The organism is Aequorivita flava, from assembly GCF_038742595.1.
Classification (GTDB): domain Bacteria; phylum Bacteroidota; class Bacteroidia; order Flavobacteriales; family Flavobacteriaceae; genus Aequorivita; species Aequorivita marisscotiae.
The window spans coordinates 57,672-115,342 of sequence record NZ_JBANCF010000009.1; the positions used below are offsets into that span (position 1 = coordinate 57,672).

Consider the following 57,671-nt stretch of genomic DNA (forward strand, 5'->3'; position numbering starts at 1 on the left):
TAGGCATACCCATTATTTTTAACGAAGAATTTTTGGGATGTATTATCTGTTTTTCACAATTTGAAGATCAGTATCTGTCAGAATATCTTAAAATTTTGGTGGACGTAGGGCAACAGATAGGCGCCGTGGTAAAGCAGAAAATGATAGCGGAGGAATATCATAACTTCTTCGATATTTCGCCAGATCCACATTGTTTGGTTGGTTTGGATGGCACCCTAATAAAATACAACAAGGCATTTAAGAATTTATTGGGCTATACCAATGCGGAGATAAAGAACAGTCCGATTTTAAAATATGTAATTTTCAAGGAAGACAGGGCTGCGTTTATAGAGATATTAAAGACCAATCCCGATAGTATAAGTTCATTTGAATCTAAGTTAAGAACAAAAAGTGGAGCAATAAAATGGTTGCGATGGAGTGCTACAATCAATAAGGAAGCTAAGGTTATTGTGGCGGTTGCCAAGGATATTACGGAACAAAAAATTGCAGAACAAAGTTTAGAAGCCGCGTATTTGCGATTACGGAATGCACAAAAAATTGCGAAGTTAGGGTATTGGAGTAGAAATTTAGATACCGATTTATCAGATTGGAGTGAAGAAATGTACGCTATATTTGGGTACACAGTTTCAAACTTCACCCCTACTTTAGAGAATATTGCGCGTACTTTTCATCCTTCTGACCGGCATTTATTTCTAGATAATATTATTGTTGATTCACTTAAACCCGGGCAGGTTAAAAGTTTTGAACACCGCATTATAACTGCGACAAACGAAGTTAGATGGGTACGTCAGGAAGCTCGCTTAATACTAGACGACGCAGGAAAACCAGCCCGGCTGGAAGGTACCATACAGGATATAAACGAGAGCAAGGAAATCCAACAACAGTTAGCCTATAGCAATGAACGGTTTAGGTTAGCAATGCAAGCCAGCAACGAAATGATCTGGGAAATAGACCATCAAAAACAAACTGTTTCGCGGGGTAAGGGGTATGAAGGCACTTTGCATTACGACACCAGCGAACCTTTTGTAATAGACAATTCGTGGTTTGGAAATGTACATCCGGAAGATCTACCCGATTTATGGGAGTCGTTGCAAACCGCTTTCCGCAATAAAGAAAAAAAATCGTGGGAAAGGGAATACAGACTGCTTAAAGAGGATGGGAGTATTGCATATTTTGTAGATAGGTGCTATATTATACGAGACGAAGAGGGCAATCCGATTAGATCTATTGGTTCGGCCTTAAATGTTACCATATCGCGGCAGCAACTGGAGCAAATAAAAAGACAGAACACGAATTTACGTGAAATTGCTTGGATGCAGTCGCACGTAATTAGGGCCCCACTTTCCAAAATCATGGGATTGATCTATCTTTCGGAGCTTGAGGATAAGGACCAGGCGACCAATGAAATTTTTAAAATGATTTCTGATGCCGCCCATGAGCTCGATGAGGTTATTCATGAGATAACGCATAAAATAAATACCATTGAAAACGAAGATGCGTGAAATATTATTAATTGACGACGACCCTATCATTAACTTGATTAATACAAGGGTAATTAAGTCGCAATTTCCAGATTTGCCCATTACGGCTCTAAAAAGCGGTGTTGAGGCGCTGGAATATATTCGTGAGCATCAAACTGATTCGTATCTTGTTTTTTTAGATATTCATATGCCAGAGATGAATGGGTGGGAATTTATAGCAAACATCAGAAAGGAAAAAATTGAGCGCAACTTACAGATACATATACTCACCTCTTCCGTAGATAATACCGATATTATAAAAGCAAAAGAAAACGCGGAGGTACTTTCGTACTTATTAAAACCTTTAAAAATAGAAGTCCTTTCCTCTTTAGTTGGCTAATCACAAAGCATAAACCGCAATTATTTTTTATAATAACGCAGCGGAAACCGATACGTTAATTTTTCCTTAATCTGTTATATTTAGGCATTATTCTGTGGAATTGGCAACTCAAACCCATAGTTTTGCCAACTTATTGATTAAATAATCGAAAAAAACAAATATTATGAGTCAAGTACAAGGAAATGAAACCGTAAAACTTCACTACACGGGAAAATTAAATGACGGGCAGGTGTTCGACAGTTCTGTGCAGCGCGAGCCATTGGAAGTAAAATTGGGTGAAGGCCGACTTATTCCTGGTTTTGAAAAAGGATTGGTAGCAATGAAGGTTAATGAAAAGAAGACCATTACCATTCCAAAAGAAGAGGCATACGGGGAAGTTCAAAAAGAGCTATTCCAAAAGATACCCAATGAAAACTTACCACAGGAAATAAAGCCTGAGGTTGGGATGGGGTTAGTATCTAAAAATCCTGATGGAACTGAGCGTCAGCTGCGTGTTGCAGATGTAAAGGACGATTTTATTATCGTAGATGCCAACCATCCTTTGGCTGGACAAGACTTGACCTTTGAACTGGAATTACTTGAAATAAAGTAGATTACTAGCACTAATACTGAATAATTAAGAAAAGCTTCTCTGTAATGGAGGGGCTTTTTTTTGTCGGGTGTCTGTTGTCGGTTGTCGGTTGTGGGTTGGCGGTTGTCGGTTGTCTGTTGTCGGTGGGCGGTTGTCTGTTGTCGGTTGTCGGTTGGCGGTTGTCGGTTGTCGGTTGGCGGTTGGCGGTTGTCGGTTGGCGGTTGTCGGGTGTCTGTTGTCGGTTGGCGGTTGTCTGTTGTCGGTTGTCTGTTGTCGGTTGTCGGTTGGCGGTTGGCGGTTGTCGGTTGTCTGTTGGCGGTTGGCGGTTGTGTGTTGTTGGGACTGTGTAATTGGTTAATTGGTTAAATCGGGGAGGATTAAAGCGGAGATGGGTTATTTCCCCCTTAGAAAGAGGGTTGGGGGGATGTTTTTAGGGGGTGATTGTGGGTTTTTTTGTGTTTTTAGTGGTAGGTGCTAGCATGTAGAGGTTGCCGCGGTCGTGCCTCCCTCGCAATGACCCGTCTACTTCGTGTTGGGCAGGCGAGTTAGGTTTTATTGAAATTTGGATGGATTGCTTTGCTTCGTTGGCAATATTTTAGAGCGATTGTATTACTTCGTTATAGTTTTGATAGATTGAAATTAATTGCCTGTGCCGTAGGCACAACATATGGGTAGAAAAATTAGTGTGAGTAAGCTATTGTCCTGTAGGGACAACATATGAAAAGCCGGGTTTTTTGGAAATGATTGGTTTTTTTAGTTTAGAGTTGAGGGGTGTCGGGTGTCTGTTATCGGTTGTCGGTTGATTGTTGATTGTTGATTGTGTAATTGTTTAACTGTGTAATTGGGAAGGATTAAAGCCGAGGTGGCTTATTCCCCCCTTAGAAGGGGGGTTGGGGGGATGTTTTTGGGGGGTTGATCGTGAGGTGGTTTTGTGTTTTCTTTGGTAGGTGCTGTCATGTAGAGGTTGCCGCGCTGCGCTCGCAATGACCCGTCTACTTCGTGTTGGGCAGGCGAGTTAGGTTTTATTGAAATTTGGATGTATCGCTTTGCTTCGCTGGCAATATTTTTGAGCAATTGTATTACTTCGTTTCAATTTTGATAGATTGAAACTAGTTGCCTGTGCCGTAGGCACAAAATATGGGTAGAAAAATTAGTAATGACTAAGCCATTGTCCTGTAGGGACAACATATGAAAAGCCGGGTTTTTTTGAAATGCTTGAGGTTTTGGTTGAGGGGTTGATTGTGGGGTGGTTTTGTGTTTTGTGTTTGGTGTGGTAGGTGTAATCATGTAGAGGTTGCCGCGCTGCGCTCGCAATGACCCGTCTACTTTGTGCCGGGCAGGCGAGTTAGTTTTAATTAAATTTAGGAGGGGTGGTTTAAGGTTGACGGTGTTTTGTGTTTTTAGTGGTAGGTGTAATCATGAAGAGGTTGCCACGGCCTACGGCCTCGCAATGACCCGTCTACTTCGTGTTGGGCAGGCGAGTTAGTATAAATAAAAATTCGAAATGGTTGTTGCGCTGCGCTCGCAATGATCCGTCTACTTCGTGCCGGGCAGGCGAGTTAGGTTTAATGAAAATTTGGAGGTATCGCTTTGCTTCGCTCGCAATATTTTAGAGCGATTGTATTACTTCGTTTCAGTTTTGATAGATTGAAATTAATTGCCTGTGCCGTAGGCACAAAATATGGGTAGAAAAATTAGTAATGACTAAGCCATTGTCCTGTAGGGACAACATATGAAAAGCCGGGTTTTTTTGAAATGCTTGAGGTTTTGGTTGAGGGGTTGATTGTGGGGTGGTTTTGTGTTTTGTGTTTGGTGTGGTAGGTGTAATCATGTAGAGGTTGCCGCGCTGCGCTCGCAATGACCCGTCTACTTTGTGCCGGGCAGGCGAGTTAGTTTTAATTAAATTTAGGAGGGGTGGTTTAAGGTTGACGGTGTTTTGTGTTTTCTATGGTAGATGCAATCATGTAGAGGTTGCCACGGCCTACGGCCTCGCAATGACCCGTCTACTTCGTGCCGGGCAGGCGAGTTAGTATAAATAAAAATTCGAAATGGTTGTTGCGCTGCGCTCGCAATGATCCGTCTACTTCGTGCCGGGCAGGCGAGTTAGGTTTAATGAAAATTTGGATGTATTGCTTTACTGCGATTGCAATATTTTAGAGCAATTGTATTACTTCGTTTCAGTTTTGATAGATTGAAATTAATTGCCTGTGCCGTAGGCACAAAATATGGGTAGAAAAATTAGTGATGAGTAAGCCATTGTCCTGTAGGGACAACATATGTAATGCCGGGTTTTTTGGAAATGATTGGTTTTTTTAGTTTAGAGTTGAGGGGTGTCGGGTGTCTAATGTCGGTTGTGATTTGTCGGTTGTGGGTTGTCTGTTGGCGGTTGTCTGTTGTCTGAGGTGGAATGTTTAACCACAAAGGACACAAAGGGGGCGCAGAGGGCGCAAAGGATGGAAAAGACGGAAAGGATGAAAGGACAAAAGGACGAAAGGACGGAATGGAGTTGAAAAGGGTTTTGCTCCACTTTGGGGTTGGGGGACTTTGAGACGGGGGTCTGTTGTCGGTTGTCGGTTGTGGGTTGTGGGTTGTCTGTTGTCGGTTGTGGGTTGTCTGTTGTCTGTTGTCTGTTGGCGGTTGGCGGTTGGTTATTGTTTTTTGGCGATGGCGTCTATGCAGTTAATGCCGTCTATGGCGGCGGAGATGATGCCACCGGCGTAGCCAGCGCCTTCGCCGCAGGGATATAGGCCTTTTATTTCGCGGTGTTCTAAGGTATCGGGGTTTCGGGGGATATTTATTGGGGAAGAGGTTCTACTTTCAGGGGCGTGTAGTACGGCTTGGTTGGTATAATAGCCGTTAATTTTATTGCCGAAATCTACGAATGCCTTTTTGAGACGTTTTGAGAGTAATGGGGGAAGTACTTTGTTTAAGTCGGCAGAAACAATTCCGGGTTGATAGGATGTTTTTGGGAAGTCTTCGGATTAGTATTAATAAAAATTCGAAATGGTTGTTGCGCTGCGCTCGCAATGATCCGTCTACTTCGTGCCGGGCAGGCGAGTTAGGTTTAATGAAGATTTGGAGGTATTGCTTTGCTTCGCTCGCAATATTTTAGAGCGATTGTATTACTTCGTTTCAGTTTTGATAGGTTAAAATTAATTGCCTGTGCCGTAGGCACAACATATGGGTAGAAAAAATAGTGATGAGTAAGCCATTGTCCTGTAGGGACAACATATGTAATGCCGGGTTTTTTGGAAATGTTTGGTTTTTTTAGTTTAGAGTTGAGGGGTGTCGGGTGTCTAATGTCGGTTGTGAGTTGTCGGTTGTGGGTTGTCTGTTGGCGGTTGTCTGTTGTCTGAGGTGGAATGTTTAACCACAAAGGACACAAAGGGGGCGCAGAGGGCGCAAAGGATGGAAAAGACGGAAAGGATGAAAGGACAAAAGGACGAAAGGACGGAATGGAGTTGAAAAGGGTTTTGCTCCACTTTGGGGTTGGGGGACTTTGAGACGGGGGTCTGTTGTCGGTTGTCGGTTGTGGGTTGTCTGTTGTCGGTTGTGGGTTGTCTGTTGGCGGTTGGTTATTGTTTTTTGGCGATGGCGTCTATGCAGTTAATGCCGTCTATGGCGGCGGAGATGATGCCACCGGCGTAGCCAGCGCCTTCACCGCAGGGATATAGGCCTTTTATTTCGCGGTGTTCTAAGGTATCGGGGTTTCGGGGGATATTTATTGGGGAAGAGGTTCTACTTTCAGGGGCGTGTAGTACGGCTTGGTTGGTATAATAGCCGTTAATTTTATTGCCGAAATCTACGAATGCCTTTTTGAGACGTTTTGAGAGTAATGGGGGAAGTACTTTGTTTAAGTCGGCAGAAACAATTCCGGGTTGATAGGATGTTTTTGGGAAGTCTTCGGATATTCTACCTTCCACAAAATCTATCATCCGTTGGGCGGGGACTTTTTGGGTCTTCCCTCCTGCTTCCCAACAGCGCTGCTCTACTTCTTTTTGAAAGTTTAAGCAAACAAATGGATCGCCTGGTGTATAATTTGGCAGATCTTTGGGCGAAACACTTACCACTATACCTGAGTTGGCGTATGGATTGTTGCGTTTGCTCGGGCTCCAACCGTTGGTTACCACTTCGTCCTGGGCAGTGGCACAGGGAGCAATAATTCCGCCGGGGCACATACAAAAGGAATACACCCCAAGACCATCTACCTGGGTGACCAAGGAATAGCTGGCAGGCGGTAGATACGGGTTATCGTCATTGCCGTGATATTGAATACAATCTATTAACGCCTGCTGATGCTCTACCCGTACGCCAATAGCAAAGGGTTGCGCTTCAATTGCGATGCTTTTTGCGTGTAGTAGATAAAAGATATCGCGTGCGGAATGGCCCGTGGCAAGGATTACGTTTTTAAAGGGAAACCAAGTTTCATTATTAATTTGAATAGCGCTAATAGCCTCCGCCTCCACTTTTAAATCGGTTAATTTTGAATTAAAGTGTACTTCTCCCCCATTTTCTATAATGGCCTCCCGCATGCTGCTTATAATTTTTGGCAACTTATTGGTGCCAATATGTGGATGGGCATCAACGAGAATTGATGGATCGGCTCCAAAGTGAACAAACCACTCCAAGGCCTTGAGAACATTGCCGCGCTTTTTGGATCGGGTATAAAGCTTACCGTCGGAATAAGTGCCGGCCCCTCCTTCGCCAAAGCAGTAATTGCTTTCTGGGTTTACACGGTGGTCTTTATTTATTGCCGCTAAATCTCTTCGGCGTTCGCGGACGTCTTTTCCACGTTCAAATACTATAGGTTTTAATCCCGCCTCCAGCGCCCGAAGCGCCGCGTAAAGTCCGGCGGGACCAGCGCCAATGATAGCAACCGGTTTAGCTTCCTTTACATTTTGAGGAATAAAGGGCGGAATGGTTTCGCGCGTTTCGCCCTGTAACCACAACTCAATCTGTAGGTTTATTTTTATAGGCTTACGACGCGCATCGATGGAGCGTTTGCGAATTCGCCAATCGCTTATAGCGCCCTTTCGGAGTTTTGCCTTTTCCAGCGCAAGGTCTAGAATAAAGGCATTATCCTCTTGTTGATGCGGTAAAACGGAAATAGCAACCAATCTGCTCATGAGGAGCAAAGGTAAATGTTAATTCGTTACTTTGTATAATGGAAGGTGGATTATTGAATACGTGTTGCGTGTTTTAATTTGTTAGAAGAAATCCACTGAAATTGTAAAACTGTATGAAGACTTCACCTTATAAAATTTTTATATTTCTATTAATAGCCACAATTAGCTATGGCGCAGTGGCACAAGACGACAGAAAGAATGACAAAGCAAAGGATAGTACCGATTTAAAATTTCAATATTTAGAAGAAGTGCAAGTGGCAGGTTTTGGAAGAAAGGATTCGCTAAGCAGGTCCAATGCCAATATAATTATCCCTACAGCGATTCTTTCCACCGAAAAAATAGAAGCCTATAGTCCCGTTGAGCTAGTTTCGGCAATAAACGAAATCCCGGGAGTGTATATTCAGCGTGGGGCCATTAACACCAATAGAATTACGATTAGAGGGGTGGGATCGCGAACGCTTTATGGCACCAATAAAATTCGCGCATATTTTAACGGCATCCCCATTACAAATGGCGGTGGGGAAACGGCGATTGATAGTTACGATCCCGAATATTTGGAGGCAGTAGAAATTGTAAAAGGTCCGAAAGCCACTGCATACGGCACTAATTTAGGGGGTACCATTTTGCTCACTTCAAAAGAGGTAGCAGCGGGGAAAACTGAATTTAATAGTAGCTTAACCCTTGGCTCATTTGAGCTTTTTAAAAATACGATTGCCGTGGCAACTGCTACGGAAAAGTGGGCCGTAAACCTAAAGTACGATCATCTGCAGACGCAGGGATTTAGGGAAAACAATTATTACAATAGAAAGGCGCTGCTACTAAATTCGAGTTATAAATTTAACCGACATAGCACCGTATCGCTATTGGCAAAATACACAGATTATTACGCGCAGATACCCAGCTCCATCGGGAAGACCGCCTTTGAGGAAGACCCTACGCAGGCCGCTTTTAGCTGGAAGGCCGCACAGGGCTTTGAAGACAATCGGCAAACCTTAATTGGTATCGGTTTCACACATCAGTTTTCTGAAAACCTCAGCAATAGCAGTAGTGTTTTTTATAGTTATTTAGACCATTACGAGCCCCGGCCATTTAATATTTTGGATGAATACACCCATGGCTACGGTGCCCGAACAGTATTTACCGGCGATTTTAAGCTGTTGAAGAAAGTCGTTACCTTTAGTTTGGGGAGCGAATATTACAAAGATGAATACAATTGGAAAACCATAGAAAATCTATATGAAGAAAACAATGGCAACGGCAGTTTGGAAGGTTCGGTAGCTAGTGAAAATTTGGAACTTAGAAGTAATTTTAATGCTTTTGCCACAATTACCACAGTGTTTTTAAAAAAGCTTAAAACCCAAGTGGGGCTTAACTTTAACGCAACGGAATACACCTATAGAGATCATTTTAATACTGGAGCGGCCAATAAAAGTGCAGACAGAAACTTTAAGCCTATTTTGGCCCCCAGCGTAAATTTACATTATACGTTTAGTGAAAACCTGCTTGGATATTTTAGTTTTAGTCTCGGGTTTAACTATCCTTCCCTAGAAGAAACCCTTACCCCAGATGGAATTATCAATCCGACCCTCGGCCCTGAAAAAGGGTATAATTATGAAGTGGGAAGCAATGTATTTCTCTTTAACCGAAAGCTTTCCCTAGAAGTTGCAGCCTATTTTTTGAGTATAACCGATCTGTTGGTTGCAGACCGAATTGGAGAGGACCAGTATATTGGCAGAAATGCCGGAAAGACCCATCATAAGGGTATTGAAATTGGAGTGCGTTATTTTCAGAAAATGGGTAGGGAGTTTACTATTTCACCGTATATAAATTCGGAATTTACGCGGCATAGATTTATTGATTTTACAGACGGGGAAAGTGATTATTCGCAGAAGAAGCTCACGGGGGTACCGGCATTAAAAGTAAGTGGAGGCTTAAACTCAAACTTTAATCAATTTACATTAAACGCTAATTTTCTGCACGTTGGAGAAATGCCGATGACCGATAGTAATTCGTTGTATTCTGATGCCTACACGGTTTTTAATTTAAAGACTACCTATACCCAGAAATTAGGCAAGCGGTTACAATTGCAATTGCATTTGGGCGTAAATAATATAGGCAATAAAAAATACGCTTCTTCCATTTTAATAAACGCCACTAGTTTCGGTACTTCTGAACCACGGTATTATTATCCCGGGTTGCCTCGAAATTGGTATGGAGTGGTGAGTTTGTGGTTGTGAGGTTGGCGGTTGTCGGTTGTCTGTTGTCTGTTGTCTGTTGTCTGTTGGCGGTTGTCGGTTGTCTGTTGTCTGTTGGCGGTTGTGGGTTGTGGGTTGTCTGTTGTCGGTTGTCGGTTGTCTGTTGTCTGTTGGCGGTTGTCTGTTGGCGGTTGGCGGTTGTCGGTTGGCGGTTGTGGGTTGGCGGTTGGCGGTTGTGGGTTGGCGGTTGGCGGTTGACTGTTGTCGGTTGACGGTTGGCGGTTGTGGGTTGGCGGTTGTGGGTTGTTTTTTGGGATTGGGAATTGGGTTGTGCTTATCACAATTAATTATCTTTGTATAAAACTACATTACAATGATTTTTATAGAGAACGAGAACAATACTAATCCGCGTTTAAACTTGGCATTGGAGGAATACGCATTGCGAAATTTTAGCGCCGAACACGATTATTTACTGTTTTATATCAACGAACCTTCCATTATTATCGGTAGAAACCAAAACACCCTAGAGGAGATAAATCACGAGTATGTGGATAAGAATAAAATCCATGTAGTCCGCAGAATATCGGGTGGCGGTGCAGTGTATCACGATTATGGGAATCTCAATTTTAGTTTTATCACCAATCACGATATAAAGAGCTTAAACAATTTTAAAAAGTTTACTGCGCCCGTTATAAAAGTGTTGAAGAGCTTAGGGCTTGATGCCGAATTAAAAGGGAGAAACGACATACAGGTAGAAGAGAAAAAGATTTCCGGAACCGCGCAGTTTTCTACCGGGAAGCGAATGGTAAGTCACGGGACGCTCCTACTGGACACCAACTTGGGAGAGGTAGTAAATGCGCTTAATGTAAAGATGAGCAAAATAGAATCGAAAGGTCATAAGTCTGTGCGTAGCCGTGTGGCCAATATTTCGGAATACTTAAAAACGCCCTTAAAAATTGAAGCCTTTAGGCAGCTTTTATTAGAAGGCTTATACGAAGAGAGCGAACCGTTTGAGAGCTATCGTTTAAGTGCGGAGGAATGGCAGGCAGTACACAAATTAAAGGAAGAGAAGTACGATACTTGGGATTGGAACTACGGGCGTTCGCCAAAGTTTAATATTCAGCGGAGCAAGCGTTTTCCCATAGGGGAAATTGATTTACGCATTTTTGTGGAGAAGGGATATATAAAAGACTTTAAGATTTTCGGGGATTTCTTCGGAAAGGAGCCCACGGAAAACCTTGAAAATTTATTGATAGGAAACCGTTATGAAAAGGAGGATATTTTGGAAGTGCTGAAAGATGTTGATGTGAAGGAATATTTTGGGGATATCGGGAAGGCGGAGTTTATTGAGTTGGTTTATGGGGGGGGGTAGGTTGACGGGTGTCTGTTGTCTGTTGTCGGTTGTCTGTTGTCGGTTGTCTGTTGTCGGGTGGCGGTTGTCTGTTGTCTGTTGTCTGTTGTCTGTTGTCTGTTGTGGGTTGTGGGTTGTTGGTTGATTGAGTAATTGTTTAACTGTTTAATTGGTTAATTGGTCAAATTGGGAAGGATTAAAGCCGAGGTGGCTTATTCCCCCCTTAGAAGGGGGGTTGGGGGGATGTTTTTGGGGGGTTGATCGTGAGGTGGTTTTGTGTTTTCTTTGGTAGGTGCTGTCATGTAGAGGTTGTTGCGCTGCGCTCGCAATGATCCGTTTACTTCGTGCTGGGCAGGCGAGATAGGTTTAATTAAATTTAGGAGGGGTGGTTTAAGGTTGAGGGTGTTTTTGTGTTTGGTGTGGTAGGTGTAATCATGTAGAGGTTGCCGCGGTCGTTCCTCCCTCGCAATGACCCGTCGACTTCGTGCCGGGCAGGCGAGTTATGTTTAATGAAGATTTGAAATGGTTGCCGCGGTCGTTCCTCTCTCGAAATGACCCGACTACTTCGTGCCGGGCAGGCGAGATATGTTTAATTGAAATTTGGATGTATTGCTTTGCTTCGCTCGCAATATTTTAGAGCGATTGTATTACTTCGTTTCAGTTTTGATAGATTGAAAATAATTGCCTGTGCCGTAGGTACGGCATATGGGTAGAAAAATTAGTGATGAGTAAGCCATTGTCCTGTAGGGACAACATATGAAAAGATGGGTTTTTTTGAAATGCGTGAGGGTTTGGTTGAGGGGTGTCTGTTTTCGGTTGTCGGTTGTCGGTTGTCGGTTGTCTGTTGTCGGTTGTCTGTTGTCTGTTGTCTGTTGTCTGTTGTCTGTTGTCGGTTGTCGGTTGTCGGTTGTGGGTTGTCGGTTGTGGGTTGTCGGTTGTGGGTTGTCGGTTGTGGGTTGGCGGTTGTCTGTTGTGGGTTGTCGGTTGGCGGTTGTGGGTAGATGCATTTATGATTTGGGAATGATAGTTTGATATTTGTTGTAATGAAATTGATATTTTATATACTAGCAGCGATAATTACGATTATTGGAGTGGTGACGGGGAAGTTTTTGTTTCTTTTAATTTGGTTGCCACTTGGATTATTTAGTGGGAAGAAGGAATAAAAAAAGCCGCAATTGAATTGCAGCTTTTTTAAGTAAAGTATTAGACTGTGTTTGGTCTATTTTATTTTACATTGCTGTTTCTAGCGTATTGTTGGACGCTAGGAAAGGATTATCGCTTTTATTACTCTACGATAAATTTACCTTGCATTAAGGCGTAGTGGCCTGGGAAGGTACACATAAATGTATAGGTCCCCGGGGCAGGAGCGTCGAACTCTATAGTGTCGGTTTCGCCGCCACCAAGCATTTTGGTATGAGCGATAATTTTATCGGTCATATCGGTTGGGATATAGTCTGAGTCTTTTGCTGAAGCAGCAGCTTGACCTACAGCAGCCATATCGGCATCTTGTGTAAGCAGTGCCCAGTTGTGGCCCATTACGTTAATATCCATTGTACCCACGTGTTTTAGGGTAAGTACTACTTTTTGACCTGCCTTTACGCGAATTTCAGATTTGTTGAATTTCATTTGGTCGTTCCCTTCAATGGTAATATTGGCTACTGTATCGTCAGTAGTTTCGGCTGGGGCAGCCTTTTCTTCCACTTGGGTACCAATTTGAATTCCAGGTTTTTCTTCTTTTTTGTTGTCGCCGCAACTAATTGCAACTGCGGCCATAAATACTAAGATTAACTTTTTCATTATATAGAATTTAGATTAATTATAAATTAGAGACAAAATTAGCTTCTATTTTTAGGATTGCAAAATATACGGGGGATGATTTGTGAAAATTTAGGAATGTTGTAACATTTTTTTTGGGGGGGGTGGGGATTTGAGATTTTGGTGGTTTTGTGTTTGGTGTGGTAGGTGTAATCATGTAGAGGTTGTCGGTTGGCGGTTGTCTGTTGGCGGTTGTCTGTTGGCGGTTGTCGGTTGTGGGTTGGCTGTTGTGGGTTGGCTGTTGTGGGTTGGCGGTTGGCGGTTGTCTGTTGTCTGTTGTCTGTTGTCGGTTGTGGGTTGTTGGTTGATTGAGTAATTGTTTAACTGTTTAATTGGTTAATTGGTCAAATTGGGGAGGATTATAGGCGAGGTAGGTTATTCCCCCCTTAGAAGGGGGATTGGGGGATGTTTTTGGGGGGTTGACTGTGGGGTGGTTTTGTGTTTGGTGTGGTGGGGGTTTTGTGTTTGGTGTAGTAGGTGCTGTCATGTAGAGGTTGCCGCGGTCGTGCCTCCCTCGCAATGACCCGTCTACTTCGTGCCCCGGGCAGGCGAGTTAGTTTTAATATAAATTCGAAATGGTTGTTGCGCTGCGCTCGCAATGACCCGTCTACTTTGTGCGGGGCAGGCGAGTTAGGTTTAATGAAAAATTGGTAGATGCTATATGTTAGATGTTTGCTTGCGATTTAATTAGCGTTTACCGAAGGCTTTTTGCCAGAAGGTCTGTTTCTTTTGGCCGTAGGTGTAGCCGTATTTGTTGCCGTAGCCGAAATTGGCCATGCTTACGTTGTTAAGAACAAATGCTACGTGTTTTAGCTTTTTAGTTTTTTCCTGTTCTATTGGGAAATCTAGGAGTTTCTTTTCGGTGTAGCCGGCTCTTAGGGTGTATAGGGTAATGTCTGCGTACTTGTTGATAAGAAGGGTGTCTGTTACCAACATAGATGGGGCGGTATCGACCACTACATAATCGAATTGGTTGGAGAGCTCGCTAAAAAGTTCGCCGGCTCTTTTTTGCATCCACAACTCTGCAGGGTTTGGGGGGATGGTACCACTCATCATTAGCCAAAGGTTGTCCTGGATTTTTGAAGGTTGTAAATACTCCTTAACAGTAGTATCTTTATATACTAAATACTCCACTACCCCACTGTTTATATATTCGTGATGAATATAGCGTTGTAATTGCGGATTACGAATGTCTGCACCCACCAGCGCTACTTTGGCGCCACTGTTTGCCAAAGTGATGGCGAGGTTGGAGGAAACGAAGGTTTTCCCCTCTCCCTTTACCGTAGAGGTGACAAAAATTACCTTGCCCCGCTCTGTTGCTTCTTGCTTGTCTAATACCAAATATTGGAGGTTAGTACGGAGAATTCTAAAGGACTCTGCAAGAATAGAGTAATCGTTTACCTTAATTAGCTCGTCATCTTTTTTACTGAGTTCAGGCACTTCCCCAACTATAGGGATGTCGCCGCCATGGCGCTCAATGTAGGCGCGGTTTCTAATTTTGTTATCCAACAATTGGCGGATATAAATTACGAGAAACGGAATTAACAGCCCTAAAATAAGTGCTGCTAAAAGAATTATCTGCGTTTTTGGCGATACTGGGCTTGAAGAACTATACGCATTATCAACAATTTTTGCCTTAGGGGTAGTAACGGCTAAAGAGATAGCGGTTTCCTCGCGTTTTTGTAATAAGTAAAGATATAAAGCTTCCTTAATTTCCTGTTGGCGGCTAATGCTTCTAAACTGTTTTTCCTTCTCTGGAATGGCCGAGATGGCCCCTCCTATTTTAGCACCCTGTTGATTTAATCTATTGCGTTGAATTTGTAAACCGTTTTTTACATTGGAAAGGCTTTGTTTAATGTTGGCGCGCAAGCCAGCGATTTGATCTTCAAGGCCAATTACCAAGGGGTTTTTCCTGGTGCTACTTTGTAAGAGCTTGTTGCGTTGAAGGATTAATTGGTTATACTGGCTTATTTCCTCGGCAAAACCTTCTTTTTCAACCCCTAGATTTGCTGGAAGAAGATTGTCTGGGCTACCGTTATTTATGTATTCCTGCATGGTATTTACCAAGGCGATCTGGGTTTCGACCTCCAATTGTTTTTTATTAAATTCACTGGCGTTTTGCAAGAACAATTGCCCTTCGGCAGCAATATCGGTTAACCTATTGCTTTCCTTAAACTCCACTTTGTTAGTTTCTACACTATCGAGCTCAGTGGTGATAATCTCCAAACGACTTTGGATAAAATCGGCCGTGTTGCGAGAGATCATGTTTTTATCCTGAATGGCATCTTCATTATACTGTTGAATTAATTCGTCTAGAATGGCTTTAGCCTTTTCAGGAACGGGAGAAACCAATTCAAGACCTATTACCGTACTGTTTTTACTTACCTGCGTAGCTTGAATGCTATTTCTAAGACCGCTTACAACCGCATCTTTGTTACTGATGTTTACTCGAAGTTCATTGCCCTCAACACCATTGTTTAAAACCGCGAGATTGGGAGTAACGATGATGCTACCCCAATCAAAGCTTATAGGCTCTCCGAAGTTGTGGGTTTCTTTATTTTGACCTTCTACTTTAAGGGAAAAGGTTGTGGTTGAAAGTGGATCTATATATAAATATCCTAATGGAGTACCACTCTTCTCCGACGTGGGAAGCAATTTTACATTAAAAGGGCGATCGCTAAACAATTCAGCATCGCGCACGTTCCCTTCTTTGTAATAGCGAATCTGTAAGTTTAGCTCCTCCACCACTTTTTCGGTAAGGGATTTGGATTTTAGGATTTCGAGTTCATTATCGAAATCGGAGGTAGAAAGCCCTGCCAAGCCCATGTCCTGAAAAGCAGAAAGTTCGGTAAGGGCATTACTTTTTTCATCTTTAATTAAGATGGTAGCCGTTACCTTATAAGAAGGAACGGTATAACGCAGGTATATATAAGCACCCGTTAAGGTCAATAAGACCGCAATAATAAACCAGGGCCAATAGCGCAAATATGTTTCCAGTTGCTCCCGGAGGGTTAGTTCCTGCTCTTCATTTGGGTTTTGGGGTAGGTCTTGCATGTTGTTGTCTGTTGTCTGTTGTCGGTTGTCTGTTGTCGGTTGGCGGTTGTCTGTTGTCTGTTGTCTGTTGTCGGTTGTCGGTTGTCGGTTGTCGGTTGTCTGTTGTCTGTTGTCTGTTGTCGGTTGTCGGTTGTCGGTTGTCGGTTGTCGGTTGTCTGTTGTCTGTTGGGTGTTGTCTGTTGTGGGTTGTTAGGTTCTCCAGTTTTCTTCTACATATTTTATAAAAGTAAAAATTTTTGCACCTAAGTTATCATATTTTATAATTAAATCGGGTATTTCTGGGATGTTGTATAGTTCTTTTATCGTTTCTAATTGACCTTTACATTCAAGTAGAGACGCATGCGAATATGTCAAAAATTTAATGAAATCATTTTTATATGCTTTTCTACCATAACCCTCAATAATATTATCTTTTATACTTTTTGACGACCTTCTAAGTTGGCTACCTTGCTCGTATAATTCAAATTTCGGCATTTTTAATGAGACGTGATGTACCTCAATGCTATACTCGAAAGCCAAATTGTAAATGTCGAGATCTTTGTAGGATTTCATCGGTTGTCGGTTGTCGGTTGTCTGTTGTCTGTTGGCGGTTGTCTGTTGTCGGTTGTCGGTTGTCGGTTGTGGGTTGTCTGTTGTCTGTTGGCGGTTGTCGGTTGGCGGTTGTCTGTTGGCGGTTGTCTGTTGTGGGTTGGCGGTTGTCGGTTGGCGGTTGTGGGGTGTCGGTTGTGGGTTGTGGGTTATCTAAAAATAATTACCATTACACTTAACAAGAGGGAGGCTACGCTGATGTATATGCTGGTGTTTCTGTTAAAGCTACTGCTTTGAATTTGGGCGTTATTGGGTTCTACATATACTACATCATTTTGCTGTAAATAGTAGAAATCGCTGTTTAAAACATCGGAATCCCTAAAGTCTAAATACTTATACTCCTTGCTGCCTCCATTGTCGCGAATAACCAAAACATTGTCCCTACGGCCAAAGATTGTCATATCGCCTGCCAAGCCAAGGGCTTCGGGCAAGGTGAGCCGCTCCCCTTCTACATTATAAGTACCGGGACGGGCTACTTCGCCTAATACACTTACCTTAAAGTTTACGATGCGTATGGTTACTATAGGATCCTTTACATATTCCGAAATACGTTGAACGAGCATTTCGCTCAACTCCGTACGGCTTAGGCCGGCTACTTTAATCCGTCCCAAAACCGGGAAATCGATGGTGCCGTCTTCGGCGGTAAGATAGCCTTGACGTTCAGTATTTGTATATGATAAACCGGAAACATCCGCAGAGGCACGAGCTTCACTAATTAAATTAAAAGGTCTAACAGCTTCTAGATCGTAGGCGGAGACTACGATGTTTAACAGGTCGTTTGGTTGTATTTTAAAAGTGTTTTGGATGCTATCCATCAAGGCTTTTTGCTGCTCTAGGTCTTGGAAGTAAACAATTTTTTCGCGAGAAACACAAGAGGCTCCCAGAACAGTAATAAGTAGTAATAATAAAAGTTTATTAAACACTGCTTTTATTCCCTTCATTTGATTTGATTTGATTTTTTGCAAAGATATGGTTTCTAATAGTATTTATGGAAGTTTTTTTTTCGGTTGTCGGGTGGCGGGTGTCTGTTGTCTGTTGTCGGTTGTCGGTTGTCTGTTGTCGGTTGTCGGTTGTCGGTTGTCGGTTGTGGGTTGTCGGTTGTGGGTTGGCGGTTGTCTGTTGGCGGTTGTCGGTTGTCGGGTGGCGGTTGTCTGTTGGCGGTTGACGGTTGGCGGTTGTCTGTTGGCGGTTGTCGGTTGTCGGTTGTGGGTTGGCGGTTGTGGGTTGGCGGTTGTCGGTTGTCGGGTGGCGGTTGGCGGTTGTCGGTTGTCTGTTGGCGGTTGTCTGTTGTCTGTTGTCTGTTGACGGTTGTCTGTTGTCTGTTGACGGTTGGCGGTTGTGGGGTGTTTGTTGATTGTTGATTGTTCAACTGTTTAATTGGTTAACCACGAAGGACGAAAGGACAAAAGGATGAAAGGACGGAATGGAGTTGAATTGTTTAACTGTGTAATTGGTTAACTGTGTAATTGGTTAACTGTGTAATTGGTTAACTGTGTAATTGGTTAACTGTGTAATTGTGTAACTGTGTAATTGTGTAAATGTTTAATTGGTTAGTTGTTCAAGTTTTTGAAGATTAAAGCCGATGTGGGTTATTTCCCCCTTAGAAGGGGGGGTGGGGGGATGTTTTTGGGGGGGTGATTGTGGGGTGGTTTTGTGTTTTCTTTGGTAGGTGCAACCATGTTGAGGTTGCTACGGCCTACGGCCTCGCAATGACCCGTCTACTTCGTGCCGGGCAGGCGAGTTAGGTTTAATGAAAATTTGGATGTATCGCTTTGCTTTGCTCGCAATATTTTAGAGCGATTGTATTATTTCGTTTTAGTTTTGATAGGTTAAAATTAATTGCCTGTGCCGTAGGCACAACATATGGGTAGAAAAATTAGTGATGAGTAAGCCATTGTCCTGTAGGGACAACATATGTAATGCCGGATTTATTAGAAATGATTGATTTTTTAGTTTAGAGTTGAGGGGTTGATTGTGGGGTGGTTTTGTGTTTTCTTTGGTAGGTGCAACCAAGTTGAGGTTGCTACGGCCTACGGCCTCGCAATGACCCGTCTACTTCGTGCCGGGCAGGCGAGATAATTTTAATGAAAATTTGAAATGGTTGCCGCGCTGCGCTCGCAATGACCCGTCGACTTCGTGCCGGGCAGGCGAGTTAGGTGTAATGAAAATTCGAAATGGTTGTTGCGCTGCGCTCGCAATGACCCGTTTACTTTGTGCTGGGCAGGGGAAATAGTCTTGATGAGGAAGGGGGTACTGTGGTTGTACTGAATGTTTAATTACCGGTTTTGGCGTGGATGGGTTTTGGTTTTTGGGAGGGGAGAGTGTGGCCGTTAAGGACGGTGACGTCAACGGGTTTTTCTAATAAATCTAAATCGACGTAAACGGAGTTTTGGCTTTTAAATTCGGGTACGAGTTGTTTTAGGGTTTTGATGATTTCCCGTTTTTTTACTACTTTGTTTATCAGTATGTCTAAATTGTTTAAGGCTTGGCTTATATATTCGTAGTCGTACTCCACTACTCCACTGACCATAATTTTGGGATGAAAAGTTGTAAGGCTGCATTCGCCAGCGTTTAGAAGTTCTTCGTAAAGCTTTTCGCCTTCCCTAAGACCTGTAATTTCAATAGGGATATCGTCATAAGGTTTTAGACCGCTTAGTTTAATCATACGCTCCGCCATATCGAGGATACGTACCGGTTTGCCCATATCAAACACAAAAATCTCCCCTCCTTTTCCCATTGTGCCGGCTTGTAATACTAACTGACAAGCTTCTTGAATGGTCATAAAGTAGCGGATAATATCTTTGTGGGTAACGGTTACGGGGCCGCCATTTTTTATTTGTTCTTTGAAGAATGGAATTACAGACCCGTTACTGCCCAGAACATTACCAAAGCGGGTAGTTACAAATTTTGTGGTAACCCCAGGTTTGCGTTGTAAGGCCTGTACATACATTTCGGCGGCTCGTTTAGTGGCGCCCATTACATTACTTGGATTTACCGCTTTATCGGTAGAAATCATCACAAAGCGTTCGCAACCATAATCGCAGGCCAGTTTAGCTACAATACGCGTACCCATTGTATTGATGCGAATGCCCTCTCGAGGATGGTTTTCAATCATTGGCACATGTTTGTAGGCCGCGGCGTGATATACCACATCAAAATGGAATTTTGCAAAAATACCTTCCATCCGTCCCTTTTGGGTAACGTCTGCCAAGTAGCACTGATATTTTAATTTTGGGAAGTTTTTTTTAAGGTGAAGATCTATTGCGTGTAGGGCGCTCTCGGCATTGTCTAAGACTATCATTTTCTTAGGCTTAAAGGCCGCGATCTGTTTGGCAAGTTCGCCACCAATACTTCCCGCACCTCCGGTAACCAAAATGGTTTTGCCTTGAAGGTCGGAAGAAATTAGGTTTGAATCAATTTCTATCGGGTCGCGTTCCAGCAGATCTTCAATTTGCAGGGGTGCAATTTTAAGATGTACATCAGAAAGTTTGTCCCATTTCTCGGGCATAAACGTGTTATACACCTCTAGGCCAGCGGCAAAGGTTTTTTCTACGATGTTATTTTTTTCGGGAACGCTTAAAGTATCGCCTACTAGCAAAACACCCTGGGCATTGTATTTTTCCTTAATACGTTTTAAGTCGTTTTCAATGGTACCACAACACATTAGGATGGGCAGGTCCATAATTTTAAAATTATGACCCTTTTCACTAGTGCTTAAAAAAGCTACAGGACGATAGGGAGAATGCGCATCGCCTATAAGGGATTGTGCCAGACCAATACTCGTATCTGAAACCCCAAAGACCAAGATGCGCTTTTTGGAGTTTTGAGAGGCGGTTATACTTAAGAAGCGATAGGTTTCCTTTACAAGGATTCGGAAGGCCATTAATAAACCAAAAGACAAGCAGGTATATAACAAAAGGCCCGTACCCGCAAATACGTGTTGACCGGTAAAGGAAGCATAGGCATTATTACCTATCATAGTCAATAAAAAGACTGAGCCTGAGGCTAAGGCTATTCTGTAAACATCGGTAAAGGTACTGTGACGAATAATCCCCGAATAAGTTCTAAACACACTAAAGCACAGTAATTGAACGACCAGGATAAGAAGCGATTTTTCAATCAAGGTCAATACCGTAGGGGTGGTAATTGGAACGCTACGAAGGATAAAGATTGTAATAATAAATGCAAAGAGACAGAGGGATAAATCTATGATCACCACCATCCAACGAGGCAAGAAGTTTTGCTCCAGAACAAAGTTTCGAACTCCAGCGTACTGTTTGTTTAAAAAAGTGAGCTTCATGTTTTTTTCCATAATACTATCTTTTAAAATATTTGAGGATAGCGTTTGCAATACGGTCGCGAGCCGCTTGGTCTAGGTTACTGCCAGAAGGCAGGCAGAGGCCTGTATTAAAGAGGGTTTCGCTGGTTGTATTGCCATAATATGGGGAGTTTTTAAAAACTGGCTGTAAGTGCATTGGTTTCCACAGGGGTCTGGATTCAATGTTTTCGGCCATTAATGATTCTCTTAGCGCATTAGGATTGTTATTTTTATCGGGTTTATTAAAGGTAATACAACTAAGCCAATGGTTGCTAAAAAGGTTGTTGTTGTATTCTTTAAAGACCTTAATTTCACTAAAGTTAGAAAAAAGATCTTTATAAAACAAGTTCATTTCTCTTCGAAGCGCCACATGAGCGTCTAGCACCTCCATCTGGCCTCTACCAATTCCGGCGCAGATATTACTCATTCTATAGTTGTAACCAATGTGGCTGTGCTGATAATGGGGAGCATCATCGCGAGCTTGGGTGGCTAGAAAGAGCGCTTGGTTTTTATGGGATATATCTCTAGTAGCCAAGGCTCCCCCACCAGAGGTGGTAATTATTTTATTGCCATTGAAGGAAAGTATGGAGAAATGGCCAAAGGTGCCGCATTTTTGATCTTTATAACTACTTCCTAATGCCTCTGCACTGTCCTCAATAACTGGGATATCGTATTTTTTAGCTATTGCCGCCACCTCATCTACCTTATAAGGCATGCCGTATAAATGTACCGCAATAATTGCCTTAGGCTTTTTGCCGAGGGCAATGCGCGCGTTAATAGCTTCTTCTAAATAATGGGGAGAAAGGTTCCAAGTATCTGGCTCGCTGTCTATAAAAATAGGAGTTGCGCCTTGATAGACGATCGGATTGGCAGAAGCGGAAAAGGTCATGCTTTGGCATAACACCTCATCGCCCGGGCCAACGCCAAGCATAATTAAAGATAAATGGATAGCTGCAGTGCCAGAACTGAGGGCAGCGACATGGCTCTCTTGGCTTAAGTAAGATTCTAAAGCAAGCTCAAAAGCATTGACATTGGGGCCCAGAGGGGCTATCCAGTTAGTGTCAAAAGCATCTTGAACATAATTTTGTTCAGTCCCGCCCATATGTGGCGACGAGAGATAAATCTTTTCTTTCATAGCATAATATGCTAGCTTGGTTTAAAACTGTTTGTAACAATTTTAAATATTAAGCTAATGGTTATAGGCAAGTCCATTTATGTGATTGCGTTAAATGGACTTTCGGGGAGATGCAAATGTAGGAAAAATTAGGTTAATATTTTGGGGTTGGGGAAGGTTTTTGTGTTTTCTTTGGTGGGTTGTCTGTTGGCGGTTGGCGGTTGGCGGTTGTCGGTTGTGGGTTGTCGGTTGTCTGTTGTGGGTTGTCTGTTGTGGGTTGTCTGTTGGCGGTTGGCGGTTGTGGGTTGTGGGTTGTCTGTTGTGGGTTGTCGGTTGGCGGTTGGCGGTTGGCGGTTGGAGGTTGATTGGTCAAATTGAGGAGGATTAAAGCGGAGATGGGTTATTTCCCCCTTAGAAGGGGGGTTGGGTGGGTGTTTTTGGTGGGTTGATTGTGGGTTTTTTTGTGTTTTTTGTGGTAGGTGTAATCATGTAGAGGTTGCCGCGGTCGTGCCTCCCTCGCAATGACCCGTCGACTTCGTGCCGGGCAGGCGAGATATGTTTAATTGAAATTTGGAGGTATTGCTTTGCTTCGCTCGCAATATTTTAGTGCGATTGTATTACTTCGTTTTAGTTTTGATAGATTGAAATTAATTGCCTGTGCCGTAGGCACAACATATGGGTAGAAAAATTAGTGTGAGTAGGCCATTGTCCTGTAGGGACAACATATGGAAAGCTGGGTTTTTTTGAAATGATTGATTTTTTAGTTTAGAGTTGAGGGGTTGATTGTGGGGTGGTTTTGTGTTTTCTTTGGTAGGTGCAATCATGTAGAGGTTGCCACGGCCTACGGCCTCGCAATGACCCGTCTACTTCGTGCCGGGCAGGCGAGATAGGTTTAATTATAATTAGGAGGGTTGGTTTGAGGTTGACGGTTTTTTTGTGTTTGGTGTGGTAGGGGTAATCATGTAGAGGTTGCCGCGGTCGTTCCTCCCTCGCAATGACCCGTCGACTTCGTGCCGGGCAGGCGAGTTAGGTTTAATGAAAATTTGGATGTATTGCTTTGCTTCGCTCGCAATATTTTAGAGCGATTGTATTATTTCGTTTTAGTTTTGATAGATTGTAATTAACTGCCAGTGCCGTAGGTACGACATATAGGTAGAAAAATTAGTGTGAGTAAGCCATTGTCCTGTAGGGACAACATATGTAAGGCCGGGTTTATTAGAAATGCTTGATTTTTTCGTTAAGATGTTGATTTGTTGAGAGTTGATGGTGGGTATGTTTTGTGTTTGGTGTGGTAGGTGTAATCATGTAGAGGTTGCCGCGGCCTACGGCCTCGCAATGACCCGACTACTTCGTGCCGGGCAGGCGAGATATGTTTAATTGAAATTTGGATGTATTGCTTTGCTTCGCTCGCAATATTTTAGAGCGATTGTATTATTTCGTTTTAGTTTTGATAGATTGTAATTAACTGCCAGTGCCGTAGGTACGGCATATGGGTAGAAAAATTAGTGTGAGTAAGCCATTGTCCTGTAGGGACAACATATGGAAAGCTGGGTTTTTTTGAAATGATTGATTTTTTAGTTTAGAGTTGAGGGGTTGATTGTGGGGTGGTTTTGTGTTTTCTTTGGTAGGTGTAATCATGTAGAGGTTGCCACGGCCTACGGCCTCGCAATGACCCGTCTACTTCGTGCCGGGCAGGCGAGATAGGTTTAATGAAGATTTAGAGAGGGTTTGGAAGGTTTGGCCACGAATTCACGAATTGATTTTTGGTTAGTATGAATGGTAAAACGTAGTGGTGTGGAAGACGCACGAATTATTTTCCTTCGCTGGCGCTCGAAAGGAATAAACACGAATTCGTGATTAAACTTTAAGTTGGAATGAAAGGTTGACCGCAGGGGTTGGGGATTTGGAAGTTATTAGAACAAGGAGGTTCGACTGCCCTTCGTCTGTGCTCAGGACGGGCTGCTTGCTGACATTTTGCTTGCTCTGACATTTGGGTTGCGTTTTGGGGTTGGGTTATTTTAGGTGGTGTTTTATGATTTCGGGGTTGATGCCGGTGTAGTCTGCGAATTCGTAGATGGTGAGGAGATGGTGCTTTTTTTTGTGAAGGTAGTTTCTTATTTCTTTATTTAAATAGAGGGCATGACGGTATGACTTTCCGGTAAGGAGTTGGATGTCCTTTGGATAAATTACTATTCTGGAAGTCGCGGACTTTTTTTTAATAAAGGGTTTGTCAATATTTTCATCATCGCGGTACATGATTCTATTAATTTATTACTCAAGGAATTTAAGTAGCACATTTGCATTTTTGGAATTTATGTAGTTGGTATAAATATTAAGAAAGTAGCTTGATAGTAGGGGTTGACTAGAGGAACACTAGCATAAATGTAGCACTCGAGTAGCATGAAAGGTATGTGAACCATACATATATACACCTTGAACCATACATTAATGCAGGCTGAACCATACATAGATAATTTTGAACAGTACATTAACTCTAATTTTAAGGATAGGTTTTAACTAAGTAGTTAACCATTTTTAGGAATTCTTTAACAAATCAGCATTGAATCATTTAATTCAATAATGGTTCTTATGAGGCTTTGGGCTAACACTATAAGTTAACTATGAATACAATATTAATCTATTAATTATTAGATTTATATTGAATTAAATGCCGCAATTGGTCAAGGGGTAAAAATTCAATTTTGGAATATTTTCGGCGTATTATTTTGTACCTACTGATATGATTATAGTAATTAGCATCGCCCAAAAAATAAAGGAATATAAAGTACATTTGTTGATGGAGTTCCGATTTTGAAATTTGTTTATCTAGCTCCAAATACAACCATAGATGAAGTTTATTCGAGGTTTTGTAAATTTTCTTTAGGGCAAAATAGATTTGATGAATATTATTTTCACCTCCTAAAAATCCGTATTTAGCACAGAGGGTAACAATGGAGTGTTTATAAGGATTGATACCCGACTGAAATTCCCAAAGTGCAAATGAAGGAGCTTCATCCATACAGGCATTAGCCAGCTTCTTTAAGACGGATTTTCCCTTTGTAAGAAATATTAATTTTGCGCAGTGAGAATGTTCATAATCACATGTTATTAGTATATCTAATTGGGAATGTATGTTATGAATTTTTCTTACCAAGGCAGAATATAGCTGATATAGATTGCTTTTATCTCCAATACTAAATGCATATTTTAAATTTTTTTGATGTAGAGAAAAAGTGTGCCAGAAATCGGTTACTTCTTTTTTCATGATTTTAAGGATTATGTTACTAATTGGGCTCTCGATTTAGGGTTGGAATTGGAGAATTAATGTTTTATTCACTAAGAAACTTCAGGAGACACCTTATGGCCCTATTTATATTTTTATGGAACACGGCAGGCTTACGTTGCCGGGAATCCTGTATAACGGCAAATCAATATTTGCAAATTATTAAATAACTGTGTAAAGAAATGGCGGTTTGACCGTTAACGATGGCGGTTGAACCGCCATTATTTAGTTGTATAAAGTTGTATTATGTAATAGTTAAATTTTATGTTTTGCGACATTATTTGATTATAGGAAAAACAGCGGAAATCTTTAGAGCAGTAATCCCTGAATTTGATGAAAGCGGGGAATTTAAGTGTTTGGGAATAACAGCCGAAAGAGATATAGATTGGGTAGAAATAGCAAACCGATCCCCTGAGTTAGTGTTAATTGATCTGGATACGCCGGATTTGGAGGTATTAAAAATAGTTGAGAAATGCAATCGATTGGTTGGGGTGATTCCGAATTATATAGGGATTACAGCTTCATATAAAAGGGGATTTAAAGCGTTTCGAGCAGGTTTTTTGGATGTGATTTTTGCTCCTTTTATCAAGGAAAACATATTGTTGATTCTAAATAAATACAAATACATTTATAAGCCCAACTATTTATTTTGCATTGACACATATAGGGATTTTATATATTTAAATCTCCATGAGGTGCTATTTGTAAAGGCTGATAACTATACTGCCGAGTTTGTAAAGAGAGATGGATCGATAATACATTATTTTAAGAATTTGAAACACACCCACGCTCTCCTACCGTTTAATTTTCAAAGAATTAATAGAAGTTATGTAATTAATTGTTTTTATGTTTCGAGAATACATACGGGAAAGAGCCGATTGTATTTAAGGCATTACGACCAATGCTTACACTATACAAACAAATATAGGGACAATATACTCGTTATTAAAAAATTACTATTAAAAGCCCCGCTAACAGTTTTTACCTAAACATTAGGCCTTTACATGTACTAACCCCCTATTCACATTAGTCTTTTGGCAATCCACAGGATAGTCTCTTATATATTCGGCTAGCAACAGAAAGCGCATTAACTTAGTAATCAAGGAGTTGATTCCCAACTGGTATAATGCCAGGTTCATCGTGCACAATGAACACCCTTTTTATCAAGAAAGGGGTTCTCAATTATTTAATCAAATTAAAAACGTACACAATGAAAACAACACTCAAACATCTATGCATCTGGTGTTTTATAGGATTATTAACTTCCTGTACACCTACTCCAGTTAATAATGACACCCTCGTTAAAAAAGCTAAACCCGTATTTGCAACGGGGGGTGAACACAGTACCGAGCCAGACAATGAAAAGGATTAAATTTAATGCCTCCCCAATTGATAGAGAAGCCTTTTATTTTAAAAAGGCTTTTCTTAATTTTGTTTACCCCTCTCCTAAATCATTAATAATGAACACCTACGACACAAATTACAAACGGACTTTATTTTATGTTTTCTTACTATTTTACATTGGATCCTCCTCAATTAGCGCACAAAACACAGGTATTTTATCTGAATATAAAAAACAATTAAATCTCGCCCAGGCAGACAGTATATCATTCAGAGTAAAAAAAGAACATTTAAGTTTAGCATATAAATCTATAGAGCGAACAAGAAATGACAGTTTAAAGTATAATAGAATTAGTGCTATTGTTGAAATAGCCTTAAAATTAAAAGACTCTGTTTTCTTTCACACCATTGCCTCCGAAGGGTTTAAATTAGCACAACGATTAAAGAAGTCTTCACTTTTAGGAGATTCCCATTGGAATTATGCCGTTTATTATTTAAGCGAAAAGGAATTTGAAAGGAGTTATGAGCACTATCACCGGGCATATAACTATTTTACCACTGCCGAAAATGATTATTATGCGGGTAAGATGCTGTACAATATGGCATATATATCTAGTAAAACCTATGATTATACCGGGGCGGAAATTTTACTTTTTCGGAGCATTAAATTATTTGAAAAAACGGGTAGCACTTTACAACGTTATAGATGTTACAATTTATTAGGAACGATTGCGGATGATATGGAAGAGTTTGACAAGGGGCTTGCCTATTACACTAATGCGGGTAGGTTGATAGGTTTACTCGACAAGCCCAATTATTACAAACTTCAAAACTGGAACAATCTGGGGGTACGTTTAATTAAGATGAATAGATTTGAGGAGGCCATTCTATTGTTTAACAAAGCTCTTAATTATACTGATACCTTAAAAACCACCCCTTTATTATTAGCCAAGTTGCTGGATAACAGAGCATATTGCCTTATCTCGCTTGGACAGCGCGAAGATGTAGTTAATTCAATGCTTAAGGCGATAGCAATACGAGATAGCTTAGATGATACTTCGGGAAGGGTAATTAGCAGACTTCGATTTGCCAATTATTACGGAAAGATTGGAGACAGTGTAACGGCTACAGCCTACGCAAAGGATGCTTTACAACTTGCAAGGGAAAATAAATTAAAACGAGATGTGTTGCACGCGTTCGAATTTTTAGCCGTATTCGACAGTAAAAATGCGACTGCTTATCTACAGAAACATATAGCTTTAAACAAGAAAGTAAACGCAGAGGATCGGAATTTAAGAAACAAGTTTACCGCTATTCAGTACGAGACCGAAACTTATATTCGCAAGAATGAACTTTTGCAAAAACAGGAATTGCAAATTGTATTTATATCGCTCGTTTTAATTATCATACTGTTTTTAATTTACTTAAATACCAGACAACGTGCGAAAAACAAGCAACTCTTACTTGAACGACAGGAGCAGCAATACAACGAGGACATGTATTTAATGGCACTTGCACAAAACACCAATTTAGAAAAAGGAAGATTGGCAGAGCGAAAACGCATTAGTGAAGAATTGCACGATGGTATTCTTTCAAGACTTTTTGCACTTAGGTTTAGATGGCAATCTATTATACTTACTGGAGAAGTTACAATGCTGAAACAGCATAAGCGATTTTTAAACTCATTAGAAGAATTAGAAACTGACATTCGACATCTTTCCCATGAATTCCGGAATATGCTTTTTTTAGGGGATGAAAACTTTTTGGAGAATATTAAAACGCTGGTTAAAGAAAAAAGCGAAATAGGAAACTTTGCATTTAGCTTTGATTACAAACAGGCAGAAGACTGGGAGAATTTAGCTTTCATTACAAAAATTAACTTACATCGATTTTTTGAGGAAGTGCTTCAAAACGTGATAAAGCACGCTCATGCTACAAAGGTAAATATTAAACTGTACAGAGATATGGAATTACTTAATATTAAAATAGTTGATAACGGAAAAGGATTTAGCCCTAAGCAGATAAAAAAGGGTATAGGAATTAAAAATTTAGAAAACAGGAGTAGTAAATTGAAAGGAAATCTTGCAATTCAATCAACTCTAAATGTTGGAACCATTATTCGTTTAAGCATACCAATTAACAGTTAATTTTATGAAGACAAAAAGTATAAATGTATTGATGGTTGATGACCACAAGATGATCTTGAAAAGTTATGCAGAAGAGTTAAAGGAAATTGAAAACCGCACTGAAAACTATCGGTTCCAGATAGAGCAGGCCTATTCTTTATTGCAGGCGATAGAAGTCTTAAAATGCACTTTTGAGAAAAGAGAACTCCATTTGGTTCTATTGGATATCGGTTTACCCAATAGCGATGTTCCTGGGTATAAATCTGGTTTAGAGTTAGGGCTATCGATACGCAAGAATTACCCTAGCATCAAAATAATAGTTATTACTAGTTTTAATACCTACCCCTTAATTCAGAGATTATTTGATATTATAAAGCCGGAAGGAATACTCTTAAAAGGAGAGCTGGATCCCAATGGTTTACAGGCCGCAGTTCAGGATGTTCTAGAAGGAGTGCCTTACTATACTAAGACCGTACGTAAATTTTTAACACAAGTTCCTGCAAAACCAAATGTACTAGATCATTATGATATGCTTATACTCTATCATCTATCTGAGGGGGTACTGACAAAAGAGTTAGCACAATACCTACCGCTATCTCTAAGGTCAATTGAACGACGAAAAAATAAACTCAAGGATATTTTAAATCTCGATTATAAAAGCAGTGATGTTCGGCTCCTTAACAGAGCAAAGGAAGAAGGATTTTTGTGAATTTGAAAAATTTATGTGGTATTGATTTAAGACTAAAGACCGCTTCGCTGAAAGACTTAAGACCGCTTTGCTGAAAGACTTAAGACCGCTTTGCTGAAAGACTAAAGACCGCTTTGCTGAAAGATTAAAGACTGCTTCCCTGTGCGACATAGGATGTATCATGATTGATGTAAATTAAAATGACACTTCTGATAAATAATAGAAACTGTGACGACCAAGACATTGAAATATCTTTTTATTGAACACATTTTATTTTTAAAAGATGGGTTCCACAATGGTTTAAGGCATTTAAAAGAGAACAACCCGATATTAAATTTAATAGGTTATGAAATAAGTGATATTGAAACCAATAGACCAACTCTAAGCGAATTAATTACAAGTAATGACTTTTATTTTGTTTGGGTTAATTTAGAATTTCCGATGCATGGTAATGAGAGATACTCTACTGCCACTGCCCTACTATCAGCCTTAAAAAAGAAAAATCCAAAGACACGAATTGTGGTAATTACGCAAAATAATACTGTTTACTCACTGCGTAAAGTATTAAAAAAGATAAATCCACAAGGTATACTGGAGGTTACGGATTGTGATCAAGAATCGATAATGAGGGCATTAAATGCAGTTATTAAAAATGAAGTGTACTACAGTAGAAATATCATGTTGTTGATACGAAAGTTTATAGGAACGTTTGAAACTATGGACGATGCCGATTATGCCATATTGTACGAGCTACATCTTGGTACCGCTGTAACTTCACTGCCAAAAAAAGTGCATCTCTCCCACTCCACCATCTTAAAGAAAAGGAGTAGGCTCAAGGAACTATTTAATCTATCAGGAAAAACTGATACTGATTTGATAAAAGAAGTAAAAACACAGCAATTTATATAAAACTTGCATTAACACTTCTACAGTTACTTAGCTTTCTGTAAAAATAGCTTAGGTTTTAAAGCCTAATTATTAAAGGATAATCTATAAATTTTTAGCACTAATCATTTAATTATCAGTTGGTTTTGCAGAGTCTATTTCATTTTAGCTTCCTAATTTTATCTATGTAAAAACACAAACTTAAAATTATGTTTTTGATAGATAAAGAATCAGTGCTTACAAGCACTGTAATCAAGGTAATTAGCTATCTGTTTATATTGCTCTTTTTATACGCTGCTGTTAGTAAGTTATTGGACTTTGAAGTTTTTACCGTACAACTAGCGCAGTCTCCCCTACTCAGTGCATATGCTGAACTTATAGCATGGCTGGTCCCGGGGATAGAAATAATTATTGCCGTGTTATTGGTGGTTCCTAAATTTAGAATAATAGCCCTCTATGCCGCCTTTACCCTAATGGTAATGTTTACGGCCTATATATTTATCATACTTAATTTCTCTGATTTTATACCTTGCTCTTGCGGTGGGGTTTTAGAAAAATTGAGTTGGACGCAGCATCTAATTTTTAATGTAATTTTCATATTCCTGGCAGGGGTGGCGGTCTTGGTCATGGGCTTGTATAGATTAAAAAAGACCTTGTTTTTGCTTGCCACCCTTGCCATTATTGGAATTGGGATAGTGACTTTGCTGTTTGCTTTTTCTGAGAAGAAGATGCATCGGAATAATGCCTTTATAAGACGCTATCCACATCATCCAATAGTGCCCAAAGACACTCTTGACCTTACTTATAACTCCTATTATTTTGCCGGAGGAAATGACAAACAGCTCTATCTTGGAAATTTCACGGCACCTAAGCAAGTGCTGCAAGTTTCAAACAACCTTATGGATACTATTTATTATCACATCCAATTACCGAAAAGCAATATAGACTATAAATATCCACGTCTGCGAATTATAGACAGTACCTTTTTTCTGTTTGATGGCACAGTGCCTATAATTCATGCTGGCAGCATAAAAGATTGGGTGGTTCAAAAAACCTTTTACCCAAAAGCCTTTTTTACCATTGCCGAACCAGTAAGTGCCGAGGAATTAGTTATTCGCACTATTAGTAGTAATACCGGTAACAACATTTTAGGGACTATTGAGATGGGTTCTATTTCTAAGGTTCAACTATACACAGACGTGCTAAAAGGCAATATAGATGGCTATTTTGATAGGGACGGACAGCTCTTGGTTAATAGTCAACTTCATAAAGTGATTTATGTGTACTACTATAAAAATCAATTTTTAGTAGCATCTCCTAATCTAACAGAAATTCAAAACCAAAATACAATTGACACCATTCAAGTACCACAAATTGACGTTAAGAAACTAACCTCTTCCCAACAAAGACAATTAGGAGGAAAATCTGTTCGTATAAACGGTTTAACGGCCAGTTATGGAAACTACCTGTTTGTTAATTCAGATCGTTTAGGTAAATACGAACCAGAGGAAATTATAGAAAACGCTGCAATCATGGATGTCTATAATATTCATGATCAAACCTATGAATTCAGTTTTTATCTGTATTACAATAAAAAGGAGAAGTTGCTTTCCTTCACGGTTTATGGTAGAAATATATATGCCTTAATAGGCTCCCATTTATATCAATTTGCCATAAAAGATAAATATCTAAACTTCATTAGAGATGAAAATACTTTGCGCGAAGCCAGGGATGAGACCGAAAACCTGTAGAAAAGAGTAGGCATAATTATTAATTAAATTTTTATATCATGAAAACAATGAGAAAAAAATGGCTCTTGCCCATAGCGGTATTCGCCATTGCAATTGCAAGTGCTTTTGCCAGTAATTCGGGGGCAAATAATGTCTTGGCCACGCCAGGATATATTGATGCACCCGCACCTTGTAGAATCGCGGTAGATTGTTCGCCATTTGGTGGGCCTGTGTGCAGAAATGCCTCATTACAACAAGCATTTGGCTGGAATAGCATGCATACTGCCTGTAATGTTGAGCTATATAAACCATAAATATCTCAGGGTTATTGAAAGAAAAGGCTGGAGTTTCCAGCCTTTTCTCTCCTATTTAAATTCCTTCATCCAAGGCTTCGCTGGTTCCCTTTTCAAATAATGATCAAACCATTGCCAACGTTTATGGGTCATGTCTATTTGATTTTCTTCTTTATAAAAATCATGTCCTTCGTTGGGGTAGAATAACATAATATGCTCCTTATTTAATATCCTAAGGGCATTGTACATTTCTATGGATTGTTCCCAATTTATGTTTGTATCCTTCTCTCCAGTTATGGTTAATAAGGGTGTACTTATAAATGGGGCATAATTTATTGGGGAATTCTTTTGATATAAAAGGGGAATTTTAAAGTAAGTTTCATTAAAACGTAACTGTGAATTTAAAAACCTAGCAGTCTGCGGTAAATCCCATAACCAAGCAATGGAAAAGTAAAAACTTTTTAAGTCGTGTATAGCCGACGCGCTTATTGCCGTTGCAAATATATCTGTATTCCCAATTATAAAGGAAGTTTGATAGCCTCCAAATGAGTGTCCAAAAAGTCCTATTCTTGACTTATCAACCGGTGCAGTTTTTAAAACCGCTGCAACTCCCGCCTCCACGCATTCAAGTGCAGATTTGCCTACCTCATTGATTTTATAAACTATATCTGGACAAAAAACAAAATATCCTCTTAAGGTAAGATTGGTAATGTTGATGTCAGCACCTGTGAACATGGTAGGATTTTCATACTTATTCAAGGTACCACTCATTCTTTCATAAATAAAAACGACCATGGGATATCGTTTTTGAGGGTCGAAATCCGCAGGATAAAATAGTGCTCCTTTAAGATTTCCTTTTTCAGAAATAGAATATTTCACAAGCTCTGATTTGCCCCATTTATAATTTTCCTGCTGAGGATTACTTGAATGAAGATCCATTGAGACTTGCTTTCGAATATCCGTTAATATTAATTTAGGGGGCAAATCGAATTTTTCTATAGTGTACAAAAAGGCATCTGTATTTTTCGATTTTTGAATCCAATCTACTTTAGCATCCACTTCAACTATAGGCTTCAAATTACTACCTCTAGACATAAAATAATATCCTGTTTTTCCATTCCAATCTTCAGCTAACAGGGTAATACCTTTCTCAAGATTAATAATTCCCATTAAATACCCATCCCCAGTTGACACGTATTCTCCAGTATTTATGGCTCGGTAGGTTTTATTATTCTCTCTCCCTTGAGTGAGCCTTTTTGCCTTTGCTCCATCTAAAGTTATCTCCCATAAATCGTATTTATCATAAAGTAATACCGTGCTGTCCTTAGCTGTCCATCCTGCAAGACCGTAGGATGGCACTACTCCAGCCCAATCGTACGCCTCATCCTTGAAAGTTGCTGCAATATTTTTTGTGATATTGGTGTGTGTGTTCTTTTCAGCATCATAAACCCACCAATCCTTTTCATCGAAATAGGCTAGATACTTTCCAGATGGTGAAACTTTAATGGGCATATAGGGTTTACGCCACATCACAAAACGTTTACTGCCATTTTTCAAATTGTAAACATTAATCGGTGTATCGGCACGGCCATCATCATAGGCAAGCATGTCATCCAATAAACTGTGGGTGAACAAATAGTCGGCACTATCAATGAATAAACCCCTTGAACTTTCATTATCTCCCATAGAATAGATGGCGTCGCTTTCTCCATTCCAACATACCATAAAAGGAGGGTCTTTAAAAAAGTCTTCATTACCGTTATAAACTGGATATATAAGCTTATCCTTAGCATTCCAAACCTGCACTGTAGAACCATGGTTATCCCTTTGGCTTGTATATGGTCTTTTTTTTAGATGGAAGAATAGCCTTTCCCCATCGTCCGAGAAGCGTAGAAAAGTAGATGGATTATCTAAAACGACTAACCCTCGATCTATATCCATTCTAGTATTTGCATCAAATATTCTGGGGGCTAAATTCTGTTTAACGTCTTTAAACCAAAAAACCTTATTACTATTGCCATCGTCAGAATTTTCTAAAAAAGCCAAATCATTTTTTGGTCCCCACACCATACGTCTAAATGGTCCTTTATTGCCACTTAGCAAGGTTTTCGGGTTATTGCTCTTTTTAATTTCAATAACTTTTAAGCTCCATTTTTCAGCTTCCTTTATAGTATAGGCCAAGAAATCTCCTCTTTCGTTAAGAGCGAAATCCTCAACATTATTTATTTTAAATCTAGTTTCTGCACCCAATTTCAATAGCTGCAGTTTCCTTTCACTTTTTTCTCCATCTATAACTTTCACTGATAAGGAAATCAAATATTCGTTATCAGGTGTAAGGCTATAATCTACAACATCGGGAATGTTATGGGTTGTGCCTTGTTCCAGATCAAAAGCTTTTAGGCTGCTCCCTTTTTTATAGACAAACCATTTATTGCCAAAAAAATGTTCCTCGGTTCCATTTGGGAGGTAGATTTTTGTTTTGTTTTCTGTATTCTGAAGTACTAATGTATCCTCGGCTTTTTCATAAGATAGAAGAAAGGAGGCCCATTTCCCGTTATCGGAAATTTTTGGGTTAAACAAATGGTGCCATTGTCCAAAATCCTCTGGCGTAAGATCTTTCTTTTCTGTGACCTGCCCCCATACGGGGCAAGCCAAACAGAAAAGAATGAAAAAAACTACTCCTTGTATGCTAATCCAAAGTAATCTAAGATTTTTCATTGTAAACTTTTTAGTAACCTGCATTTTGGGGCTGAAGGTTCGGGTTGGTAAGAAGCTCCTTCTCGGGTAGCGGAAATAAATTATCGGTACTATTCCAGCCTGGTTTTACACTTCCCAAAAACAAATCTAGGTTTCCAGTGCGCTTTAGGTCAAAAAACCGATGCCCGTGCTCGGTAAAAAGTTCTACTCTTCTTTCCTGAAGTATTGCCTGTAAAAGCTCCTCTGTACCTGCGGCGGTGGTAGCCGGAAGACCTGCACGTTCCCTTATTTTGTTTAAATCTGCATGCGCACCAGCAATGTCGCCTATTTTCGCACGGGCCTCAGCACGTATTAAATACTGTTCTGCCAATCTTAGAATAACGGAATACTCCGCATTACTTCCTTCGCCTGCCCGATGTTTGTACTTAAACGGATAATAAAAAGTAGGGCCGCCACCTGAAACGCCAGCGGTCCATATATCCCTACGCAGGTCATTCGCTTCAAAAGAATCCATCAATCCTTGCGTAAGTGCCCTTGCAGGTGGTGGTGCCGTTTCGAAGATAAAGGTCTCTGCCTCTAAGGTGTTCATTCCCTCAAATTGCGGCATCAGCTGAAAAAGTATGGAAGTACTCTCCTTTATAAATACATTTTCAAGATTGGGTTCCCAAGTCGATTCACTAACAACCGAAGTAGCCATATCTGCGGCCTGTTGCCATTGCCCTGTGTAAAGGTATACACGTGCCAAAAGAGCACGGGCAGTACGTGCATTTGCCCGCACATGTTCCCCGCTAGCATCTGTTTCGGGTAAATTATCTTTGGCATAAAGTAGGTCGGCAATGATATTTCCATATACCGTTTCGCTATCATCCCTTTTTACCGACTGGTTTACAAGATAGTTGGTGGTGGTTATATAAGGCACATCGCCATAGAGGTTAAAGAGATAAAAATGGATCAACGCCCTGAGGAACTTTGCCTCCCCAGAAAATTGAACAGCTTCTTCAGTAGTAAAATAGGCAGAACCCTCCACTCCCTCAATAATGGCGTTGGCGGCATATATTTGATTATAGCATCCGTTCCAAATTTCTGCTACGGTGGCGTCTGATGCCAAAAGAGTATTCCTAAAAAAGGCATCGTCAGGCAAACTGCTATCGCCATAAAAGTCAATCTCATCTGCATAAGTACCCATAAGGTTACTCATTCCTTGGGTGGCACCTGTAAGTAGAAGGTTTGATCGCAATTGGCCATAGATACCTACAATAGCTGCCTCAACCGTTTGCTTATCGGTAAACACATTCTCTCCTGTAAGTAAATAGTTGGGCGTTTCCACTTCCACAAATTCTTGGCAGGCAAATAGGAACAATAGCATGGCAACCCCCATAAATCGATACAGGGTGAGCTTCTTTATATTTAGTTCGGTTTTCATAATTATTAGTATTTTGTGTTGTTAAAATTTTATTTCAGTTCCAAGGCTCAGCATCCGCAAGGGGGGCAACTGCTCCGCACTTCGGCTTTCGGGGTCCGCTCCTTTAAAATCGGTTATTGTTAATAGGTTTTGCCCCAGCACATAAACCCTACACCCAAGTCCCAATTTATTTTCTGGTATTTGATAGGAAAGCGATAGGTTTTTAAGGCGTATATATGAGGCATCTCCTATTACGGCACTACTGTTTTGGTAATGCCAAAAGGCAATGGCCGCCTCGTCGTTATAACCTGCTGTGAGCAACTGGGTATTGGAAATATCTCCGGGGTTTTGCCAATGGTCCAAAATATCCACAGACTGATTAGTACGTGTCCCCGGCATCCCAGAGGTGTATTCAGAAGTCCACCCCGTTTGTTTTACAAACTGCAACAGAAAATCTAGCGATATTCCCTTATAAGTAATGGTATTGGAAAGCCCTCCAAAATAATCTACCCCTCTGTAAACAGCTTTTTTGAGATCGTTGGGTGTTGTAATTTGACCATCTCCATCATAATCTCGAAAGGTGTATAGACCCGTATCCGCGTCAACTCCTAAATAGTTATACAGTAAGGCCACATCTAAAGGTTCTCCTACCACATACTGGTTAGCATAGGTAGATTCGGCAAGGCCGGGAAAGGATATGAGCTTATTTCGCGGCACAGTGAGGTTTATTCCTGTGCTCCACTGCAAGTGCTTATTTTCAATATTTATGGTGTTGAGCTCCACCTCAAAGCCTGTGTTTTCTACAGTGGCGTCTAGATTGGCATTCAGCGAGGCGAAACCAGTAGTACCAGGCAAGGGTATTCCCACCAATTGGTTAGAAGATCGATTTCGATAATAAGCTGCTGAAAAGAAAATTCGATTCTTTAAAAACCCTAACTCCAAAGCCATTTCCAACTTCCTGTTGCTCTCCCATCCAAAAGTGGGGTTAAAGAGTTGGGAAGGTTGTAGCCCTGGGATTCCTTGGTAGCTTAGCCCACTGCCCACATAAGTATCGAGATATTGATAATTCCCTATTTGGTCATTACCACTACTGCCGTAACTGCCACGCAGTTTACCAAAACTTAAAAAATTAAGGGATTCCCTAATAAAATTTTCTTCGCTAAAAAGCCATGCAGCCCCCACCGCCCCGAAGTTTGCAAACTGTTTTCCTGGTCCAAAACGGCTGGAGCCGTCCCTTCTACCCGTAAGGTTTAGAATATACTTTTTGTTCCAATTAAGATTAAAGCGACCAAAAATGGCATTATACCTATACTCCTCTTCGGCATTAGAATTTATGGCTAAATAGGATGCTGCCGAAGGATCGTAGATAAGGTTGTTGGTAGTAAAGCCCTCTGCATAGGTAATGGTTCTTTTGGATGTTTCTGTTTGGAAAGAAGTTCCGAAAAGCAACTGTAGCGCAAGCTTTCCAAATTCATTTTTGTATTCTAACTGAGGCTCCACTATCCACGAACTGCGTTTGGCATTATTAAAGGTTACTGAGGAAAAACTACTGTCTAAACCATAGGCAGGGTCGTATACGGTATTTGGGGATGTCCTGCTTTCATCAAGGTGCATTTCGTTATACCCAAAATTTGCTTTTATAGACAAACTGCTAAGAACTTTATATGCTAAAAATCCACTCCCTGTAAGATTAGATGTACCTGACAGATATGCTGCGTTTAGTAACGCCAAAGGATTACTGAAAGTGCCATTTTCCCAGTTTAACGCTCCATTTTCGTCATACAATGCAGGTGCATTTGGAGCTAAGGTTTTACTTTGAAAAACAAAAGAAGTAGTAGGAAGCGTGTTTTTATCGGAAACATAGTTACCAGTAAACTGAAGCGTAAACTTGTCATCTTTACTTTGATGGTTGACATTTCCCAAAACAGAATTCTTCTTATAGTCAAAGTCTCCAGGAAAAACCGTAGTTTCTTTTTGGTGACTACCACGAAGCAAAAAGCGGGTTTCGGCATTCCCACCACTCACGCTAGCCTGTGTACGTTTGAAATAGGCCGTGCCGCCATATAGCACTTTTTGCCAATCGGTATATCGGTTTTGGTCCCAAGTACCATTAATATCATATTCAAATGGGGGATAATCTTCAATGCCATCATTGGCAAAGGCCTCCCTCCGCAATGCCAGATACTCTTGAGTATTCAGCAATTGCTGCCTACGGGCAATTTTTCCCATACCACTTTCACTACTTACGGTAAATTCCGCTTTCCCTATTTTACCTCGTTTTGTTGTAATAAGCACTACCCCATTGGCACCTCGTGATCCATAAATGGCGGTGGCATCAGCATCTTTTAGTATTTCAATACTTGCAATATCGGTTGGGCTAATGCCATTTAACGGGCTCTGAGCACTACCCAATACATTTGAAATGGAACTATTACCAAGAGATTGCGATGGATATGGCACCCCATCTACTATATAAAGCGGCTCACTACCATCTGCCCTTATACTATTGCGGCCCCGAATTCGGATATTAAAATCTCCTCCTGGTACCCCGCTATTTTGAACGACCTCAACCCCCGTCAGTCTTCCTTGTAAAGTAGCCAAGGGATTGGCGACAGGTTGTTTTTCAATCTCCGCTGCAGAAACTCTAGCAATGCTCCCTGTTTTCTCCTTATCAGAAACTTTATAATAGCCAGCGTTTATCACCACTTGGTCAAGGGCGGTGGCATCTGGCGCCATTACAATTGAGATATTCGACCTATCCCCTACTCGTACTTCTTGTGTTTTATAGCCTAAATAGGTGAAGACTAAGGTATCGGAAGGATGGGCTATTATGCTGTAGTGTCCATCCAAATCGCTCTGCGTGCCTTTGTAAGTGTTTTTTATAATAATGTTCACGCCAGCCATGCCAATACCCAAGGAGTCTGTTACTACTCCTTTAATATTGTTTTGTTGAAATGCTTTGCTAATTCGGCGGGTAATGGTAATGTAATTATCTTTTGTTGTGATAATATTAAAATCTTTCGGGGGAAGGCATTGCTTTAAGAGCTCATTTACCTTTACGGTGCCTTTTTTGAGTTCTATTTTGGGCAAATTCTTAAAAATATTTGATTGGTAGATGAAGGTACATTCTGTCTGTTTGCCAATTATTTCAAAGACTTCAAAGATGGTAACTGTCCTATCCTGATCAATCGTAATTTTGGGGTTTTGAGAAGTCAGGGGATTTGGTGAGAAGCCAAAGATGATTGCACAACTTAAAAGCAGTAGAGTTCTCGCGATAATTTTCGGGAGATAGCTTGCTTGAAGTGCAAGCACTTTTATTAATTTAATTTCCATAAATTTGTGAATTGATTGGTTAATATTCCAATTATTATGGGAGTTGAGTTTTTTACTTTCCAGGTAGTGGCTCTTCTCCTTTTTTTTTATCTAATGGTCATGGTGTTGTTTTTTATCTCATAGGCGTTTATACTGTTAGTGTTTTTGATTCCGTCCAATATTGCTTCAATTGTTTGCTTTTTACTTAATAAACCGCTGAATTTTACCTTTTCCAACTCGGGGGAGTCGAAGGAAATTTGTACAACATACCATCTGGCCAAGACTTGCATAATCTCTTTAAGTGGCTTATCTTTAAAATAAAAATAGCCCCTAATCCATGCGGTGTCGTAATTTACATCGACCTGGGATTTTGACAACTGGCCTGAGTTTAAGTCCAAGATGGATTGCTCACTAGGATTGAGATAAGCTTGTTTGCCATTTGCAATAATCCGTACCTTTCCTTCTACCAAGGTGGTGTATATTTTTGTCTCTTCTTCATAAGCCTTAAGGTTAAATTCAGTACCAATTACTTCCACCTCCTGTTCTTGTGAAATAATTTTAAAGGCATCTCCTTGATGCATGGTGCTCGGGGAAACATCCAAATAAACTTCACCATATAATAGTTCCACGGTACGGGTTTTTCCGGGCTGGAAAGCCACGGGGTATTTTATCTTTGTATCGGCATTCAACCATATTTCGGTGCCATCGGCGAGGGTTAGACGATATTGGCCTCCTCTTGGTACCGACAAATAATTAAAGACGGTATGTAATTGAGTATTGATTTGATTGTATTCCAACCTGTCGCCTTTGGTTTGGGCGATCTTGTTTTTGAAAGGAGTCTCAGAGCTTAATGCTACTTTTGTACCGTCTTCTAAAGTCAAGAGAGCCTTATTTGTTCCTGGTTCAATGGCTATTTGCACTGAAGCTTCTTGTCCAGATTTTTGAATGAGATTGTAGGTGAAAAATGAGATAGAAAACAATAACAAGGCTATGGCGGCCACTTTATATAGCTTAGGCAGTAGGGCTCTTGTGGGTTTTCTTGTGGGTTTTTGTAATCTGTTGGCCACTTTTTCCCAGTCGTTGGCAATATCTATTTCCGCTAGTTTGAGTTGTTGTTCCTGGATATTTTCCTCAGAGAGATTTTTCTCAATACGGTTTTTGGTTTCCTTACTAAGGAATTCAGCCTCATTAAGGGCAGCAGTTTTTTCTCCTTTGGAAAGGCTTTTGGCCAATTTGTTTGCCAAGGCAAATAGACGGTCGTGGATTGTCATTGTAGTTTCTTTGTACCTCTATAACAACGAAAATTGGAAAGTGTCTAAAAATAAATTGGAAAAATTGAATTTGATTTAGTCGTGTCCGACTAAGATTTAAGACCGCTTCGCTGAAAGGTGTAAGACTTATTCTTTAATAGCTTGATAATTAGGCTAGATTGATTCAGCATGCTTTCTAGTTTCTATTTCTCAGAATTGAATCTAATAGCAAGGTCTCTCATGATAAAAATGCTTTAAAAACCCGCTATCCTTGGCTAAACAGAGTTTTGTAATATTTTAATTGGACCACCAATATTTTAATTACTTTATGTTTGACCTAATTTATCAATTTACTTTCTTCGTTTACCCCGTTCCTAAAGGGAGCGAAGAAAATATCCGTCAAGATCGTTACAAATTGTTGATTAGTTAAATATGCCAGCTTAGGCATTACATTCAGTATTCATAAAAATGAAAGAAAATATTTTAGAGGGGTCAATAGGCCTTTAAGTTTTTGATAGGCTAGGCTTTTTTGGGTTCTTACGGTACTTGGGGTGATGTTGAGTTCTTCGGCGATTTCGTTAGTGGTATAGTTATTTAGTGAAAGGGAAATTACTTTGGCTGCTTTTTTTGGAAGGGTGTCTATTGCCTTATATAATTGAACATAGGTTTCTGCCGAAACCAGTTCGGCGAAAAAATAATCTTCCGACTGTTGGAGTTCGTTATCTGAGGTAGCAGCATTGGTGATTGCTTTATGGTGTTTGCTTTTTAAGTAGTTGAGGCAATGGTTTTTGACGGTGGTATAAAAGTAGGCTTTGGTAGTGTTGTGGTTGGTAAATACCGGTTGCTTCTCCCATATTTTTATAAAAACCTCTTGAACGATGTCTTTGGAAGCATCCATATCATTAAGGTATTTATTGGCAAATAGGCACAAGGGCGGATAGAGAGTCTCAAAAAGTGACTCGTACCCCTCCAAATCCTTTGGATGTGATAAATACCTAGGCATAGCATTGCGGTTTAAAGGGAATGTTTCCCCAGCACTATCGGCACCGTTCTTACCTTATAAACAAGGCTCTTGAATTAAGTTACACCACAATTCTCTCTGGTATTAAAATCCGTAGAAAAAAGTAGGCGCGGAACTCAACTTATCGAACTGGGGTACTGGCATACCTTACCACGATAAGAGAGCCCACGCCCGGGACGTGAGCCTTCTACTTATCCTCTCGTGGTTTTAAAAACGCCAGTTTTCAGTTCGAGATTCAAAGCGAATGCTTCTAGTTTTTTGCTCTTAGAAGAATCGCAAATATATAATATCAACAAAAATAATAAAAATATTTAAATATGGACTATAGTCCGTTGAAAATATCTATGATTTTGAAGCTATTTGTATTCTATGGCTACAAATTTAACAGGTATCGAACTTTTTGTTATTCAAAGAGTAAAAGAAGTTCGAATTGCTAAAGGATTAAGTCAAGAAAAATTATCTCTTGCACTGAATAAAGGGGTAGGTTTTATTGGTGATAGAGAAGCTCCTTCCAAAAAAGCCAAATACAATATTAATCACTTGAACGAAATAGCTAAAGTTTTAGATTGTTCGCCTAAGGATTTTTGGCCTGAGTGTCCTTTAACTTGATTTCATTTTTTAAAGCAGTAACGAATAGGGATTAATTAAAAAGCAAATAATGGCTGAATGGATTTTTAATAACAATAGGAATGCGACTCTCATATTTGACAATTATTGCATTCGGAACAATAACGGTCTTGTTAATTGGTTGGATTTGGTTATTTCGGTTCAAACTGTGCCACATTTTATTTCCACCCAGAATTGTCCCCACCCACCCGCCTGCCGGACGGGCAGGAAACTGCCAGAAAGGGCTGTTTTGACCTCCCCAGAGGGAAGGTAGGCTTGAGTTTTAAGATAATTTGTTTCTGGAGATACTGTTTTACCTTTTGGCATTATTTGAATAAACTGAATTATGCAAACATATCGCATTAAAGTAACTCAATTTTAACATGTAAGCTTCCTTTAAAAACAAAAGATTTACTTCCACCTTCAACAAAGAAATTTTACAACCTTTTAAATGATAATTTCAGAACACCTTTATCGAGACGACTTAATGATGCTGAATTTGAAGAGCGTAAAAAAGAATTTTTAGAAACAGCTGATGCAAGAATGATAATACTTGCTTTGATAAAGAAAAGTGAAAAGGAGGAAATTGTTATCATTACGGAAGAATCTGAAAATGGAAATGACCACAAAGCATTTAAAAAAATACCTTCTATCTGTAAGATGCTTGACATTAAAGTAATGACACTACCTGATTTATTAAAAATCTATCAAGGTATTGACATTGAATTCAAATAAAAGCCAGCGTACAGCAACGGCAACCGTTGCACAACCCCATAATTTATAAAAACCCAACTCATATAAGCCGCTTTAAGCGGCTTTATTTTTTGTTCAGATTTGAAAATGGGTAAGATTTGGGATCCTTAGAAGGAATGCTTAACCCCCGCCACCGCGCTCCCGAGACTTGGGGAGCATCGCGTGTGCCACAACATTATATTTCATTCCCACTAGCGCCTTTACCAAGCAAAATTGAATCAGAAAGCGTATCAATTTATTGTTGCATTTATATTGCTTTTCATTGGCTTTTGAAACCGACAAAATATTTATATTTGGTATTCTCCCTGGTTAAAATACACACTATTACGGTTTTCCGTATAAGCGGAAACGGATTTTGACTTATATTTGAAAAAGACAAACAAAACTACAACGAGCTACAAGTGCGATATATACGTCACTTTTATGTTGTATATACGCATGTTGTGCAACATTAGGAAAAACAAGAAACTTTTCGGATATTTATAACTTAAACTTAAGTAAAATGGCAACTGTAGATAATATACGAAACGGACTGATAGACAAGATATTATCCATTAGGAATAAAGATTTTTTAGTCGCTTTAGACAAATTAATCACTTCAAGTTCTTCGGAATCTGATATTATTGAATTGACGAAAGAACAAAAAATTATGCTCGAAATGAGTGAACAGGATATTAAAGAAGGAAAACTGATTTCTCAAGAAGCTATGGATAAAAGAAATCTAGAATGGCTAAACGCAATGTAATTTGGACTAGAACAGCCGACCTTCAATTTGTAGGAATTTTAGAATATTGGGTAAATAGAAATAAATCGAACACATATTCAAAAAAACTCTTGAAATTAGTTTCGGAAAGAACAAAACAAATAGCCGAACAACCATTAATTTTCAAAGTGACTGATTTTACAGATACGAGAGTAGCTTCACTTGGGAATTTCAGCATTTTCTATAAATTTAATGATAAAGAAATAATAATAACAGCAATTTGGGATAACCGACAAAATCCTAAAAAACTGTTGAAAATTTTGGAAAACAAAAAATAAGGTTGCCCCCGCACTGCCGCGCGATTGCAATAATATTGAATTTCTGCACTTATCTTGACGGTACCCTTGGCAATAATTTGATTGACTACAACTGGGAATGAAGAAAATCGGCAGTATCTTTTAACCCTCTCTTTCTAAGTATATCTAAAACTTGAAACTCATCCAAATCTGGATTTCTTCTATTTAAAACTAATTCTTTAAAAGCTTTAACTGCCTGTTCCGGATTTAAATCGATTATATCTGTCAAAAAATCATCCGCTGTTTTTACTGTTAACCCAAAAGACGATAAATATTCTTTAGGAAAATCCTTTATATTGTTTGTTACAATAACATTTGCATTTGTTTTAATTGCTGCTGCAAGTACATGTCTGTCTTTAGGGTCAGGTAATTCTAAACTACCAACTAAACCAGAATAATTTTTAACTAAAGCATCTGGGAACGCTTTATTTACTCTATCTACTCTTTTATTTGCTTCTACCTCATTAATACCTTTTCTTGACATCACCGCTTTCCATTCATTAAAAATATGTGTACTCCATTTTGGAGTAAACAAATTATAATAGGCAAACCAAAATAACAGGTCCCGGATTTCAATTGGATAAATTACATTGGTATCTAAAACACATTTAAATCTAACGCTATGAATTATATAGTCCCAATTCTTCGTCAGACTTCATAATATCAATAATATTTTGTTTCTGAATTTTCTTCATATTCTTTTTATATCTCATAACATCTTCGAACTTAATTCTTCTGTGTTTACCAACTTTAGTATATTCTATTTGCCCGTCTTCCAGCAACCTAACTATATGAGGTCTTGAACAACCTATGATTTCAGCTGCCTTTTGAGTTGTAACTTCAGTTGCAACAGGAACCAATGAAAATGGTTTACCTTGACTCATTGCTTTTAGTATTTCATTTAAAAACTTTAAGGCACTTAAAGGTATTTTAATCCTCTCTTGTGTTTCTTGAATTTCAATCTCTGGATTTTTTGAATGTAATTGATCAATAACAGAAGTCAAAGCATCATACGATTCTATAGCTAATTTTTGCTCGTCCTTTGAAGGTTTATTAATTTTAATGAAAGTTTCCTTCGTCACTGCCGTTTTTAGATAGTTCTACCCAATATTAAACGAAACAGCCATATATTTTAAATTTAAAAACTACAACGTATCATATAGAGGAATAGATGGCACGACTCCTAAGTGGGAACGGAATGCGCCTCTTACACCACCGCACCCTTCGGTTCCGCTTCGGAAAAACCTGCGGGTGCCTCAAATACCACGATTCAAATATGTAAATTATCATTCGTACTACTCAACTAAACAAACATAACCTTTTCTCATCAACCTATTTACGGTGATTGTAGCGCGCAATATGAGGCTTGGGGCTACACCTTCCTCAAATTTGTAAATTCGGCTCGATTTATGCCTGTAATTTCAGTTTAAACTGAGCTTATATGTCCCCACCCGCCTGCCGGACGGGCAGGAAACTGCCGGAAAAGGCAGTTTTGACCTCCCCAGAGGGGAGGTAGTCTGGAATTTTAAGGCAATGTATTTCTGGCGATTCTATATGGACTTTTAGTGTTATGGATATACTTGACTGAGCGAATTTAAAGTTTAAAGTTACTTCTATCTTTATAACATCTAATATGATATAGCCTACTTAACCAAAAATTATTATATTTGATATTCTCCCCAATTAAAAAAAACCCACACTTACGGTTTTCCGCAATGCGTGGGTTTTTGTTTAGATAGCATTTGCCATAATTAATTACGTTTAATACTTATGTAAACTTACATTTTTAGGACACCACGAATTATGATAAATAATCATACATTTGACGCAAAACAATCACAGGCTATTTCTATATGTTACAATTCCTTTTTATTTTAATCACCCTTTTTAGCGGTCAATTTTTGGCGGCACAGATAGTAAACATTCCGGATGCCAATTTTAAACAAGCGCTTTTAGAGAACCACCCGGTTATAGATACCAATGGAGATGGGGAGATACAGGTAAGTGAGGCTGAAGCTGCGACCAATATTTTTGTACACGACAAGAATATAACGGATCTTACGGGGATTGAGGCTTTTGTAAATATAACGAGTTTAACCTGCTCCTCAAACCCAATAAGTACAGTAGATTTATCAAATAATCCCGATTTAGAATTATTGGTTATTGGTAGAACGAACTTGAGTAGTCTTGATATTTCGCAAAACACAGCCTTGTTTACTTTATATATAGATAATACTAACATCACAGAAATTGACACTTCGAACCACCCTAATCTGGAATTTTTGAATGCAGCCTATGGGAGTTTGGAAAGTGTGGACTTATCAAACAATCCCAATCTTGTAATTTTAAAGCTAGAGGACACCAATGTTGAAACTCTGGATTTATCGTCTAATCCACTTTTGGAGGCGCTGGGAATTTACGGTACTGTGATTGACGATCTGGATTTTTCACTACTGCCGAACCTAAAGATTATAAGTCTAGGAAATAATAACATAGAAACTATAGACTTTTCAGAAAATCCCGATTTATGTTCCGTATTTATTGGCAATTGTCCTGCTTTGGAATATATCAATCTAAAAAATGGCAATAATGAGTTGTTAGTGCCCAATACAGACTGTAGCATAAATGTAACCCATGGCGGATTATCATCTACCTCGGGTTTAAATGTTATAAGCAATAACCCAAATTTATCAACTATTTGCGTAGATGATGTAGATTTTGCGGAGCAGAACTTTACATTGGTGCCACCACAAACCCAATTTACGGAAGACTGTAATCTCGCTATTAATGAATATGCTTTTACTTCACTTCAATATTATCCCAATCCAGTTGGAGATGTGTTGAATATAAACTTGGATCGAATGATTACGAAGGTTGAAATATATTCGGTTTTAGGGAAAAGAATTAAGGATTACACTATTGATACCAAGCAGGCACAGTTAAAGGTTGATGACTTAACAGAAGGCATTTATTTTGTTACTGTTTTTACTGAGGATTTTAGGAAAGTGTTCCGAATTGTAAAGAGCGGGTCTAGATAATAACTTCACCGAATTATAAAACTTCTTTTTCTTTAATATTTTCTGAAACATAGACAACTTCTGATTATTGTTTTGCTGCACGTGCTATAATATGCATTATTTGCCTTCCTATTCTATTTAATACAATTTCAACATTATTTGAACTTCTGCTGAGAGGTTTTTTATTATTTAATTTGGAGGCCTGAATTCTATCCATATACTTTTTGGGTTGGTAGAAACTGTTCTACGTCCCTACCCGCTTGCGATTCTGTTGGACAGGAAATTGCCGATAAGGAGTCACCCACTCGACTTACTGTTTGGTCGGAAACCAGCAGGGCAATATAGCCCCACCAATCCGCCTTACCGTCGGCTAGGAAACCACCAGTAAACACACCCAAAATCATCAAAATCCCTACCCGCCGATGTACTATTGGGTGGAAGACCCCACCCAAAACCGCCTGAAATGGCGGTTTCGACCTCCCCGAAGGGGAGGTAATTCGGAATTTTAAGGTGAATTTTGTGCGGGTGCAAGAATATGCAGATATATGCAAAAATATGCAATCTGTGTTTTGAAAAATTGTATTGGAGGGTTGTGGTTGTAGGTTTGGGCTATGTTTAACCCTTAAAATTTGTTATTATGGCAAAACAAAAAGGAATTGTAAAGTTAAAAGGTACGATAGGAGATTATACCTTTTACAAATCTGAGGACGGGTTTATGGCCCGTCAGAAAGGCGGTATTGAGAAGAACCGCATTTTGAATGATCCCGTATTTAAGCGAACACGCGAGAACGGGATGGAATTTGGAAGAGCCGGAAAAAGTGGACAGCTGATTCGGAAAGCAGAGCGCGTGCTGTTGAGACAGGCGAGTGACAATCGCGTTACTTCGCGATTGGTGAAAGTGTTGATGGCGATCATTAAAACCGATCCGCTGAATAAGCGCGGGAACCGAACCGTACAGGACGGAGATATGGCCTTGTTGAAAGACTTTGACTTTAATCTGAAAGGGAAGCTAAATACCGTGTTCTTTAACGGGTATAGTTTGGTATTTGACCGTGCTGCAGGTAGCTTGGATGTTGAAATTTCGGAATTTATTCCCAATGAGACCATCGATGCTCCAAGGGGTACCACCCATATTCAAATAGTGGGAGGTATTTGCGCATTGGATTTTACCAATAAAAGTTTTGAGGAAGATCATACTTTTTCGGCAATTATTCCTTGGGATACGACGCTACAAGCGCCCATTACCCTTAGCAGCACCATTAGCCCGGCGAGCACCTTACCGGTAATCCAGGTTGTTGGTGTAAACTTCTTTCAAGAAGTGAATGGGGAAATGTATCCGCTTAGAAACGGAGCATTTAATGCCTTGACGATTATTGAGGTAGATCAGCTGTAAGCTTTAAATGGAATCGTTATGGAATTTTATCTTCATAGAATTCATTATAAAGGCGGAACAAACGGTGCGTTATTTCATAAGCAACAGTTTCTGTGCTTCTGCATAGAGTTGCCTTGGCGATTGAACGCCCGGAATGTTTCCTGTATTCCTGACGGCACCTATGAGATGCGACCATTTTTCTCTCTGCGTTTTAAACATCATTTACGATTGATAGACGTACCTGGGAGAAGTGGCATACTATTGCACCCGGCAAACAATGCTCAAACTGAGCTTCGGGGCTGTATAGCACCTGTGTCGCAGTTAACAGGCATTGGCAGAGGTCTTGGATCTCGAAGAGCTTTGGATAAGGTCTTAATGCGGATTGAAGGGCATCGGGAAACGCATGAAGCGATTACGTTGACAGTGATATCGGAGTTATCCGGTAGGTAGTCGGTTGGCGGTTGTCAGTTGTCGGTTGGCGGTTGTCAGTTGTCTGTTTTCGGTTTTCGGTTGTCGGTTTTCGGTTGTGGGTTGGCGGTTGGCGGTTGTCAGTTGGCGGTTGGCGGTTGTCAGTTGTCTGTTTTCGGTTTTCGGTTGTCGGTTTTCGGTTGTGGGTTGGCGGTTGGCGGTTGTCAGTTGGCGGTTGGCGGTTGGCGGTGTTCTCCTAGGCTGAAGCTTCGGGGGACGAAGTAGTGGTAGTTGTTTTTACAATGAGGGTGGGACGTGGGTAAATGGGGGGAATGGTGGATTGGTGAATTTGTTAATTGGTTAATTGGTTAATTTGGGATTTGTTAATTGGTTAATTTGGGATTTGTTAATTGGTTAATTTGAAAATGGAAAAGCATTTCTTTACCCCAGCCCTAAAGGGTGGAAATGCTTTTTGGATAGTTAACACGATTAGTATTAAGAGTTCCACGTCATACGTCATAAGTAACCCTTCGACTGCGCTCAGGGGGACGGGTTTGGGGATTTGTGATTTGTTAATTTGGGATTCGTTAAATTGTTAATTCGGGATTTGTTAATTCGGGATCTGGTGATTGGGGATTGGGGATTCGTCAATTGGTGATTTGTGATTTGGGGTTGGGAAGGAAAGCATTTCTTGCCCCGACCCTAAAGGGTGGAAATGCTTCTTAAGTTTTGATTCTACGACTGAGCTTACTTCGACTCCATTCAGTGATCGGGGTTTGACCCTTCGACTGCGCTCAGGGCGGCAGTTCTTTGGATTTGTTAATTTGGGATTCGGGATTGGTGGATTGGGGATTGGGGATTGGTTGAAATCGAGGATTGTTGATAAGTACGGTCTGAGGAAAGAAACAGGACTGCTGCGCTGCTAGAAACAGGAACATCCCCCCTAGCCTTTCCCGAAGTAAATTCGAGACAAGCTCTTCAAAGGAGGGAAATAAAATATGTATAATTTAAAAAATTAGATTATGAATTTATTTGAACGAATAATGCGGCCCACGCCACGATTTTTTAGGAGGCTGCGGAATATTGGGATTGGGTTGTCGGCTATAGGTGGGGCCATAGTGGCGGAGGCATTTTTTTTGCCGAGCGTGCTGACTAAAATTGCTGGGTATCTTATTGTCGCTGGTACAGTGGCCTCTGTAGTGAGCCAGACGGTGATTAATGATAAAAATGATGATGACTATCCCCCACCCGATGGAATGGCAGCACCAGGACCGAATCCGTTATTGGATGTTAATCGATAAATACGAGAAATTATGGACAATTATAAGATAAGTATTTTTGGAGGAACGGTATTTGGAATATTACCTAATTTACCGATAGAGGATATAATGGTAACCGTTTGTATGGCTATTATTGGAACTATTAGTAGTTATGTGGTAACTGTGCTACTGAAATGGATTAGCAAACGGCTGGATAAGCGGTAGCGCCTATTGTTTTATTGAGAAAGGGCTTCTGGGGATTCTGGGGGCTCTTTTTTATGGTTATTTTTATTTTTTATTATTATTATTTATTGGTGGTTTCTGAATTGGTTAAGTTTTGATTCGTTAATTGGAAACCCCGAATACACGAATTGTTTTCTTTACATTGCTCGAAAAAGTGGCACAAATCAAACCGTTATAGGTTTTTCGGTCGTAGGCAAACTGGCACAGTTTGAACCGAAATCAGTGGCACAAATTGAACCGAAATAACCACAAAGAACTCTAAGAAGGCACAAAGGGCACAGAGAGGTTGTTAGTTTGTTAATTGGTGATTCGGGATTTGTTAATTGGTTAATTCGGGATTGGGGATTTGGGATTCGGGATTTGTTAATTGGTTAATTCGGGATTGGGGATTTGGGATTTGTTAATTGGTTAATTTGTTAATTCGGGATTCGGGATTTGGGATTTGGGATTTGTTAATTGGTTAATTTGTTAATTCGGGATTTGGGATTTGGGATTTGGGATTTGTTAATTGGTTAATTTGTTAATTCGGGATTCGGGATTCGGGATTGGTTAATTGGTTAATTGGTTAATTGGTTAATTAGAAAATAAAAAAGTATTTCTTTGCCCCAGCCCTAAAGGGTGGAAATGCTTATTAGGACTTTTACGGTTTGACTGCGCTCCCTACGACTTCACTCTGGGACTGGGGTTATTTTTTTAGTTATAGTAGATTGTCTTTGGTTGGTAGTTATGAGTTGTGAGCTGGTTGACGGTTGTAGTTGGTTTTTAGGTGTTTTGTTAATTGGTTAATTGGGGATTTGATGCAAATTTTTATGATTATATCGAGAGTTGAAATTCACACAGATACCATTGATTAATACTTTTAAGGTGTGTTAGCAGAACTATCAAGGTTTACAAACACTACAAGCCGTATAGCCTGCGTCTTTAGCATTTGTTTTGCTAGTCTTTATTTTGCTCTTTTTAAGATAATGGCAGGTTTCTTTGTGATACTTCGTGCCGGTTTTGGTGATATAGACTACCTCTTGGACTGGATGTATTTGAGAGATTGGCGCTGGTAACGGGGCGTTGGCAAAATTGGGGAAAATGCAGAATGCAAGGAATAAGAAAAATAAGAGTAGTTTTTTCAACATAGTAAATGCTTTTGAAGGCTAGGTGAAAATAATAAATTAATGATGGATTCAGCTAGTTTTTGTTGTACTTAACAATCCGCCCAGGATTGCCAACAACAACCGCCCCATCAGGTACATCTTTTAAAATTACCGCCCCTGCTCCTACAGTGGCCCATTTTCCAATTTTTACTTCTGGTATCACACAGGCTCCAATCCCAATATGGGTGCCTTCTCCTACGTGTACTCCCCCGGCTAAGCTAGCATTAGGCGATATATGTACAAAATCTTCAAGCGTACCTAGATCAAGTGGAGTTTGCTCAAAAAATTGATGTATCTGAAGGTTATATAGGAAATATTGAGAATTCAAAAAATCCGGCAAAAGCAAATACTAGATTGATTGCGAGAATTGCTTTAGCACTTAAACAGACCTCTTATTTTGAAATACTACCCAAACAAATCGTTAAAAACGATATTGTTAAATTAAGACTTGAATTATTTGATATAAATACTAGAAATCAAGCACATGATAGTAAGGGCAATGTTCCAGAGAGGTTAAAAATACTTTCTAAATAAATTTTAACTGATGAAGAGTTTAAAATTTTCAAAACAGAAAAATTGCCCTATTGTACAATAGTAAAAAAATAAAATCTTGATTATATAGCGTAGTATTATTAGACTAGCATGTATGTCTATGCCTTTGTTGGAAATCCTATACAGGTATTGTATTTAGTTAAACGGTCATTAAACGTGTTACAAAAACTTATTCCTTATAATTATAATTTCACTCCTGTTAAATTATTTTGTTACGATTTTCTGAAATTGAACGGGGTTTAATTAGGTTATAAAAAAAGCTATATTGCAATTAAAATACTGTAAGTTTTCTAATCATTGTTTTTAATGTCCACTCCACTTACCAGAGAATCTGTGATACACAAAAGCGGCACTAATCCTACACACGGGGTAATCAAGCCCATGCGAAAGAAATATTATAAGGTTTTAACTGAATCTGTTGGCGGCGATGCGCCGAAAGATGTAATAAGATTTTATGAGTACGGAAGAGGAAGAGTAAAGAATTCGAAGTCTTGGCCAAAATACATTGCCAAAATAGGTCATAAATGGTATCCAAATGAGAGCATAACAGAGCATTTTATGACAAGTATCGGTAAATCTTTCGGCATAGAAATTGCAAATTCAAAGTTAGTTTTTGCAGAGGGCTATGTGAGGTTTTTGAGTGAGCATTTTCATAGTGAAGAACAATCTCTTATTCATGGAGCAAACATTCTGTCTAGGTACTTGTCTGAAAAAGATACAAAATGGTTAGATGATTTAGACAATCAAAAATTGCTCAAGGGGGAAATCAATATTCAAGATGTAATTTTAGCTCTTCAAGATGTTTTTCCTAATGAAACTATATTGGATTGCTTTGTTGATATGTTATTGTTTGATTGCTTGACTGGAAATAATGATAGACATTATTATAATTGGGGAGTTGTGACGCACATTCGGAATACTCATGCCCCATACTTTTCTCCTATTTACGATACGGCACGAGGATTATACTGGAACAGGGATGAAAATTTTATACTATCTTTGCACAGGGATGCAGAATCGACACAAAATAATAGACTTAATAAATACGTTAATAAATCAGTACCCAAGATAAGTATACCAGAGAATGAAAAGTGTAATCATTTTCAACTTATAACATATCTAAGGGAGAATAACTTTATAAAAGAGCAACATATAGTCCGATGGACTAATAGTACAAGTTTAGAGAAGACACTACATATTCTTAGGAAGGATTTTATGAAACTTTTCACAAAGGAAAGAAGTGAAATTATTGAGAAAATTCTTAAATTAAGATTTCAAAAGCTTCAAGACATTATTAAGTAGAAACTATGTTAAAGCAGTTTAAAAAATATATCAAGTCACAGTCCAAGGCTAAAGATTTACCTTGTACATATGAACAAATAAATCAGAATCCGAAATTCCAATTAAAATATAATGAAAATATTATTGGATATTTGGACTATGATGGTACTGTATGGTCTTTCATTTATTCTACATGGTTTAAGGACCAAAGTGAGTTTGAGCCTCTATTTGAGTTTCCTTTAAAAGACAAAGTTTATATCTCATCAGAATTATGGCCATTTTTTGAAAGTCGGATCCCTTCACTCAAACAACCCAAACTTCAAGAATATTTGGAATCGCATCCTTCTGATCGTAATAATAAAGTTAAGCTGTTAGAACTTTTTGGAATAACTTCAGTAAATAATCCTTATAAGTTAACTTTGAACCTTTAAGGAGAATTTTTTAGTTTTTATTCATCTAATATACAACTTGCCACTAATAGGATTATTTCATCTCAATAATTAATTCGGCTTGATTTATACAAGCGATAATAATTTTATAGTGTTTGGCTTTGAAGTTTAACTAACATTTTAGCATCTATTGGGACTATTAGCAGTTTTGTGGTGAGTGTATTGCTGAAATGGGTTGGTAAACAGCTGGATAAGCGGTAGCACCCATAAATTTTATTGAGAAAGAGCTTCTGGGGATTCTGGGGGCTCTTTTTTTTGGTTATTTTTTATTTTTATTATTTATTGGTGGGCTGCTGAATTGGTTAAGTCTTGATTCGTTAATTGGAAACCACGAATACACGAATTGTTTTTCTCCGCTTTGCTTGAAAGGAATATATCCTGCTGCCATCTCTGAAAAAGGGTGTTTAGAATTGTAAGGGGAGTGTTAGATTAGCACTAATTGTTTTTCTTTGCCTTGCTCGAAAAAGTGGCACAAATCGGAGCGTAATAGGGTTTTCGGTCGTAAACAAACTGGCACGTTTTGAACCGATTTCTCTGGCACAAATCAAACCTAGATATCCTTTACGCACCAAATAAAACTAATTTCGGATAGTAAAGAGGTTAAAGGAGGTCTGCTTGCTCTGAAATATCCAACATATATTTATAGCTCAAAAAAACCGAAGAAATGTGTATTTTATACATACAGCCATAATCTGTATATCTCCAAAAAACGATCTGTTATAATAATATTCCAGATTCATTTTTACCTTATCGGGAAAGATGATTTCATCGTTGTATTTCATAGGGTCTTTTTGTTTTGCCAAGAGCGATTCTTCATTAATATACTTTAAAGCAGCCCTGCTAAACAGACCTGGCTTTAATTCTAATATTTTGCGCGACTCGCCTTGCAGAGCATCGTAATAACCTGGCACATCGGGACGCGGACCTACGAAACTCATTTGGCCGAGGAATATATTAAGTAGTTGTGGCAATTCGTCTAGCCTGGAGCGCCGCAGGAAACGACCATAGTTAGAAATAGTACCGTTGGAGGAATGTATAGAACGGATTTTAAAAAGGGTGAAAGGCCTTCCATATTGACCAATACGAATTTGTAGAAAGAGTGCCTTGCCCTTGTCGAAAGCTGCAATTAAAATTAATAATGCCAGAAACCAACACAAGTGAATGAGCAGTATCAGTGAAAATATTATGTCGAAGATTCTTTTTATTGGATTTCTTATTACCTCCTTATTTGAAATTCATTGAATTCTGATATGGAGAAATTTGCGAGATAATTATTTCATTGTTTAGAATTTTCAATCTAATTGATCTTAAAATAAACTGGAAAAGCCTAGTGTTTAGCTAATAAATGCATGGATGCGATACTTCAATTGAAGCGTAAATTAACGATTTATAACGCAGGGAATTCGCCTAGGGCTTTATTTTAATTCAGATATTAAAAAAATGATTTTAACCATAGGGTATTAAATGACTTATTTGTCAATAAATTATGAATGGATTATTAAGAAGTGAGACGATATAAGGGAAAAAAGTTGCTATCTGAATTTGTTAAACCCTTCTTCTCTACCAATTCATTATATTTCTCCTTATCTACTATCATTTTCCAAACAGAGAATTGATAGAAATTCTTAGAAAAAGCTGCCTTAAATCTAAAGAGTGAATCCGTATCCTCTCCCCCTACACCTCCTCCTAAATGTAAGTGTTTTAAGCCTAATGAAGTCCCTAATAATCTCGCCTCATCTAAAATTAGCTTCATTGGTGCTTTATGAGCAAATTCTTGGTTTGTACCTGCCAAGTGATATTGCAAGATATTGCCTACAATAGTAAAAATGGCACCTGCAACGATTTCTCCATCAAACTTCGCTACTAGGAGTTTAGTTTTAAAATCATGGTTACTCAAAAATGAATGAAAATATTCTTTGCCGAAGTAATAATTATCAGATGCCCCCAATTTATCCATTGTGGAGTGATAAATATTTATAAAGCTATCTATTTCATGCTTATCGATAGTCTCCTCAACAGTATAGCCAAACCGTCTTAACTGATTCAGTTCAGATTTTAACGATTTTCTAAAAGCACGACGCTGTTCATCAACGGGAATGGTTAAATCTATGGAAACAGTTTTATTTAAATCAACCAATTCACCAAATTCATTAAATAATTCAGATTGATTAATCAAGGGATGTAGTCTTGAAAATACTGAAATGATATTTTGCTCATTACAGAATTGTTTAAATTTCTTCTGAAAATATGTTATATACTCCTCGGAAAGATCATCGACATCCATTGTTATGATAGGGCCAGAATATCCATATACAGAGGTCGCATCATATAGCGAACTCCCTTCAATTGGACGAATAATTAGGGGTAGACAAATAAGCGCTTCGTGTCCTGAGATAGTAAATAAAATTGCTTTCTGCTTTTCTTGTAATTCTATCATATGAAAACAGGATGTATGATGAAAATCATAAGCTTTACACGACTTAACCAATTTATTCCAATTAGGGTCGTTTAATTCTATTACTTCAAAATTCATTTTATTTTATTTTATTTTATTATTTTCAAATCTGGAAATAGTTTTAATATCGTATTTCTCGCTTGTAATATTTCCTTTTTAACTTCACTGCTGACTTTTTTGGATTTTACACTTAAATTAGGTAGTGTAGGAATGCGTTCACTTTGAGTATTCAAAAATCTTGTTTGGATTGTTTGCAGAAAATCATCTGGATTCTCACAAATACTCTTATAAGAGATTATAATTTTATTGTTTTCTGGAACCTTTTCCAACTGCATTAAATATTCATGTTCCAAACACAAAATTTGTCCTACTATTTGTTCGTAAACAGATAGACTCTTTAACTGTTCATATTGTCTTGGTTTAATAGAGCCCCAAATTGTTTTATCACCATTTAACTTTTCTCTAAGTTTTAAAATTGAAAGAACATTATCTACCAAATTTCTTTTTATATAAATAAAACATGTTTTATTTAATTGCCTATATAATTGTTCAGCATGAAATCCAGCCAAAAATGATTTAAAAACAATAGGCCTTTCATAACTATACGTCATGTTTTTTAATAATGAAGACAATTGCTTCCAATTTATATTCTTTTCGTGATTTTGGATTTTCTGCTCCAAACCATCATAATTGAGATGGTAGTTCCAAAAATAACCAAACTCATGAGGTTCATCAATTCCTGTGGTTCTACCAAAATCTGATTGAAAATTACTTGTGTATTTCGATCCTATTAATTTCTTTGATAGTTCAATACCATAAATTGGTGCTTTCCAAAATGCCGCTATCAAATTGTTTATATGACCTACTGGTAAATAAGTTGATATCAATTGTGATACTAAGGTCGTTCCACTTCTAGGTGCTCCTAAGATATGAAGGGTAGGATAAGTTTCTTCCAATTCTTCAATAAGTTCATTTTGAGATACACTCAATAGATTGTTCAAAGATGTAATTACCTTTTCGAAGCGTTTATCCTTTTGATATTTTTCTGAAAG

Annotated in this window: 48 protein-coding genes and 2 pseudogenes (2 of these 50 cut by a window edge); 25 read left to right on the forward strand and 25 right to left on the reverse strand. The window is 39.3% G+C overall.

Annotation, left to right across the window (positions count from 1 at the left end; genetic code table 11):
* The 4 genes from VZD24_RS11155 to VZD24_RS11170 form a co-directional block, all read left to right on the forward strand.
* Positions 1–1,502, forward strand: partial view of a PAS domain S-box protein gene (locus VZD24_RS11155; protein WP_342687629.1) — the 3' end only. The gene continues 1,636 nt to the left of window position 1, outside the view; 1,502 of the gene's 3,138 nt are visible here — the last part of the coding sequence; its start codon lies beyond the left edge, outside the window; its stop codon occupies positions 1,500–1,502.
* The gene (locus VZD24_RS11160) at positions 1,495–1,860 is read left to right on the forward strand and encodes a response regulator (protein ID WP_279448117.1); all 366 of its coding nucleotides are present in this window, start codon (positions 1,495–1,497) and stop codon (positions 1,858–1,860) included. Before VZD24_RS11155 ends, VZD24_RS11160 begins: the two co-directional genes overlap by 8 nt.
* Before the next feature lie 163 nt (positions 1,861–2,023).
* Positions 2,024–2,452, forward strand: a complete 429-nt coding sequence (locus VZD24_RS11165; protein WP_279448118.1) for an FKBP-type peptidyl-prolyl cis-trans isomerase — start codon at positions 2,024–2,026, stop codon at positions 2,450–2,452.
* Positions 2,453–4,838: 2,386 nt separating this feature from the next.
* Positions 4,839–4,979, forward strand: a complete 141-nt coding sequence (locus VZD24_RS11170; RefSeq protein ID WP_342687630.1) for a hypothetical protein — start codon at positions 4,839–4,841, stop codon at positions 4,977–4,979.
* A gap of 100 nt (positions 4,980–5,079) precedes the next feature.
* Here VZD24_RS11170 and VZD24_RS11175 read toward each other — a convergent pair.
* Positions 5,080–5,412: pseudogene (locus VZD24_RS11175) on the reverse strand (FAD-dependent protein); the annotation flags it as partial.
* A gap of 381 nt (positions 5,413–5,793) precedes the next feature.
* Here VZD24_RS11175 and VZD24_RS11180 point away from each other — a divergent pair.
* Positions 5,794–5,934 (forward strand): hypothetical protein, encoded by a 141-nt coding sequence (locus VZD24_RS11180; RefSeq protein WP_342687630.1) that lies wholly within the window; start codon positions 5,794–5,796, stop codon positions 5,932–5,934.
* Positions 5,935–6,006: 72 nt separating this feature from the next.
* Here the strand turns inward: VZD24_RS11180 and VZD24_RS11185 are convergent, their stop codons facing one another.
* The gene (locus tag VZD24_RS11185) at positions 6,007–7,557 is read right to left on the reverse strand and encodes an NAD(P)/FAD-dependent oxidoreductase (protein ID WP_342687631.1); all 1,551 of its coding nucleotides are present in this window, start codon (positions 7,555–7,557) and stop codon (positions 6,007–6,009) included.
* Positions 7,558–7,670: 113 nt separating this feature from the next.
* On the opposite strand from VZD24_RS11185, the gene VZD24_RS11190 reads away from it, so the two are divergent.
* Positions 7,671–9,794, forward strand: a complete 2,124-nt coding sequence (locus tag VZD24_RS11190) for a TonB-dependent receptor (protein WP_342687632.1) — start codon at positions 7,671–7,673, stop codon at positions 9,792–9,794.
* Here VZD24_RS11190 and VZD24_RS11195 read toward each other — a convergent pair.
* Complete coding sequence (locus VZD24_RS11195; protein WP_342687633.1) at positions 9,743–10,093, reverse strand: hypothetical protein; 351 nt, start codon at positions 10,091–10,093, stop codon at positions 9,743–9,745. The genes VZD24_RS11190 and VZD24_RS11195 overlap by 52 nt on opposite strands.
* A 32-nt stretch (positions 10,094–10,125) precedes the next feature.
* On the opposite strand from VZD24_RS11195, the gene lplA reads away from it, so the two are divergent.
* Complete coding sequence (gene lplA, locus VZD24_RS11200; protein WP_342687634.1) at positions 10,126–11,124, forward strand: lipoate--protein ligase; 999 nt, start codon at positions 10,126–10,128, stop codon at positions 11,122–11,124.
* A 626-nt stretch (positions 11,125–11,750) separates the two neighbouring features.
* Here the strand turns inward: lplA and VZD24_RS11205 are convergent.
* The 11 genes from VZD24_RS11205 to VZD24_RS11255 all read right to left on the reverse strand — a co-directional run bounded on the left by VZD24_RS11205 (position 11,751) and on the right by VZD24_RS11255 (position 25,257).
* Positions 11,751–12,110 (reverse strand): hypothetical protein, encoded by a 360-nt coding sequence (locus VZD24_RS11205; RefSeq protein WP_342687635.1) that lies wholly within the window; start codon positions 12,108–12,110, stop codon positions 11,751–11,753.
* Positions 12,111–12,387: 277 nt separating this feature from the next.
* Positions 12,388–12,900 (reverse strand): azurin, encoded by a 513-nt coding sequence (gene azu, locus VZD24_RS11210; RefSeq protein ID WP_342687636.1) that lies wholly within the window; start codon positions 12,898–12,900, stop codon positions 12,388–12,390.
* Positions 12,901–13,605: 705 nt separating this feature from the next.
* Entirely contained in the window at positions 13,606–15,972 is a 2,367-nt protein-coding gene (locus VZD24_RS11215; protein WP_342687637.1) for a GumC family protein, read from the reverse strand.
* A gap of 189 nt (positions 15,973–16,161) precedes the next feature.
* Entirely contained in the window at positions 16,162–16,524 is a 363-nt protein-coding gene (locus VZD24_RS11220) for a four helix bundle protein (protein WP_342687638.1), read from the reverse strand.
* A gap of 185 nt (positions 16,525–16,709) precedes the next feature.
* Positions 16,710–17,501, reverse strand: a complete 792-nt coding sequence (locus VZD24_RS11225) for a polysaccharide biosynthesis/export family protein (protein ID WP_342687639.1) — start codon at positions 17,499–17,501, stop codon at positions 16,710–16,712.
* Positions 17,502–17,536: 35 nt separating this feature from the next.
* Positions 17,537–17,929, reverse strand: coding sequence for a hypothetical protein (locus VZD24_RS11230; protein ID WP_342687640.1), 393 nt, complete (start codon positions 17,927–17,929; stop codon positions 17,537–17,539).
* 903 nt (positions 17,930–18,832) lie between these two features.
* Positions 18,833–20,872, reverse strand: coding sequence for a polysaccharide biosynthesis protein (locus VZD24_RS11235; protein WP_342687641.1), 2,040 nt, complete (start codon positions 20,870–20,872; stop codon positions 18,833–18,835).
* A gap of 4 nt (positions 20,873–20,876) precedes the next feature.
* Positions 20,877–22,013: a DegT/DnrJ/EryC1/StrS family aminotransferase gene (locus tag VZD24_RS11240; protein WP_342687642.1), complete on the reverse strand. Its 1,137-nt coding sequence runs from the start codon at positions 22,011–22,013 to the stop codon at positions 20,877–20,879.
* Between the two features lie 133 nt (positions 22,014–22,146).
* Positions 22,147–22,365 (reverse strand): hypothetical protein, encoded by a 219-nt coding sequence (locus tag VZD24_RS11245; RefSeq protein ID WP_342687643.1) that lies wholly within the window; start codon positions 22,363–22,365, stop codon positions 22,147–22,149.
* 1,640 nt (positions 22,366–24,005) lie between these two features.
* Complete coding sequence (locus VZD24_RS11250; protein ID WP_342687644.1) at positions 24,006–24,248, reverse strand: hypothetical protein; 243 nt, start codon at positions 24,246–24,248, stop codon at positions 24,006–24,008.
* 385 nt (positions 24,249–24,633) lie between these two features.
* A complete protein-coding gene (locus VZD24_RS11255) occupies positions 24,634–25,257 on the reverse strand; it encodes a hypothetical protein (RefSeq protein WP_342687645.1) in 624 nt (207 codons plus the stop codon).
* 287 nt (positions 25,258–25,544) lie between these two features.
* Here VZD24_RS11255 and VZD24_RS11260 point away from each other — a divergent pair, with 287 nt between their 5' ends.
* The 7 genes from VZD24_RS11260 (at position 25,545) to VZD24_RS11290 (ending at position 32,359) form a co-directional block, all read left to right on the forward strand.
* Positions 25,545–26,264, forward strand: coding sequence for a LytTR family transcriptional regulator DNA-binding domain-containing protein (locus VZD24_RS11260; protein WP_342687646.1), 720 nt, complete (start codon positions 25,545–25,547; stop codon positions 26,262–26,264).
* A 221-nt stretch (positions 26,265–26,485) separates the two neighbouring features.
* Positions 26,486–26,647, forward strand: coding sequence for a hypothetical protein (locus VZD24_RS11265; protein ID WP_342687647.1), 162 nt, complete (start codon positions 26,486–26,488; stop codon positions 26,645–26,647).
* Positions 26,648–26,735: 88 nt separating this feature from the next.
* Entirely contained in the window at positions 26,736–28,763 is a 2,028-nt protein-coding gene (locus VZD24_RS11270; RefSeq protein WP_342687648.1) for a tetratricopeptide repeat-containing sensor histidine kinase, read from the forward strand.
* 4 nt (positions 28,764–28,767) lie between these two features.
* Positions 28,768–29,451 carry a response regulator gene (locus tag VZD24_RS11275; RefSeq protein WP_342687649.1) on the forward strand — a complete coding sequence of 228 codons (684 nt, stop codon included), beginning with the start codon at positions 28,768–28,770 and terminating at the stop codon, positions 29,449–29,451.
* Positions 29,452–29,658: 207 nt separating this feature from the next.
* Complete coding sequence (locus tag VZD24_RS11280; protein ID WP_342687650.1) at positions 29,659–30,339, forward strand: hypothetical protein; 681 nt, start codon at positions 29,659–29,661, stop codon at positions 30,337–30,339.
* Between the two features lie 191 nt (positions 30,340–30,530).
* Positions 30,531–32,066 carry a MauE/DoxX family redox-associated membrane protein gene (locus tag VZD24_RS11285; RefSeq protein ID WP_342687651.1) on the forward strand — a complete coding sequence of 512 codons (1,536 nt, stop codon included), beginning with the start codon at positions 30,531–30,533 and terminating at the stop codon, positions 32,064–32,066.
* Positions 32,067–32,104: 38 nt separating this feature from the next.
* Positions 32,105–32,359 carry a DUF6520 family protein gene (locus tag VZD24_RS11290; protein WP_342687652.1) on the forward strand — a complete coding sequence of 85 codons (255 nt, stop codon included), beginning with the start codon at positions 32,105–32,107 and terminating at the stop codon, positions 32,357–32,359.
* Positions 32,360–32,410: 51 nt separating this feature from the next.
* Here VZD24_RS11290 and VZD24_RS11295 read toward each other — a convergent pair whose 3' ends face one another.
* The 5 genes from VZD24_RS11295 to VZD24_RS11315 all read right to left on the reverse strand — a co-directional run bounded on the left by VZD24_RS11295 (position 32,411) and on the right by VZD24_RS11315 (position 42,002).
* Positions 32,411–35,056 carry an alpha/beta hydrolase family protein gene (locus tag VZD24_RS11295; RefSeq protein WP_342687653.1) on the reverse strand — a complete coding sequence of 882 codons (2,646 nt, stop codon included), beginning with the start codon at positions 35,054–35,056 and terminating at the stop codon, positions 32,411–32,413.
* Positions 35,057–35,066: 10 nt separating this feature from the next.
* On the reverse strand, positions 35,067–36,458 hold the full coding sequence (locus tag VZD24_RS11300) for a RagB/SusD family nutrient uptake outer membrane protein (protein ID WP_342687654.1): 1,392 nt from the start codon (positions 36,456–36,458) through the stop codon (positions 35,067–35,069).
* A gap of 21 nt (positions 36,459–36,479) precedes the next feature.
* Positions 36,480–39,770, reverse strand: a complete 3,291-nt coding sequence (locus VZD24_RS11305) for a SusC/RagA family TonB-linked outer membrane protein (RefSeq protein ID WP_342687655.1) — start codon at positions 39,768–39,770, stop codon at positions 36,480–36,482.
* 86 nt (positions 39,771–39,856) lie between these two features.
* The gene (locus VZD24_RS11310; RefSeq protein ID WP_342687656.1) at positions 39,857–41,020 is read right to left on the reverse strand and encodes a FecR family protein; all 1,164 of its coding nucleotides are present in this window, start codon (positions 41,018–41,020) and stop codon (positions 39,857–39,859) included.
* Between the two features lie 439 nt (positions 41,021–41,459).
* Entirely contained in the window at positions 41,460–42,002 is a 543-nt protein-coding gene (locus tag VZD24_RS11315; RefSeq protein ID WP_342687657.1) for an RNA polymerase sigma-70 factor, read from the reverse strand.
* A gap of 387 nt (positions 42,003–42,389) precedes the next feature.
* Here VZD24_RS11315 and VZD24_RS11320 point away from each other — a divergent pair, with 387 nt between their 5' ends.
* The 4 genes from VZD24_RS11320 to VZD24_RS11335 all read left to right on the forward strand — a co-directional run bounded on the left by VZD24_RS11320 (position 42,390) and on the right by VZD24_RS11335 (position 44,420).
* Entirely contained in the window at positions 42,390–42,629 is a 240-nt protein-coding gene (locus VZD24_RS11320; RefSeq protein WP_342687658.1) for a helix-turn-helix domain-containing protein, read from the forward strand.
* A gap of 372 nt (positions 42,630–43,001) precedes the next feature.
* On the forward strand, positions 43,002–43,361 hold the full coding sequence (locus VZD24_RS11325; protein WP_279450267.1) for a DUF4411 family protein: 360 nt from the start codon (positions 43,002–43,004) through the stop codon (positions 43,359–43,361).
* Between the two features lie 520 nt (positions 43,362–43,881).
* Positions 43,882–44,124, forward strand: a complete 243-nt coding sequence (locus VZD24_RS11330; RefSeq protein WP_279448142.1) for a hypothetical protein — start codon at positions 43,882–43,884, stop codon at positions 44,122–44,124.
* Positions 44,106–44,420 carry a type II toxin-antitoxin system RelE/ParE family toxin gene (locus VZD24_RS11335; RefSeq protein WP_279448143.1) on the forward strand — a complete coding sequence of 105 codons (315 nt, stop codon included), beginning with the start codon at positions 44,106–44,108 and terminating at the stop codon, positions 44,418–44,420. Before VZD24_RS11330 ends, VZD24_RS11335 begins: the two co-directional genes overlap by 19 nt.
* Positions 44,421–44,505: 85 nt before the next feature.
* Here the strand turns inward: VZD24_RS11335 and VZD24_RS11340 are convergent, their stop codons facing one another.
* Together VZD24_RS11340 and VZD24_RS11345 are read right to left on the reverse strand one after the other, a co-directional pair.
* Positions 44,506–45,090, reverse strand: coding sequence for a VapC50 family PIN domain-containing toxin (locus VZD24_RS11340; RefSeq protein ID WP_342687694.1), 585 nt, complete (start codon positions 45,088–45,090; stop codon positions 44,506–44,508).
* Positions 45,059–45,520 (reverse strand): helix-turn-helix domain-containing protein, encoded by a 462-nt coding sequence (locus tag VZD24_RS11345; RefSeq protein WP_342687659.1) that lies wholly within the window; start codon positions 45,518–45,520, stop codon positions 45,059–45,061. Before VZD24_RS11345 ends, VZD24_RS11340 begins: the two co-directional genes overlap by 32 nt.
* Before the next feature lie 771 nt (positions 45,521–46,291).
* Here VZD24_RS11345 and VZD24_RS11350 point away from each other — a divergent pair.
* The 4 genes from VZD24_RS11350 (at position 46,292) to VZD24_RS11365 (ending at position 50,536) form a co-directional block, all read left to right on the forward strand.
* On the forward strand, positions 46,292–47,476 hold the full coding sequence (locus VZD24_RS11350) for a T9SS type A sorting domain-containing protein (protein WP_342687660.1): 1,185 nt from the start codon (positions 46,292–46,294) through the stop codon (positions 47,474–47,476).
* A 616-nt stretch (positions 47,477–48,092) separates the two neighbouring features.
* The gene (locus VZD24_RS11355) at positions 48,093–48,848 is read left to right on the forward strand and encodes a hypothetical protein (protein WP_342687661.1); all 756 of its coding nucleotides are present in this window, start codon (positions 48,093–48,095) and stop codon (positions 48,846–48,848) included.
* An 18-nt stretch (positions 48,849–48,866) separates the two neighbouring features.
* Positions 48,867–49,277 carry a DUF5675 family protein gene (locus tag VZD24_RS11360; RefSeq protein ID WP_279448149.1) on the forward strand — a complete coding sequence of 137 codons (411 nt, stop codon included), beginning with the start codon at positions 48,867–48,869 and terminating at the stop codon, positions 49,275–49,277.
* A 980-nt stretch (positions 49,278–50,257) separates the two neighbouring features.
* Complete coding sequence (locus tag VZD24_RS11365; RefSeq protein ID WP_342687662.1) at positions 50,258–50,536, forward strand: hypothetical protein; 279 nt, start codon at positions 50,258–50,260, stop codon at positions 50,534–50,536.
* A 1,380-nt stretch (positions 50,537–51,916) separates the two neighbouring features.
* On the opposite strand, the pseudogene VZD24_RS11370 reads toward VZD24_RS11365, so the two are convergent.
* Positions 51,917–52,135: pseudogene (locus VZD24_RS11370) on the reverse strand (acetyltransferase); the annotation flags it as partial.
* Positions 52,136–52,149: 14 nt separating this feature from the next.
* Here VZD24_RS11370 and VZD24_RS11375 point away from each other — a divergent pair.
* The 3 genes from VZD24_RS11375 (at position 52,150) to VZD24_RS11385 (ending at position 54,146) form a co-directional block, all read left to right on the forward strand.
* Positions 52,150–52,416, forward strand: coding sequence for a hypothetical protein (locus VZD24_RS11375; RefSeq protein WP_342687696.1), 267 nt, complete (start codon positions 52,150–52,152; stop codon positions 52,414–52,416).
* A gap of 324 nt (positions 52,417–52,740) precedes the next feature.
* A complete protein-coding gene (locus tag VZD24_RS11380) occupies positions 52,741–53,736 on the forward strand; it encodes a HipA domain-containing protein (RefSeq protein ID WP_279448153.1) in 996 nt (331 codons plus the stop codon).
* A gap of 5 nt (positions 53,737–53,741) precedes the next feature.
* Positions 53,742–54,146: a HipA N-terminal domain-containing protein gene (locus tag VZD24_RS11385; protein ID WP_342687663.1), complete on the forward strand. Its 405-nt coding sequence runs from the start codon at positions 53,742–53,744 to the stop codon at positions 54,144–54,146.
* Between the two features lie 665 nt (positions 54,147–54,811).
* On the opposite strand, the gene VZD24_RS11390 is transcribed toward VZD24_RS11385, so the two are convergent.
* The 3 genes from VZD24_RS11390 to VZD24_RS11400 form a co-directional block, all read right to left on the reverse strand.
* Entirely contained in the window at positions 54,812–55,399 is a 588-nt protein-coding gene (locus tag VZD24_RS11390) for a sugar transferase (protein ID WP_342687695.1), read from the reverse strand.
* Between the two features lie 263 nt (positions 55,400–55,662).
* On the reverse strand, positions 55,663–56,697 hold the full coding sequence (locus tag VZD24_RS11395; RefSeq protein WP_342687664.1) for a GNAT family N-acetyltransferase: 1,035 nt from the start codon (positions 56,695–56,697) through the stop codon (positions 55,663–55,665).
* An 11-nt stretch (positions 56,698–56,708) separates the two neighbouring features.
* Positions 56,709–57,671, reverse strand: the 3' portion of a protein-coding gene (locus VZD24_RS11400) for a sulfotransferase (RefSeq protein WP_342687665.1). The gene runs 21 nt beyond the window's last position; the window shows 963 of its 984 coding nt (coding positions 22–984); its start codon lies off the right edge, out of view; it ends in the stop codon at positions 56,709–56,711.

What these genes read in the sequence shown, in the direction of transcription:
- VZD24_RS11350 (WP_342687660.1), top strand. Translation starts at nt 46,292, where the DNA reads ATGTTACAATTCCTTTTTATTTTAATCACCCTTTTTAGCGGTCAATTT.
- VZD24_RS11295 (WP_342687653.1), bottom strand. Translation starts at nt 35,056, where the DNA reads ATGAAAAATCTTAGATTACTTTGGATTAGCATACAAGGAGTAGTTTTT.
- VZD24_RS11310 (WP_342687656.1), bottom strand. Translation starts at nt 41,020, where the DNA reads ATGACAATCCACGACCGTCTATTTGCCTTGGCAAACAAATTGGCCAAA.
- VZD24_RS11355 (WP_342687661.1), top strand. Translation starts at nt 48,093, where the DNA reads ATGGCAAAACAAAAAGGAATTGTAAAGTTAAAAGGTACGATAGGAGAT.
- VZD24_RS11180 (WP_342687630.1), top strand. Translation starts at nt 5,794, where the DNA reads ATGTTTAACCACAAAGGACACAAAGGGGGCGCAGAGGGCGCAAAGGAT.
- VZD24_RS11240 (WP_342687642.1), bottom strand. Translation starts at nt 22,013, where the DNA reads ATGAAAGAAAAGATTTATCTCTCGTCGCCACATATGGGCGGGACTGAA.
- VZD24_RS11270 (WP_342687648.1), top strand. Translation starts at nt 26,736, where the DNA reads ATGAACACCTACGACACAAATTACAAACGGACTTTATTTTATGTTTTC.
- lplA (WP_342687634.1), top strand. Translation starts at nt 10,126, where the DNA reads ATGATTTTTATAGAGAACGAGAACAATACTAATCCGCGTTTAAACTTG.
- VZD24_RS11300 (WP_342687654.1), bottom strand. Translation starts at nt 36,458, where the DNA reads ATGAAAACCGAACTAAATATAAAGAAGCTCACCCTGTATCGATTTATG.
- VZD24_RS11255 (WP_342687645.1), bottom strand. Translation starts at nt 25,257, where the DNA reads ATGAAAAAAGAAGTAACCGATTTCTGGCACACTTTTTCTCTACATCAA.
- VZD24_RS11290 (WP_342687652.1), top strand. Translation starts at nt 32,105, where the DNA reads ATGAAAACAATGAGAAAAAAATGGCTCTTGCCCATAGCGGTATTCGCC.
- VZD24_RS11205 (WP_342687635.1), bottom strand. Translation starts at nt 12,110, where the DNA reads ATGCATCTACCCACAACCGCCAACCGACAACCCACAACAGACAACCGC.
- VZD24_RS11330 (WP_279448142.1), top strand. Translation starts at nt 43,882, where the DNA reads ATGGCAACTGTAGATAATATACGAAACGGACTGATAGACAAGATATTA.
- VZD24_RS11360 (WP_279448149.1), top strand. Translation starts at nt 48,867, where the DNA reads ATGGAATTTTATCTTCATAGAATTCATTATAAAGGCGGAACAAACGGT.
- VZD24_RS11380 (WP_279448153.1), top strand. Translation starts at nt 52,741, where the DNA reads ATGTCCACTCCACTTACCAGAGAATCTGTGATACACAAAAGCGGCACT.
- VZD24_RS11335 (WP_279448143.1), top strand. Translation starts at nt 44,106, where the DNA reads ATGGCTAAACGCAATGTAATTTGGACTAGAACAGCCGACCTTCAATTT.
- VZD24_RS11235 (WP_342687641.1), bottom strand. Translation starts at nt 20,872, where the DNA reads ATGGAAAAAAACATGAAGCTCACTTTTTTAAACAAACAGTACGCTGGA.
- VZD24_RS11220 (WP_342687638.1), bottom strand. Translation starts at nt 16,524, where the DNA reads ATGAAATCCTACAAAGATCTCGACATTTACAATTTGGCTTTCGAGTAT.
- VZD24_RS11170 (WP_342687630.1), top strand. Translation starts at nt 4,839, where the DNA reads ATGTTTAACCACAAAGGACACAAAGGGGGCGCAGAGGGCGCAAAGGAT.
- VZD24_RS11250 (WP_342687644.1), bottom strand. Translation starts at nt 24,248, where the DNA reads ATGTACCGCGATGATGAAAATATTGACAAACCCTTTATTAAAAAAAAG.
- VZD24_RS11315 (WP_342687657.1), bottom strand. Translation starts at nt 42,002, where the DNA reads ATGCCTAGGTATTTATCACATCCAAAGGATTTGGAGGGGTACGAGTCA.
- VZD24_RS11190 (WP_342687632.1), top strand. Translation starts at nt 7,671, where the DNA reads ATGAAGACTTCACCTTATAAAATTTTTATATTTCTATTAATAGCCACA.
- VZD24_RS11160 (WP_279448117.1), top strand. Translation starts at nt 1,495, where the DNA reads ATGCGTGAAATATTATTAATTGACGACGACCCTATCATTAACTTGATT.
- VZD24_RS11395 (WP_342687664.1), bottom strand. Translation starts at nt 56,697, where the DNA reads ATGAATTTTGAAGTAATAGAATTAAACGACCCTAATTGGAATAAATTG.
- VZD24_RS11365 (WP_342687662.1), top strand. Translation starts at nt 50,258, where the DNA reads ATGAATTTATTTGAACGAATAATGCGGCCCACGCCACGATTTTTTAGG.
- VZD24_RS11305 (WP_342687655.1), bottom strand. Translation starts at nt 39,770, where the DNA reads ATGGAAATTAAATTAATAAAAGTGCTTGCACTTCAAGCAAGCTATCTC.
- VZD24_RS11385 (WP_342687663.1), top strand. Translation starts at nt 53,742, where the DNA reads ATGTTAAAGCAGTTTAAAAAATATATCAAGTCACAGTCCAAGGCTAAA.
- VZD24_RS11215 (WP_342687637.1), bottom strand. Translation starts at nt 15,972, where the DNA reads ATGCAAGACCTACCCCAAAACCCAAATGAAGAGCAGGAACTAACCCTC.
- VZD24_RS11265 (WP_342687647.1), top strand. Translation starts at nt 26,486, where the DNA reads ATGAAAACAACACTCAAACATCTATGCATCTGGTGTTTTATAGGATTA.
- VZD24_RS11225 (WP_342687639.1), bottom strand. Translation starts at nt 17,501, where the DNA reads ATGAAGGGAATAAAAGCAGTGTTTAATAAACTTTTATTATTACTACTT.
- VZD24_RS11165 (WP_279448118.1), top strand. Translation starts at nt 2,024, where the DNA reads ATGAGTCAAGTACAAGGAAATGAAACCGTAAAACTTCACTACACGGGA.
- VZD24_RS11320 (WP_342687658.1), top strand. Translation starts at nt 42,390, where the DNA reads ATGGCTACAAATTTAACAGGTATCGAACTTTTTGTTATTCAAAGAGTA.
- VZD24_RS11275 (WP_342687649.1), top strand. Translation starts at nt 28,768, where the DNA reads ATGAAGACAAAAAGTATAAATGTATTGATGGTTGATGACCACAAGATG.
- azu (WP_342687636.1), bottom strand. Translation starts at nt 12,900, where the DNA reads ATGAAAAAGTTAATCTTAGTATTTATGGCCGCAGTTGCAATTAGTTGC.
- VZD24_RS11185 (WP_342687631.1), bottom strand. Translation starts at nt 7,557, where the DNA reads ATGAGCAGATTGGTTGCTATTTCCGTTTTACCGCATCAACAAGAGGAT.